We start from the raw sequence: 57,671 nt of genomic DNA, 5'->3' as shown, positions 1-57,671 counted from the left end.
GCGCCGCTGCTCGACCACCTCGTCGAATTGCGCACGCGCCTGATGCGCAGCATCCTGGCGCTCCTGATCGGGTTCGGGATCTGCCTCTACTACGCCGACCCGATCCTCGGCTTCCTCATCCAGCCGCTGAAGGCTGCCTTCCCTGCGGGGGAAGGGCAACTGATCTTCACCAAGCTGTACGAGGTCTTCTTCGTCGAGCTGAAGGTGGCGCTGTTCGCGGGTTTCTTCGTGAGTTTCCCGATCATCGCCAACCAGTTGTGGGCCTTCGTTGCGCCCGGCCTCTACGCGCGCGAAAAGAAGGCTTTCCTGCCGTTCCTGATCGCAACGCCGGTGCTCTTCACCGCAGGAGCGGCGCTGGCCTATTTTGTCGTGATGCCGACGGCTTTTCGCTGGTTCCTGGGTTTCCAGGGCGAGGCCGGCGGGCTGGCGATCGAGGCCCTGCCATCTGCCGGGGATTACCTCGGGCTGGTGATGCAGTTTATCCTAGCTTTCGGGATCAGTTTCCTGCTGCCGGTCTTGCTGCTCCTGCTCAACCGGGCGGGGATCGTCACGCGGGCGCAGCTTTCCGCGGCGCGCCGCTATGTGGTGGTCGGCGTGGTCGCGCTCGCGGCGGTGGTAACGCCTCCCGACCCCGGGTCGCAGGTCATTCTGGCGATCCCGCTGCTGCTGCTGTTCGAGGGCTCGCTGCTGTTGATGCGGTTCCAGGAACGCAAATCCGCGACGGCCAAGCAGGAGGAAGCTGCGGAACCGATGGAAGCCGAGGCGGCCAGCCAGGACCAGCCCGGCTAATCAGGGTCTCTTGAGGCGGACGAACTCGTCGCTCGCGCAGCACCCGAAGCCCAAATAAAAAACGGGGCCCCGAACGGGGCCCCGTAATCTTATTCGATGAAGCTATCGATTAGGCGCTGACGGGATCGTCATCGTCGCCATCGGCAGCGATGATGATGCCAGCGATGATGGCAGCAGCAGCAACGATCGCAATGATCGTGCCCGAGCCGCCGGCACCGAGCTCGCTCTCACCTTCGACCGGAGCAGCAGCCCGATCGAACGCAGCTTCTGCGATAGCCGGCGTTGCAGCAAGCGAAAGAGCCGCGGTAGCGGCAAGCATGGTACGGAACTTCATCGATTCGTCTCCTAATTGAGCTCTTTAGTTCAAATTCGTGTCTTCACTAAGCGAGGCTGCCAAGCGTGACAAGCCCCATTCTCTTGGTCGGAACGTGAAAACCCTCTCGAAAACCGACCAAATTGAATACTTTATACAATTGTGTGGCATTATTGCCGCGACAATTGTTTGCGACCTCAGAATTAATCCCCGATCCTTCTTCCCCGCCGAGTAGCGCGAACCGCCGTAGAACTGGCTCGCGGCAACGCCGGGATTGGGACCGTAACGACCTTCTTTGTAGTGGCTATACCACTGGTTCTGCGGCGAAATCGCAGAATATTCCTAATCTGCGGTTAATTGCACTGCAATCGAGCCAAAGCGTTTATTCCCCAGGTCCTATCGGGCCTGGTAGACTCTCTCCCCTCCGATCCACGTTTCGAACACGCGGGTTTGGCGCAGTTCTGCCGGGGTCGCGAGCAGCGGGTCGGTATCGACCAGGATGAAGTCGGCCCGCTCGCCCGCAACCAGGCGGCCAAACCTGCCCTCGGCAAAGCCTGCGTAGGCGCCGCCATAGGTGAAGGCGGCGAGCGCCGCTTCGCGCGACACCGCTTCCTGTGGGAGCCAGCCGCCGAAGGGTTCGCCGGCCGCGTCAGTCCGACTGATGGCTGCGGCATAGCCCGCGAAGACATCGGTCAGCTCGACCGGGGCATCCGAGCCGAAAGCCAGGGGCGAGCCGACCGCTGCAATGGAACGCCACGCATAGGCGCCACCGAGCCGGTCAGGTCCCAGCCTCGCTTCAGCCATGACCCGATCCGAGGTCTGATGGACCGGCTGCATTGAGGCGATAATGCCATGCCGGCCGAAACGCGCGATGTCCTGTGGATCGACAATCTGGGCATGCTCGATGCGCCAGCGACGATCGCCGGCATAGGCTTCCGACAGTTCCTCGATCGCGGCGAGAACCTGTGCATTGGCCTCATCGCCGATCGCGTGGATCGCGGCCTGGAAGCCATCGCTGGCGGCGCGGCTCATCAGGTTGCGCAGTTGGGCAGGGCTGACGAGCGGCAAACCCTTGTGCGTACCTTCGTCGTGATAGGGCTGTTTGAGAAGGGCCCCGCGAGATCCGAGCGCCCCATCCATGTAGAGCTTGATGCCGTTGAGTCGCAGGCGGTCCTGATAAAGCCACGGAGTTGGTTCCGGCCCCGCGATCAATTCCATCGATCCCACCGAATCGGCATAGGCCATGATCCGCAGTTTGAGCGCACCGACGTCTCCAGCGCGGCGAAAGGTCTGCCAGTCCTGGATCGTCGTTCCCATGTCGGCTGCGGCAGTCACGCCATCGGCAAAGAGGATTTCTTGCGCCTTGCGCAAGGCGACGTCGAGGTCTTCCGGGCGCGGCGCGGGGACGACCTTGCTGACCAGTTGTTCCGCCGCATCGACGAAGACACCCTCGGGCTCGCGCGAGCCGGGTTTGCGGATGATGCGACCGCCTGCGGGACTCTCGCTCGCGGCAGTGACGCCCGCTCGCTTCATCGCTTCGCTATTGGCCCAGGCGGCGTGCCCGTCGATCCGGCCGAGCCAGACGGGTCGATCCGGGACGACTGCATCGATCTCCGCCGCGGTAGGAAAGCGTCCGAGCCCCCACTTCTCCTGGTTCCAACCGCGCCCAAGAATCCACGGTCTGCCCGGGTTGGCATCGGCGAACGCCTTGATCGCCGCGAGCGCTTCAGCGAGCGAATTGGTTTCCGCAAGGTCGAGCGTCATCGCCGCGATCCCGATGCTCATGACATGCGCGTGAGCATCGACGAAGCCGGGCAACATGACGCGGCCCTGGCCATCGACGCGGTAGTCGATGTCCTTGGGCTTGTCGCTCTTGCGCGACAGCACCTCTCGGACACGGCCGTCTTCGGCGATGACGATCGCGTTGAACCGCTCGACATTGCCGTCCTCGTTCACGGTGATCCCGTCGACATTGTCGATCAGGGTATCGGCCAGGGCGGGGGTCGCGCCCAATGCACAGACCGTGCCTGCGAACGCGGCGAAAAGGTACTTCATCAATTTCCTCCCTTGGGCAGTCGGCTGATCAGCGCACTGGTATCGTGCCTGCCGCCGCCTGCCGCCTGAATCTCTGCATAGAACTGATCGACCAGTGCCGAAACCGGCGCCGAGAGCCTGAGGCGCCTGGCTTCGTCCAGCGCATAGCCGAGATCCTTGCGCATCCAGTCGATCGCGAAACCGAAATCGAATTCGTCCGCGACCATGGTCTGCCACCGGTTTTCCATCTGCCAGCTCTGCGCCGCTCCGCCCGAGATAGCCTCGAGCGTCTTGTCCATGTCGAGGCCGGCAGCCTGCGCCAGCCGGATGGCTTCGGAAAGCCCGCCCAATACGCCGGCGATGCAAAACTGGTTGGCCATCTTTGCGGTCTGGCCGGCACCGGCGCCGCCAACATGGACTATGCGGGTGCCATAGCATTCCATGATGGGCCTCGCCCGGGAGACCGCTGATGCAGTCCCGCCGCACATGATGGCGAGCCTGCCATTCTCGGCTCCGGCCTGACCTCCGGATACCGGCGCGTCGACGACCTCGACCCCGCGCTCGCTCCCAGCTGCGGCGAGTTCGCGCGCCATATTGGCGGACACCGTGGTGTGATCCACCAGCAAGGCCTCGGCCGCAATCTCAGCCATGACCCCGTCCTCGCCAAGCGTAACCGCCCGCAGGTCTTCGTCATTGCCCACGCAGGTGAACACGATCTCGGCGTCCTTCGCCGCTGCGGCAGGCGTCACGGCGAACGAGACGTCCAATCCTTCATCCTGCCACTTCTCGCGCCACCTGGCGACGCGGTCGGCGCTGCGATTGTAAGCGGTGACCCGATGGCCGGCCCGCGCGAGATGGCCGGTCATCGGCCCGCCCATTACCCCCAGCCCGATGAAAGCGACGTTCTTCGTGGTGCTCATGGGGCGCGGGGTTAAAGACAAATTGTCGCGCTGCAAACATATTCACGGGATTAAGCGCGTTGCCCTGTGCCGACCGAGCGCTTACGCCGGGGGCATGACAGCCAAGCCAGCCTTTGCCAGCAGTGCCGCAGCGCGCGAAGCGCTGACCATCGACGATATCCGCGCGGCAGCCGAGCGGATCGAAGGTGCGGTGGTGCGTACGCCGATGATGCAGTCGAAGACCTTATCGGAGATTGCCGGCTGCGAGATTTGGCTCAAGTTCGAAAACCAGCAGTTCACCGCTGCCTACAAGGAGCGCGGTGCGCTCAACGCGCTGCTCCACCTGACCGAGGAGCAGAGGCAGCGCGGCGTGATCGCGGCATCGGCCGGCAACCACAGCCAGGGCCTGTCCTATCACGGCAAGCGCCTGGGCGTGCCGGTGACGATCGTGATGCCGCGCACCACGCCGACCGTGAAGATCATGCAAACGCAAAGCGTCGGCGGCAATGTCGTTCTCGAGGGCGAGACTTATGACGATGCCTATGCGCACGCGCGCAAGCTGGAGCAGGAACTGGGGTTGACCTTCGTCCACCCGTTCGACGACCCGCTGGTCGCGGCGGGTCAGGGCACGGTCGGGCTCGAGATGCTGGAGGACAAGCCCGACCTCGATTGCCTGGTGGTCCCGATCGGCGGCGGCGGGCTGATCTCGGGCATCGCGACGGCGGCGCATGCGCATCCGGGCCATGTCGACGTGATCGGTGTCCAGGCCGAGTTGTTCCCCTCGATGTATGCCCACATGAAGGGCGAGGAGCGCGATTGCGGCGGCGACACGCTGGCCGAAGGCATCGCGGTCAAGGCGCCCGGCCAGTTCACCAGCAAGATCATCGGCGAAATCGTCGACGATATCGTGCTGGTCGACGAAGAGGCCCTCGAGAGCGCCGTTTCGCTCTTGCTGCAGATCGAGAAAACAGTGGTCGAAGGTGCGGGCGCCGCGGGGCTCGCGGCCGTGCTCGCCAATCCGGATCGCTTTGCCGGCAAGAAGGTCGGCCTGGTCCTGTGCGGCGGAAATATCGACACCCGCTTGCTGGCCAATGTGCTGCTGCGTGACCTGGCGCGGCAAGGGCGCCTCGCGCGCCTCCGGATCACGTTACAGGACCGTCCCGGATCGCTGTTCAAGGTTATGGAAATCTTCGACCAGCATCACGTCAACATTATCGAAATCTATCACCAACGCATCTTCACTTCGCTGCCGGCGAAGGGGCTGATTACCGATATCGAGTGCGAGGCGCGCGACCGAGAACAGCTCGACGCCTTGGTTAAAGCGCTCAAGGCCAGGGGTTATTCCGTAAGCCCGGTCGAGCTCAACTGACCGCTGATCCGCGCTTTCCCGCCGAGGAAATGTGCAAAGTAATCCGATATTTACCATGTTTCATGGTTAAGGGACTTTTACCGGCGCTCGGGAAAAGGCATAACATCGTCTTAACGCGCAAAGCCCTGATTCCCGCTGACGAAGGACCCGGTTCCCAACGTGACTGCTCCGATCCGCTTTCCCCGTTTCTTCGTGACGAGCCCTGCGCCCTGTCCGTACCTGCCGGGGCGCAGTGAACGGAAGGTGTTCACGGAGCTCAAGGGAACCCATTCGGACCAGCTCAACGAGGCGCTCGGCCGGATCGGATTCCGTCGCAGCCAGACGGTCGCCTATCGCCCCAGTTGTATCGATTGCCAGGCTTGCATTTCGGTCCGCGTCGTGGCCGAGGAGTTCGAACCCTCCACCACCCAGCGCCGCATCCTCAAGCGCAACGAGGACGTGATCGTCACCGAGTGCCGCCCATGGGCGACCGAGGAACAATTCGCCTTACTTTTGAAGTATCTCGGCGTTCGTCACCCCGATGGGGGGATGGCAGCGATGGACGAGATGGACTATGCCGACATGGTGGAACACACCCCGGTAACGACCAGCCTCGTCGAATATCGGGAGCCAACGGCCAGTGGGGAACCGGGTCGCCTGATCGGCGCCTGCCTTACCGACCGCCAGGGCGACGGGTTGTCGATGATCTACAGCTTCTACGACCCGCAACACGAGGCTAGGTCCGGGCTCGGGAATTTCATCATTCTCGATCACATCCGCCGGGCCGCCGAAGAAGGGTTGCCTTATGTCTATCTCGGCTATTGGGTCGAGGGGTCGCAGCGCATGCAGTACAAGGTCCGCTTCCGCCCGCTGGAGCGGCTCACGCGCGAAGGCTGGGTCCGGATGTCGCGCACAGAGCAGGATCGACTCATCGCCGACGCCACCAAGCGACGCAACCCGGTTCCAAGCGCAATGGGCAAGGACGGCAAGCCTGCCCGCCTTCCGACCGAATAAGCTCACAAGACATCTGACCTCCAGCCTGCTGGCGTTGCTCGCCTGCGGCCCGCCGATCATCGCGTCCGCGCAGGACCGTAGTGCTCCTGCCCGCCTTGAGGACCTGATCCCCGACAGTGCGGTTGACGATCCCGAGAACTGGGCGATCGAAAATGGCGACGCCTCGGCGCCCGAGGCCGAGCCGGTACTGGAGCCCGATTCGCCGATGGCCGAAATGCCGGGACTGACCGTCGAATGGCCCGAAGACCTCGACCTTCCCGAGCCCGAGCCGATCGCCGACGCGGAAAGCGAATCGCAGGACCAGGCTTTCGCCGAGCTCGAGGAAATCGGTGAGGAAGGCCGCGCCGATCGCGAGGCGCGCACCAACCAGGACATCGTGCGGATCGATGATCGCCTGATCATCGGCTTTCCCGACGATGCTGACGGCTTTCCCGAACGGACCGACTTCATTGCCCGCTTCAAGGCGCTTTCGACCATCGAGGAACTCGACGGCGATGAAGCCAGCGTCGCGCAGATCGCTCGCCGCGCGGAGGCGGATGAAGAACTGCTCGAGCGCCTGATGCGGATCTACGGCTATTACAACGCGCAGGTGCTCCGCACCATCGGCGCGCGGGAGCCGGGCGCGACCGATGTGGAGACCGAACCGCGGGTGCGCTTCGATATCCTCCCCGGCAAGCGGTACGTATTCGGCGCGATCGATCTGGGTTCGCTCGATGCCGCGCCCGACTATGAAGATTTGCGCGCGGCTTTCGACATCGTCAGCAGCCAGCCGCTCAACAGCGATCGGATCGTCAACGAACGGCGCGATCTCGATGTTGCGCTCGGCGAGACCGGCTATCCCTTCGCCGCGATCGAGGATCCGATCCTACTGGTCGATCATGACCGCGAAGAGGGCGATCTCACCATGCTGGTCGAACCCGGCGGCAAGTATGACTTCGGCGAGGTGACGAGCAGCCTGCCCAAGTTCCTGCCGGGCAAGCATCTCGAAACGATCGCCCGGTTCGAGCGCGGCGAAGTGTACCAGCGCAGCCTCGAGATGGATCTGCGGCGGGCCATCCTCGCCACCGGACTGGTATCCTCGGTCGCGATCACCCAGCGTCCAGTTACGGAACCCGAGGGCGATGAGCCGGGCGAGCTTGCGCTCGATGTCGAATTGCAGAAGGCCAAGCTGCGCACCATTGCCGGGGCGATTGGCTATGGCACCGAGGATGGCTTCAAGGTCGAGGCCAGTTGGGAGCATCGCAATTTCTTCCCGCCCGAGGGAGCGCTCAAGTTCCGCGCGATTGCGGGCACGAGGGAACAACTCGCCAGCGTCGGCTTCAAGCGCAATAATTTCCGCCGCCGGGACCAGGTTCTCACGGTCGACGCCTATGCCAGCAATATCGAGACCGACGCGGTCGAAGCGCGGTCGGTAGCCCTGCGGACGGGGTTCGAACGCCTGTCGAACCTGCTGTTCCAGAAGCCGTTCAGTTGGGCGGTTGGCGCCGAAGTGCTGTGGACCGACGAACGCAATCGCGTGGTCGGCGGCGTACCGCGGCCCCGCCGAGAGTACTTGATCGGCGGAGTGTTCGGCCGTGCCACGATCGACACCAGCGATTCGCTGCTCGATCCGAGCGAGGGTTACCGCCTAACCGCCTTCGTCGCGCCCGAAGTGTCGCAGGCGTTCGGTACCCAGACTTTCTACCTGCGCAACCAGCTCGACGCGACCTACTACCAGCCTGTCGGCGAGGGGATCGTGGTGGCGGGCCGGGGACGTTATGCCAGCGTGCTGGGCGCAGAGACTTTCGAGATCGCTCCATCCCGTCGGCTCTATTCGGGTGGCGGGGGATCGGTGCGCGGGTACGGCTATCAGGCGGTTGGCCCCCGCAATGATTTCGGCGAGCCGACCGGCGGACGCTCGCTCGTCGAGGCTTCCCTTGAAGCGCGGGTCGATACCGGGTTCTTCGACGGTGCGCTGCAGGTCGTGCCCTTCGTCGACATGGGTACGGTGGCGCTCGGCAGTACGCCCGACTTCCGCTTCATTAGCTGGGGCGTCGGCATGGGCGTACGCTACAAGACCGGCTTCGGTCCGATCCGGGTCGATGTCGGTGTGCCGCTCAACCGCAATCCCATGTTCGATAGCCCCGTGGCGGTCTACGTCAGCCTGGGTCAGGCCTTCTGATGGCCGAGGTCGAGATCATCGAGCCTCAAGAGGAAACGCCGCCGCGCAAGCGCAAGCGGCGCTGGGCCAAGCGGATCGGCTGGGCGCTCGCGATACTGCTGGCGCCCATGGTGTTGGCGTTGATCGCCATCAACTCGCCGTTCGGCAAACGGTTGATTGCCGACCAGATCGCGCAAGTCGCACCGGCGTCGGGTCTTCGCTTCACCGTCGGCCGGATCGACGGCGACCTCTATGGCGAGGCCGTGTTGCACGACGTGGTCGTTTACGATCCCAAGGGCGAGTTTCTCGTCATCCCGCGGGTCGAACTCGACTGGCGCCCGCTCGCCTGGCTCACCAGCGGACTCGACGTGCGCGAACTGTCGGCCAGGCGCGGAACGCTGAGCCGCTGGCCCGAGCTGCTGCCGGGCGATCCCGACGCCCCGATACTGCCCGATTTCGACATCCGCGTGGACAAGCTGGAGATCGACAATCTCACTATCGCGCCCGGCGTGGTGAATGATGAGGCGCAGCGTGTAGATATGACCGCCAAGGCCGATATCAGGGCGGGAAGGGTTTACCTCGATGCCGATGGCACGCTCGGGCGCGAAGACAAGCTCGCCCTGTTGCTTCATGCCGAGCCCGACGGCGATCGCTTCGACCTGGCGCTTGATTACCGTGCACCCAAGGGCGGCGTGATTGCCGGCATGATCGGCGCCGAAGAAGGGTATCGCGCACGCATCGAGGGCGATGGGACCTGGAGCAGGTGGCTGGGCCACGCGCTGGTCCAACGCCAGGACGAGCGCTTTGCCGCCTTCCGGATAACCAATCGCGCGGGCGAATACGGCATAGTCGGCCTGCTAGAACCCGAGGGCGTGTTCGAAGGGCTGCTGGGCCGTGCGTTGGGCAGCAAGGTCGCGCTGTCGGCGAAAGGGACTCTCGAGGATAGCGTTGTCGATGGGCGGTTCGAACTGGTCACTTCGGCGCTGGACGGCAATGGAGAAGGCGCTATCGACCTGGCCGACAATGCCTTTGACGGTCTGCGCGTCGAGGCAAGCCTGCTCGATCCGGAACTGTTCGGCGAAGGCCTCGCCCTCAGCGGTGCGCGCATCGACGCCACGCTCGACGGCGCTTTCCGCGACCTGTCGGCCGATCATCAACTGGCGGTGGGCGAACTGGTTTCCGGCGAAACGCAGTTGCTCGATCTCGCGCAGAGCGGAACTGCCCGATACGATGGCAGTCGCTGGACCGTACCGCTCGACGTCGATGTCGGCAGAGTAGTCAGCGGTAGCGACTGGATCGACCCGCGGCTGGTCGATGGCAGCCTTGAGGGGACGCTGCAATTGGTCGGCGATCGCCTCTTGGGCGACAATCTGCGGATTGCATTCCCCGGCTTGTCGGCGCGGCTGGCGCTGCGCGGCAATCTTGCGCAAGGCGCCTACGCACTCGCCGGACCGGTCGAAATGAGCGACCTCACGCTCGAAAATATCGGCGTGGCCGATGCCAATGCCAAGATCGTTTTCAAGACTGCGGGCGGTGCTTCGTGGAACCTGCGCGCCAACTTCGCCGGGCAGGTGACCGAGGTCAGTAACGCGACCATCGCCAACCTCGCCGGCCCGCGCATCCGCCTCAAGGGAGGAATCGGGATTGGCGGGAATGATCCGCTGACTTTCCGCGACGTTGATCTCGAGGCCGAGAAGCTCACCTTGCGCCTCGACGGGAGCGTGGCGGAGGGCCGCACCACGCTGGCTGGAAGTGGTCGCCACACGCAATACGGCCCCTTCACCATCGAGGCGGCGCTGGCTGCGGACGGTCCGCAGGCGGTGCTGGTGTTTTCCGATCCGCTACCTTCGGCCGGGCTGAAGGACGTGCGCGTGGCTCTTGCTCCCAGCGGTGACGGCTTTGCAATCGAGACCGCAGGGCAATCGATGCTGGGCGATTTCGCCGGCAACCTTGCGCTTGTCGCGCCCGCCGACGGACCGACGGTCATCGATATCTCCAGCTTGCGGGTTTGGAAGACCGACGTTTCGGGCCAACTCACGCTTGCCGAGGGCGGGGCAAGAGGCACTCTCGCGCTGGCGGGGGGAGGCCTCAATGGCAATATCGCGCTAGCGCCGAGGGGCGGAGGGCAGGGTTTCATCGTCGACCTCACGGCGCGCAATGCGAGGTTCGGGGGCGAAACAGCGATAGCCTTGGGTGAGGCAGATATAGACGCCGATATCCTTCTGGTAGACGGAAATAACCGGATCCAGGCGCAAATGACCGGGCGCGGTATCAGCTATGGCAATCTGTTCGTCGGCAGGCTCGAGGCCAGGGCCAATGTCACCAATGGCAAGGGCGATGTGGTGGCCTCGCTTTCCGGGCGCCGCGGCAGCCGCTTCAACATGTTGGTCGATGCCGACGTTACGCCGGATCAGGTTGCGGTGCTGATGCGCGGTCGCTTCTCGGGCGAGCGGATCACCATGCCGCGGCGCGCGGTCCTGACCAGGATGGATGGTGGCGGGTGGCGTCTTGCCCCTGCCCAGATCGGTTACGGCAGAGGGCGGGTGATTGCGGCAGGCGCTTTCGGCGGCGGCGAGACGGCGCTTGATCTCAAGCTGGCCAACATGCCGCTGTCGCTCGCCGACGTGCCGGTGCCCGACCTGGGGCTGGGCGGTACGATCAGCGGAGTGGTCGAGTTCCGCTCGACCGGGGGTGTCCCGCCCACCGGCTCGGCGCGGGTCAAGATCGACGATCTCACCCGTTCGGGCCTGGTGCTTTCCTCGCGCCCGGTCGACCTTGCGCTGGTCGCGAACCTCACCGCCAGCCGCCTCGAGGCGCGCGCCGCGATCGAGGACGAGGGCCGCCGCATCGGCAGGCTCCAGGCACGGATAACCGACCTGCCATCTGGCGGGCCGCTGTTCGACCGGCTGCAGGCGGGCAATCTCTTCGGGCAGCTCCGCTACCAGGGCGCAGCCGATGCGCTGTGGCGCCTTGCAGCGGTCGACGGTTTCGACCTGACCGGGCCGGTGGCCATCGCGGCGGACGTTACGGGATCGCTGGCGCAGCCGCGCGTGCGCGGTTCGCTCTCGAGCGACGACCTGCGGGTCCAGAGCTCGCTTTCGGGCACCGACATTCGCGAGGTGAAGGCGAAGGGCACTTTCATCGGCTCCCGCCTGCGGATCACCAGCTTCCGCGGCAAGGCGCCCAATGGCGGCACCATCACGGGCGGCGGGATCGTCGACCTGGCCGACCTCTCGCCGGGTCGCGGACCGGTGCTCGATCTCAAGGCCGCAGCCAAGAACGCACGCCTGCTCAATGCCAACGGGCTGTCCGCGACGGTGACCGGCCCGCTGCGGATCGTGTCCGACGGGGACGGCGGCACCATCGCCGGGCGCCTGCGGGTCGACCGCGCGAGCTGGTCGCTCGGCACTGCGGCCGAAGACGCGCGCCTGCCCAATGTCACTGTGCGCGAGATCAACATGCCGCCCGATATCGCCCCGCTGCGCGCACCGGGAGCACCATGGCGCTATCTTATCGACGCCACCGCGCGCAGCCGCATCGAAGTCGACGGCATGGGCCTCGACAGCGAATGGGGTGCCGACGTGCTCATTCGCGGCACGACCGAGGATCCGCGTATCGGCGGAAACGCGCGCGTGGTCCGCGGCGCCTACAGCTTTGCCGGCACTCGGTTCGAACTGACGCGCGGCAGGATCGAGTTCGACGAGAACGTGCCGATCGATCCGCGCCTCGATATCGAGGCCGAGACCGAGAAGGACGGGCTCAGCGTTACCGTCAACGTCACCGGCAATGCCCAGCAGCCCGAGATCACCTTTGCCTCGAACCCGGCCCTGCCCGAAGAGGAAATCCTCTCGCGGCTGCTGTTCGGCTCCTCGATCACCAACCTTTCGGCGACCGACGCGCTCCAGCTCGGCAGCGCTCTGGCCAGCCTGCGCGGCGGCGGAGGCATGGATCCGATCAACCAGCTGCGCAGCTCGATCGGGCTAGATCGGCTGCGCATCGTCGGGGCAGACCCGGCGCTCGACCGCGGGACGGGCGTCGCGCTTGGCAAGAACCTCGGCCGGCGGTTCTATGTCGAGATCATCACCGATGGCCGTGGATACAGTGCGACCGAGGTCGAATTCCGCATCACCAGCTGGCTTGCGCTGCTGGGAAGCGTTTCGACCATCGGCCGCAACAATGTCCTTGCCGAGGTCAGCAAGGACTATTGATCCGCGTGATTACCGTGCCGAGGGCGGGGCGCTAACCAGCCCGTCGAGCGGGATGACCACGCCGTTGCTGCCGATCAGCGCGCCGCCCGACATATGGGCCTGCGTGCCATTCGGACCCGATACGAGGATGGTATCGCCATCGAGCGTGAATTTGAGGTCGTCTTCACCGAAGCTGCGCACCGTTACCGGCCCGCCGTTGTCGGCAATGGCCTGCCTGATCGCCTCGGGCGTCAGCGCGCCGGGGATCATGTGCTCGCGCAACAGCGCTGCCACCACGGCGCCCTGGGCGTCATCGGAAAGCAACGCCTCGCCGCCTTCGAGACCCTCGAAAACCTCGTTGGTGGGTGCGAGCACGGTGTAGCTCGCCTGGCTGTCGAGGACGGTCGAAAGGCTGCTGTCCTTGAGTTCGCGCGCCAGGGTCGAGAACTTGCCGTCCTCGCCGATCAGCGCGGCAACGGTCTGCGACACCTTCTCCTGGGTCTCCATGTTCGCCTTGTCCGATGAAACATCGGTGCAGGCGGACAGGGCCATGAGGGACAAGGCGCCTATTGCGGCGAAGGCCGCTCGGGGGGTGTTGTAGGTCATGTCGGTCCTCGTCAGATGAGCATATCGATCGCCGCGGTGATCAGCGCGGTTTCCGGATCGATGCGGTAGATGTAACCATCCGAATAGCGATAATGCGCTTCGGGGCTGTCGTAGTACCGGTCGCGATAGGCGTAGGGTACGTTGTAAACGTCATACCCGCGCGGCATCGGCTGGCCGATCGTGAAATCGTCTCCCGTCAGCAGGGCGGCGACCGACATGATCGCGGCGCTTTCCGGGTCGACGCGATAGATCACGTTATCGGCATAGCGATAGCTGCCCGGCCCACCGAGGCTGTAGAAGTCGGTGTAGTAGCGCGGCAGTTCATAGGGCTGGTAGTAGTTCGGCCAGCTATTGCCGATCGACAGCGCGCCGCCGAGCAGCGGGATGTAGCCGGACAGGCCGCCTGCGCCGTAGCGCAGCAGATAGCCGTCATTGTAGAAGAACCTACCGTCGCGCAGGCCGCGCAGGCCGAAGAAATCGGGGCGGTAGTCCGAGTACATCTTCTTCGCCTGTCCAGGCGGAAGGCATCCGTTGCGCTTCTTCGCCAGGCCCGGCGGGCACCCGTCGATCACGCCGCGATTGACCCCCAGCGCTTCGCGCAGGAAGCCGCCGGCATAGTCGCCATCGCGCCACTCGCGGCCATCGTTCCAGTCTGGGCCGCGATCCTTGCCCCGATCCTTGCCGTTTCCGACGAAGACCGGCTTGTCGCTGCGGTCGTGCTGCGGCTTGAAATTGGGTCCACGGTCCTTGCCGCGATCGCCGCGATCGAGATTGGCGCGTTGCTTGTTGCCGCGCTCAGCCTGGTCGGATGGGCCGCGATCCTGCTTGCCGCGAGCCTTGTCGGGGCCGCCGCGATCGGCTTTGCCGCCGCCTTGCGACTGTGCGGCCGCAGCCGGTTTTCCTTTGCCGTTACCCTTGCCATTGCCCGGGTCGGCGTGGACGGGCATCGCGATCAATGCGAGCGCGGCCGTCCCTGCGAGCAATCTTAACATTTGAAATCTCCTTTGGCTGTGCAACGGGAAGGGGCCTTGTCTGGTTCCGGTTGCGCGCCATTCAGCCTTGTAAATAAAGGATCGCTTCCTCGCGCCGCCGCCTGACGAGCCCTTTGAGGACGCGGCCACCCGCCTTGTTCCAGCGGTGAAATTCTTCCGCCGCGCCGGCGTGATCGCCCGCGATATGCTTGCGCGTCAGCGTCGCGCGAAAGATCGCGCCGGTGTTGTAGTGAAAGCTGGTGAGGGCATCGAATTGCGACTGGCTGGTCGGTGCCTCGCCTACCGCCTGGGCGACTTCTGCAGCATAGCGCGCGAGGTCGCGCTCGAACCGGGCATCGCATTGCTCTTGCGTCCACACGGTGCCGGGGCCGATCCGGCCGCCGTGGAAATGGTCGGGGCCGGTCGCGCCCCAGCCGATGGTCCATGGCTCGCCGCCGGTCCCGGGATCGGGGTAGGCTTCGACCAGCCCGTCGCGGCGCAGGCGGGCGCAGCCTTCGAACCGCTTGATCAGCGCTATTCCGGCTGGCCCGATGGATCCAGGTTTCGCGCGAGGATCCTGAACCGATGGAACACTTGGAACACGGTCCTGGGTGCAATTCTCGAGCTCATCGATGACCCGGTCGAGCGCTTCGACCTCGGACTGGCGGAAGCCGCGCCGTAGCATGGTGCGGACGGTATCGAAGATGGACTTGCGGACGTCTTGTGCGGTCATGGGGTGGCCTCGGTTGGTGATGACGGAAGGCCAGTGGATTAGGCAGAATTGGTGCGAGTAGGAAAATGTCTGGAGGTAGGTGGAAAGCGGACGTCTATCGAGTTTCCGCTCTTCGTCATTCCCGCGAACGCGGGAATCCACTATCAAGCCTTTGATGTATAGTGATTTCCAGCCAACCGTCTATCTGCTCGCTTCAGCCTTCAATGGCACGCTCTACCTGGGTGTCACCTCGCAATTACTTCAACGTATCGCTCAGCATCGCAACGGCGAGACCGAGTGATTGCCCAGTAGATATGGCGTGCGCAGGCTCGTTTGGTTCGAGCAGCATTCAACCATGGAGCATGCGATCCGGCGCGAGAAACAGCTCAAGAAATGGCGTCGCGCGTGGAAAATCCAATTGATCGAGGAAGGGAACCCGAGATGGCGCGACCTTGCGGAAGATCTTGGGTTCGAGGCCATGCCCTCGGATGGATTCCCGCTTTCGCGGGAATGACGATATTGAGATGGTGCAGGAACGTCCGCAATCGGGTCGATCGTGGCCTCTCTATCGGGCGGCCCTACCTCAGCGGAATCTCTCTCGCGTCACCATCGCCGCCAGCCGCTTGTCGGGCCGGATCGGCTTATCGCAGCAGCAGGAAACCGGTGTAGCCTGCGAAGACAGCCAGCAGCAGCGCACCTTCCCAGCGGGTGATCTTCCAGCCGCTGCGGAGCTGCACCAGCAGCAGCGCGGTGACCCCGGCCAGCACCCAGATGTCGAAGTGGACGATTTCGGCCGGCACCTCGAGCGGATGGATGATCGCGGTGATGCCGAGGATACCGAGCACGTTGTAGATGTTCGAGCCGACGACATTGCCGAGCGCCACCTCCGGATGCTTGCGCCACACCGCGATGACGCAGGCGATCAACTCGGGCAGCGAAGTCCCGATCGCCACGATCGTCAGCCCGATCACCGCTTCCGACAGGCCTGCCGCGCTCGCCAGTTCAACCGCCCCTGCGACCAGCAGGCGCGCGCCGACGATCGCCGCGACGAGGCCCGCCGCGATCATCGCTGCGAGGATCCAGCCGTTGTGGCTGCGCGGCATGGTGTCGGCGAGTTCGGCGACGTGCCGTTCGCCTTCCGGATCGCCCGCTTCGCGCTCCGACAGATAGGCCCACACGACATAGCCAACCATCGCGGCGAGCAGGACGAGCCCCGCCACCGCGCCGATCGTCCCGAGCATGACGGCGATAATGCAGAGCACGGTCGAGACGACCAGCGCCAGCGCGTCGCGCGCAAAGGCTTCGCGCCGGATCGCCAGCGGCAGGATCACGGCCGAGACGCCGAGGATCAGCAGGATGTTGGCGATGTTCGATCCGATGACATTGCCGAGTGCCAGGCCGGGCGCGCCGGCGAAGGCGGCCTGGATGCTGGTCGCCAGCTCGGGCGTCGAAGTGCCGAAGCCGACGATGGTCAAGCCGGCCAGCAGCGGCGAGATCCGCAGCACCTGCGACATGCCGACGGCGCCGCGCACCAGCAGTTCGCCGCCAATGGCAAGCAGGGCGAGGCCGCCGAGAACGAGAATGAGGGTCACGAAGAATCCTGCCGGGCGAATTGCAAGCAATCCCGCCGACATCACGAATGCGCCGGAAGCATTCGCCAGAGGGGCCCGGTGGTGGTGGTCAAATAGATGTTCTTGCGAAAAGTTCCAGCGTGATCAGCAGCCAACACGGAAAAGGGGCCCAGCCTTGCGACCGAGCCCCCGTATCGGCGCCTACGCAGCGCGCCGACATGTGCAAGGATTACGCGCTGTAATACATGTCGAATTCGACCGGGCAGGGGGTCGTTTCCATGCGGACGACTTCTTCCCACTTGAGCTCGATATAGGCGTCGATCTGGTCCTTGGTGAAGACATCGCCCTTCAGCAGGAACTCGTGGTCGGCCTCGAGGCTTTCGAGCGCTTCGCGCAGTGACCCGCAGACGGTCGGAACCTCGGCCAGCTCTGCCGGGGGCAGGTCGTAGAGGTTCTTGTCCATCGCTTCGCCCGGGTGGATCTTGTTCTGGATCCCGTCGAGCCCGGCCATCAGTAGCGCGGCATAGGCGAGGTAAGGGTTCGCCATCGCGTCCGGGAAGCGGAATTCCACGCGCTTGGCCTTGTCGCCCGCGCCATAGGGGATGCGGCACGAGGCCGAGCGGTTGCGCGCCGAATAGGCGAGCAGCACCGGAGCCTCGAAGCCCGGCACCAGCCGCTTGTAGCTGTTGGTGGTCGGGTTGGTGAAGGCGTTCAATGCCTTGGCATGCTTGATGACGCCGCCGATGTAATAGAGGCAGTTTTCCGACAGGCCGGCATATTCGTTGCCGGCGAAGGTCGGCTTGCCGCCATCCCAGATCGACATGTGGGTGTGCATGCCGGAGCCGTTATCTTCCTTGATCGGCTTGGGCATGAAGGTCGCGGTCTTGCCATAGGCATGGGCGACCTGGTGCACGACATACTTGTAGATCTGCATCTCGTCGGCGGTCTTGACCAGGGTCGAGAAGGTCAGGCCGAGCTCGTGCTGGGCCGCGGCAACTTCGTGGTGGTGCTTGTCGCAGTTGAGGCCCATCTCGATCATGGTGGCGACCATCTCGCCGCGGATGTCGACCGCGCTGTCGACCGGAGCGACGGGGAAATAGCCACCCTTGGCGCGCGGGCGATGGCCCATGTTGCCGGCTTCATATTCCTTGCCGCTGTTGGTCGGCAGTTCGATGTCGTCGATGGCAAAGCCCGAACCGGCATAGCCGTCTTCGAAGCGGACATCGTCGAACATGAAGAACTCGGCTTCGGGGCCGACATAGATAGTGTCGCCGATGCCGGTCGTCTTGAGATAGTTCTCGGCCCGCTTGGCAGTGGTGCGCGGGTCGCGGCCGTACCAGTCGCCGGTCGAAGGCTCGACGATGTCGCAGAACAGGATCATCATCGGGGTCGCGCTGAACGGATCGATATAGGCGCGTTCGAGATCGGGCTTGAGGATCATGTCCGACTCGTTGATCACCTTCCATCCGGCAATCGACGAACCGTCGAACATCAGGCCGTCTTCCAGCTCATCCTCGCCCATCACGCCGGCCACCATCGTCAGATGCTGCCACTTGCCCTTGGGGTCGGTGAAGCGGAGGTCCACCCACTCGATCTCGTTCTCCTTGATCTGCTTGAGAACGTCTTTGGCCTTGCTCATTGGTAGTTAGCCTCCAGCTAGTCTTGCTTTTCGATGCCCGGGGTTGCGGGCGGGTTCGGAGAAATTGCGGCGATCGGATCGCCCATGATCAGATTGCGTCGTCGTCCTTCTCGCCGGTGCGGATGCGCAGCGCGCTTTCGATCGCGGTGACGAAGATCTTGCCGTCGCCGATCCGGCCGGTTTGCGCGGCAGCGGCGATGGCCTCGACCACGCGTTCGGCGATCGCGTCGGTCACGACGACTTCGAGCTTCACCTTGGGCAGGAAGTCGACGACATATTCGGCGCCGCGATACAGCTCGGTGTGGCCCTTCTGGCGACCGAACCCCTTGGCCTCGGTCACGGTGATGCCGGATACGCCGATCTCGTGCAGCGCCTCCTTCACCTCGTCGAGCTTGAAGGGTTTGATGATCGCTTCGATTTTCTTCATGTGGCTCTCGATCCCTGCACAACTTGCCGACACGGAGGAGGGCTATGTCCCCACCCGGCCGGCGCACTGTTTATGCAATGGATGAGATCAAGAATTGTGCCAAATCAAAAGGCACGGATTTCTGCGGGTTTCGTGGCGGCGTGCCGCGAGCCCGTGCCTAATTGGAATCCAGCGCGTGCCCAATATTTAGGCAGTGAGGTTAAGCCCCGCGGTTTCGGGCAGTCCGCACATCAGGTTGAGGCTCTGAACCGCCGCGCCGCTGGCACCCTTGCCGAGGTTGTCGAGCCGCGCGATGAGCCGCGCCTGAGCTCCGTCCGCTGCTCCGAACACGAACAGTTCCAATCCGTCCCAGGCTGCGGCGTCGGTCGACAGCAGGAGCTCGCCCGGCTGGTCGGCGAGCGAGTGGACCGAAACGATCTCGGACCCGGAGTAGAAGGCGCTCAGCGCAGCGTGCAATTCGCCTCCGGTCGCGCTGACCTTCATGGCGGCGAGCGGCAGCGGGACGTCCACCACCATCCCGCGCATTGCCGGGATCACGCTGGGCGAGAAAACCGGCTCATGCGTGAGGCCGGCGTACTTGCGCATCTCGGGCAGGTGCTTGTGCCCGAGGCCAAGGCCATAGGCGCGAAAGCCGATGCTGGGGTCGCCCTCGAACCGCTCGATCAGCGCTTTGCCGCCGCCCGAAAAGCCGCTCACCGCATTGACGGTGTAGGGCCAATCGGCGGGCAGCAGGCCCGCGCGCACCAGCGGCGCGACGAGCGCGAGGAAGCCGGTCGGATAGCACCCCGGATTCGAAACGCGGTGGGCACTCGCCACGGCATCGCGCCCGACCAGCTCGGGAAAGCCATAGGTCCACCCTTCGGCCACGCGGTGCGCCGTCGAGGCGTCGATAAAGCGCGTGTCGGAACCCTCGGCCAGCGCCACAGCCTCGCGCGCGGCATCGTCGGGCAGGCACAGGATCGCGACATCCGCAGCGTGGAGCGCGTCGCGGCGCGCGGCCTCGCTCTTGCGCTCGTCATCGCCCAGCACGATCAGTTCGAACTCGCTGCGTCCCGCGAGCCGATCGTGGATCTCGATGCCGGTGGTCCCGGCAGCGCCGTCGATGAAAACCCTGTGAGCCATGGGCCGCGCCTATCAGGCAGAAGCGGGCGCGAGGCAATCACCTTTTAGATATCCCGAGGGGCCCTCCGGCCCGACGCAGCCCCATACCCAGTCGCCCGCGACGTCGAGCAGTTCGAAGCGCGAACCTGGCTCAAGCGTGGTGAAAACCTCGCTGTCGTCGCGCGGCTGGAGGTGCAGCCCACCGCCCTGGCCACCGATCTCGCGGATATGCGGCACCACGTAATGCGCGGCGAGATATGTGCCCGCGAGCGCGATATGCGCGAGGTCGCCCCGCAGCGGCAGCGTGCCGGGTTTCGGGCGCGACCGAGGCCCCGCCAGGCACAGCGGGCCATCGGGAACCTGATATTCTGCGCTGCCGTTCACTTCGGCATTTTCCCCTGTCATATGCGACCCGAGATTCTCGGACTGCGGCGCCGCTTATACGTGCAATTGCTTTCCGGCAAGTTAGCCCGGCGCGCCTTATTCGCCAGCGTATCGTGCACGCAACATGTGGAAAGCTGCGCGCACGCCATAGGCCGCACCGCACTTGGGCCGACCGGGCTTGGGCGCAGGACGCCAGGCGAAGGTATCGAAATGCGCCCAGTCGATGCCGTCGCCGACGAACTTGTCGAGGAACAGGCCGGCGACGCTCGCCCCGGCAAAGCCATTGCTTTGCGCGTTGTTGGTGTCGGCGATGTCGGAGGCGAGGTATTCGCCATAGGCCTCGTAGAGCGGCAGGCGCCATGTCTCGTCGTCATGCGCCTTGCCGGCGTTGACCAACGCTTCGGCAGTCTCGTCCCTGCGCGTCATCAGGGCGGGCAGGTCGGGACCGAGCGCCACGCGCGCAGCGCCTGTCAGCGTGGCGAAATCGATCACGAAATCGGGCTCCTGCTCGCTGGCAAGGGTCAGTGCGTCGCCGAGGATAAGGCGCCCTTCGGCATCGGTGTTGCCGATTTCGACCGTCAGCCCCTGGCGGCTCTTGAGGACATCGCCGGGACGGAAGGCGTTGCCCGCGATGGCATTCTCGACCGCCGGCACGATCAGGTGCAGCCGCACGGGCAGCCGTGCCTCCATCACCAGTCCGGCGAGCGCGATTGCATGCGCGGCGCCGCCCATGTCCTTCTTCATCAGCTTCATGCCCGCTGCCGATTTGACGTCGAGACCGCCCGAATCGAAGGTGACCCCCTTGCCGACGATGGCGAGCACCGGGTCCTTGTCCTTGCCTCCCGAACGTGCCCAAGTGAGGTGCATCAGCCGCGGGGCATGCTGGCGCGCGGCGGCGCGACCCACGGCATGGACCATCGGGAAATCGGTTTCGAGGCTGTCGCCCTTGATCGTCTTGAGCTTGCCGCCATGCGCCTTGGCGAGCTTCTCGCATTCGGCCTCGAGGTCGGCCGGGCCCATGTCTTCGGCCGGGGTGTTGACCAGATCGCACACCAGCTTGACCGCCCGCGCCTCGGCGATGGCCGGGTCGATCTTCTTTACTTCCTTGGTCAGCAGCACGCGGGGGCCGGTCGCCTTGTCGTCGTCCATATAGCGGGCAAAGCGATACTGGCCGGTCTGCCAGCCATGCAGCGCGGGGCCGGGTTCGCCCTCGGCCCGGCGATAGCTGCCTTCGGGCAGCGTCTCGGCCAGCTTGGCCATGCACCAGCTCGACAGCTCGTCAGGGTTCGCGACCCCGCCGACCGCGAACCAGCCATCGCCGTCGGGAACGATCGCGACCTGGTATCCGCTGCCATCAAACTTCTGCGCGGCGAGCGCGGCGCGCTGTCCGGCGCTGAGCTTCTTCGCCCAGCCTTCGAAATTGTCCTTGTTGACGAGATGGATGGCAATTGCATCCTGCCCGCGATCCGGCTGGATTAGGTCGGTCTTGTCGGTCATATATGTCCCATAGAGGCGATCGATCGCCAGTCACATGGAGATTACGGACGGTGCGCGCAATGTTTCCGATAATCGCAGTCGCTTGCCTCGCCGCTTGTTCGGCCGTGGAGGAGGACGAGGCTCTGCCCGCCGCGGCGGCCAAGACAGCCACGGCACAGGCAACCGCCAGCGCGGCATCGCCCGCAGAGGGCGTGAGTTTTTCCCGCTCGCAGGAGGATGGCGGCGCCAGCTGGGAGTTCAAGTACAGCTGGCCGGCGGAAGTCGCCGCGCGTCCTGAACTCGCCAGGAAGCTTGAGGCCGAACGGACCAAGCTGCTGGCGGAAGAACAGGCAGGATGGCTCGAAACGAAGGAGTATTGCCCGGAAGATTCGGTCTCGTGCCGCAGCCGCAGCCTGCAGAAGGACTGGAAGAAGGTTGCAGAGATCCCGGGCTGGCTCAGCCTCTCCGCCGATATCTATGCCTATACCGGCGGCGCGCACGGCAATTCGGGCTTCGCTGCAATGGTGTGGGACGACCGGAACGCGCAGGGAATGGAGCCGGTGGCGATGTTCAAGACGCCCTCCGCGCTCGAGCAGGCGTTTGGCGGCAAGCATTGCGCCGCGCTCAACAAGGAGCGCGAGAAGCGACGCGGCATGCCGGTCATCCCTGTCGATGATGGTGGCTTCGATTCCTGCCCCAAGATCGACGAATTCGTGGTGATTGTCGGTTCGTCCGATGGCGAGAAATTCGACCGGATCGGCTTGCTCGCCGCTCCCTATGTCGCGGGTCCCTATGCGGAAGGTAGCTACGAGGTGACCTTGCCTGTCGATGCCGCGATCATCGCCGCAGTCAAACCTGAATATTCGGGGCTTTTCGGGGCCGGGCGCTGATCCGCTCGCATTTCGCGGCAATCGGCATTAAATAGGCCCCATGCATCAGTACCAGACCATCGAAGGCAACCAGACCGTCTATCGCGACGGCACAATCAAGCTGCACGGGCCCGACGGGTTCGACGGCATGCGCAAGGCCGGGCGCCTCGCTGCCGAAATCCTCGACGAGCTGACCACATTCGTCCAGCCCGGGGTCACTACCGGCGAGATCGACGACAAGGTGCGCGGCATGATGCTCGATGCCGGGGCGGTTCCGGCGACGCTCGGCTATCGCGGCTATACGCATAGCTGCTGCACCTCGATCAACCACGTCATCTGCCACGGAATCCCCGGCGACAAGGCGCTGAAGGATGGCGACATCGTCAATATCGACGTCACCCCGCTGCTCGACGGCTGGCATGGCGATACCAGCCGCATGTATTACGCGGGCGAGCCGCCGCTCAAGGCGACTCGGCTGGTCGACGTCACCTATGAATGCCTGATGCTGGGGATCGAGGCGGCGTCGAAACCCGGCGCGCGGCTCGGCGATATCGGCGCGGCGATCGAGGCGCATGCGCGCCAGTTCCGCTATGGCGTCGTCCGCGAGTTCTGCGGCCACGGTCTCGGCCGCCTGTTCCACGACGCGCCCGAAGTGGTGCATGCCGCCAAGGCCGGGACCGGTCCCGAACTCAAGCCCGGCATGTTCTTCACCATCGAGCCGATGATCAATCTCGGCAAGCCCTGGGCAAAGATCCTCGGCGACGGCTGGACCGCGGTGACCCGCGACAAGTCGCTATCGGCGCAATTCGAGCATTCGATCGGCATCACCGAGAACGGCGTCGAGATTTTTACCGAAAGCCCCAAGGGCCTGCACCAGCCGCCTTACGGCTAACCCTCCCGCGCGGCCCTGATCGCAGCGCCAGCCGCAAAGGGCGCAATCGCCACTAGCACCAAGCTGATCGCTCCGGCGAAGCCAATGCTGGCGACGTCGCCGCGGGCGAGGGCTCCTGCGCCGAAGATCAGGATCGGCAGGGCGAGCGGGATCAACAGCAGGCCAGACAGCGCTGCGCCGGCTCTCAGCGATGCGGTGAGCGCAGCGATGATCAGCCCGATTGCGGCGAGGCCCGGCGTACCCGCCAGCAGGCCGAGCAGCAGCAGGCGCAATGTCTCGCCCTGAAGGTTGAGCAGGGCAGCCGCAGGAAAGGTCGCCAGGATCAGCAGCGGCCCGAAGCTGAGCCAATGCGCCAGCAGCCGTGCGGCCATCGCCAGTTCCTCGGCCACCCCGCGGAGCTTGAGCTGGTCGAACATGCCGAGGTTGATGTCCTCCTGGACCAGCCGATCGAGCGGGAGGATGGCGGCAAGCAGCGCGGCGATCCACACCACCCCGCCGCCGGTGCGCGCCAGCAGGTTTGCGTCCGGCCCGACCGCGAAGGGATAGAGCATCGCCACAGCGAGGAAGAACAGCAGGGGCAGGCTCGCCGCACCGCTCCCGGCAAAGGGGAACAGACGCCCGAGGTCGCGGCGGAGGAGGGCGCCGATCATGCGGCAAACTCCTCGAGCGCGAGCGTTTGCAATCCTGCCAGGGCAACCGGCTGGTGCGAGGCGATCACCGTGACGCCGCCATTCGCGGCATGCGCCCCGACCAGTTCCAACACCTTCGCCTGCGCGGCGGTGTCGAGCCCGTTCAATGGCTCGTCGAGCAGCCAGATCGGCACCTGCTGCGCCAGCAGGCGCGCGAGCGCCGCACGCTTGCGCTGCCCGGTCGAAAGATAGCGCACCGGGATATCGAGCAATTCGCTGAGGCCCATCGCCGCGAGGTTGGCCGACTGGTCATGCGCCCCGTCGATCCGCTGCCAGAAACCAAGCGCCTTGCCGAGCGGCAGCTCGGGATCGAGCGCCGGTCGTTCATCGACCAGCCCGATTGCGCCATCGCTCTCGACATTTCCGCCATAGGGACTGAGCAGCCCCGCCATGATCCGCAGCAGGCTCGACTTGCCGATCCCGTTCGCGCCGGTGACATGGAGCAGGCCGCCCGGCCCCAGCGCCAGCGACAATCCGCGAAACAGCACGCGGTCGCCCCTGCGGCAGGCGAGATCGGTCGCGGAGAGACGGGCTGGCATCGCGCGCAGCGATAGAGCCTCGCATCGGCCGCGCCAAGTGCAGGATTCCGCTTGTCATGTGGCCCGCGGCCACGCATTTCGGGCGGCGTGCTATCCGAGGGGAGGGGATGCAGCAGAAAAACCAGCTCTTGCGCGTGCTCGGCGTGGTGTTCGGACTTGCAGCCGTGGTCGGCAGCATGATCGGCCAGGGCATCCTGCGCTCGCCGGGCGTGGTGGCGGAGGCGACCAGCTCTCCCGCGGTGATTATCGCGCTGTGGTTGCTGGCCGCGGGCATCGCCTGCCTCAACGCGCTGGTCTTCGCCGAACTGGGCGCGGCGATCCCGCGCGCGGGCGGCCACTACGCTTTCATCCATCGCGCATTTGGCGGGAAGGTCAGCCTGCTCGCCGCCTTCGCGGTGCTGATCGGGCTGTTCTCGGCGATGGCCTACCTCTCCTTCGTGGTGGGCGAATTCCTCGTCCGGCTGGGCGTGGGCGGGGGAGAGCTGTCACCGGCGGTCCTCGCGCTCGGCGCGCTGGCGCTGTTCGCGGCCATCAATGCGACCGGGACGGTGATCAGCGGTTTCAGCCAGATCGTCCTGTCGATGGTGAAGGGGGCGGTGCTGGTCGGGCTGGTGGTCGTGCTGTTCGCCGCGCCCGCAGCCGCGCCGCCGCCTGACAATACGCTCGATGGCGGGCTGCTGCGCAATGGCTGGCTGCCGCTCGGCACCGCGCTGGTGGTGGTGCTGTCGACCTATGGCGGCTGGTGGAACGTCGTCTTCTACGGCGAGGAGATCAAGGATCCGGGCCGCGCCGTGCCGCGGGCCCTGTTCGGCGGGATCCTGTCGGTGGCGGCGCTCTACATCGTCATCAACCTTGCCTTCCTCCATGTCCTCACGCCCGACAAGATGGCCGGATCGAACCTCGTCGCGGCCGACGCCGCGGGGGTGGTGTTCGGCCCTCGGGGCGATTTCCTGCTGACCTGCTTCGGCGTGCTTTCGGTCGGGGCAGTGGCGAACCTCAATCTGATGTCGACCACCCGGCTGACCTTTGCCGTCGCGCGCGCCGGGATACTGCCCAGAAGTTTCAGCGTCGTCGGCCGGCGCGGCACTCCGCTGCGCGCGATGATGCTGGTGGTGGTGGCGGCAGCGCTGATGATCGTCTCGGGCAGCTACCTGACGCTGATCTCGCTCAGCGAGTCGGTGTTCCTGCCGGTGATGCTGGGGATTGCCTTTGCGGTGCTGGCGCTGCGCCGGAAAGAGCCCCATTTGCCGCGCCCGTTCAAGGTGCCGTGGTATCCGTGGCCGGTCTATGCCTCGATCGTGGTCCAACTGGCGCTCCTGGTGGTGTATATCGCGCAGAATCCGTTTTACGCGCTCTCCGGCTTCGTGCTTGTGGGCGCCATGTGGGCGGTGTTCCAGCTGGTCGCGCGGATGCGCGGCGGCACGGGCATCGCCGGAGCCGAAGTAGAGGATCTGGAATGAGCATTGCCGAACTGACCGACGCCGAACGCGAAGCGCTGCTGGCGGCCAACCCGGACTGGACCTTGTCGCGCGACGGCAAGGCGATCGAGCGCACCTTCAAGTTCGGCGATTTCAACGAGGCCTGGGGCTTCATGAACCGGGTTGCGCTGATCGCCGAGAAACACGACCACCATCCCGAATGGTTCAATGTCTACAACCGCGTCGAGATCACGCTCACTACGCATGACGCCGACGGATTGTCGCAGCGCGACGTCGACATGGTCGCCGCGATCGCGGCGCTGCTCTAGCGTTCGCTATTTGCCGAGCGTGCCTTCGCGCGGGGTTGGGCCTAGCTCGAGCACCAGGCATTCGTAATAGAGCCGATCGCGCCCCTTGGCGACCGCACCGGGGGTCGTCGCCCGGCTGTTCTCGAGCGTGCATTCCTGCTCCAGCCGAGCCTCTTCTTCAGCCGTACGTTTGCCGTTCTTGATGTCGCTCAGGCGACCGAAGCCTTTGTATTCGCGGGTCGGGGTCGGGTAGAGCATACGGAACGCGTCGAGCGCCATCGGGTGGTAGACCGTGCCGTGGGTTTCCTGTTCGTCGGCGGGCACGAAGGTCCACTTGAGGTCGGCCGGTGCACGGTCGCGCAGCGCGTCGACCAGGCGCTCGAGCCCTTCGCGATGCCATTCACCCTCGTTGGCGACGGTCAGGTAGAGCCTGCGCTCGCCAGCGGGCAGCTTCGCGAGATAGTCGCGCGCCTCGATCCCGTATTTCATGTTCTCGAACCACATCGACGGTGAGATCGCGATGTAGTCGTCGAACAGCGTCGGTTCTTCGAGCAGGGTTTCCACCACGAACAGTGCGGCAAGCGATTCCCCGATCACCGCGTCATGGCCATTGGTTCGGAAAGTGGCCTCGACCAGCGGCTTGATCTCGCTGCGCAGGAAATCCCGATACCGGAAGGTGCCGCCCGGCTCGGCGCCCATCAGTTCGGCGTAAAGCTCGGGTTCGCTCGACAGCGGCGCAAACCAGTGGCGACGGTTGACGCTCTCGATCCCGACCAGGATGAATGGCTCGAAGCTGAAGTTCATTTCGCGGCTGTGCGCGATCCCCGCGATATGGATGAAGTCCTGCTCCGGCCCACCGTCGAGCAGATAGACCACCGGGAAACGGCGCTCCGGCTCGGCCTGATATTCGGTGGGCAGGCGAACCGTCAGCTTGCGCTCGCCGCCGAGGATGTCGGACTTGACCGTGTAGCTGGTGGCGATGGCGAGCGGTTCGCCGTCGGTCAGCTGGGCGGAAACGGGTGCGCCAAGCATCAGCGCTGCGGCGAGCGCGAAGGTCGTGATGGATTTCATGAAGATCCTCGAGAATGAACTGGGCGCGTTAGATCTCTGCGCCGATGCCCTGCTTGCGCATTTCCTTGCGCACGCGGCCCGGCAAGAAGCGCTGGAGGTAGCGCAATCGGCTCGCAGTCTTGCCGACGGTATACTCCAGCTTGTCGCCATGCACCGCGTTCCAAACCACCGTGGGAACGGCGCTGACTGGGGAGACTTCGACGCCTGCATCGATCAGGCTGTCCTTGACCGTCTGGTTGGAATCCGGCCGGGTCTGTTCGATGATCGGCGTATCGATGAAGCCCGGACAAAGGGCGGCGACCTTGATCCCGTCCTTCGCCCATTCGGCATCGAGGCTTTGGGTCAGGCCGCGGACTGCCCATTTGGTGGCGCAATAGACCGATAGATTGGGTGCGCCGACGATGCCGGCGAGGCTTGCGGTATTGATCAGCACCGAGCCCGGGGCGCTCTTCTTGAGATGCGGATAGGATGCCTGCGCGCCGTAGATCACGCCCTTGAGGTTGATATCGAGGACGTCGACGATTTCCTTGTCCGGCTGTTCGGCCAATGGGCCGCCATGACCGATCCCGGCGTTGTTGAAGACGACGTCGATCCGCCCGCCCGCGGCGACCGAGAACGCGTCGAGCGCGACATCCCAGGCCGCACGATCGCGCACGTCGAGCTTGTGCGAGTACTTGAATCCCCCGGGGATCAGACCGAGCGTGTCCTGCATTCCCTGTTCGTCGATGTCGGCAATGCCGACGAACCAGCCTCGCTCACCGAAATAGAGCGCCACCTCGCGGCCGATGCCCGATCCGCCGCCGGTGATGAAAATCGATCTGCGTTCGGCCATAACCTCTTCCCGCTGCTATAAGTTGCATTGCAAGACCTAGCCTTGCTTGGCCTGCTTGTCAGCTACTTACATCAATGTCAGTCAGCCAGCGCCGCCTCGAGGCTTTTCACATGCTCCTGCCCTTCGACGATTTCGGCGGTCGATGGCTCGAGATCGTCGCCGATCGGCTCGGCGCGTCCCCCGATGCAGCTGGCGAGGAAGTTCTCGGTGATCGCGGTGAAGGCGATGTTATTGGCCGGCTTGGCAAAGCCGTGGCCCTCGTCCGGGTAGAGGACATAGGTGACGGGAATACCGGCAGCCTTCATCGCCCCCACGATCTGGTCGCTCTCGGATTGCTTGACGCGCGGATCGTTCGCGCCCTGCGCAATCAGCAGCGGCTTCACGATCCGCTCCGCCTTGTAGAGCGGGCTCGCCGCCTTGAGCAGCGCGAGGCCTTCCTCGGTGTTCGGGTTGCCCATCCGCTCGTGGAAGATCTTCACCATCGGCGCCCAATAGGGCGGAATGGTTTCGAGCAGCGTCTCGAGGTTCGACGGGCCGACGATATCGACCCCGCAGGCGAATTTCTCGGGCGTGAAGGCAAGGCCTGCCAGCGTCGCATAGCCGCCATAGGAACCGCCCATGATCGCGATCCGGTCGGCCTGTCCGATGCCACGTTCGATCGCCCAGTCGGTGGCGTCGATCAAATCGTCATGCATAGCGAGGCCCCACTGGAGGTTGCTCGCATTGATGAAGTCCTTGCCGAAGCCGGTCGAGCCGCGGAAGTTGACCGAGAGCACCGCGTAGCCACGATTGGCGAGCCATTGGTGGTGGCTGTTGTAGCCGTATCCGTCGCGCGCCCACGGGCCGCCATGGACGAACAGGATCATCGGTAGGGGCTGGTCGGGAATTCCGTCGCCGTCCGCGTCGCTTCCCGGCGGCAGGGTGAGATAGGACGGCAGGATAAGCCCGTCGCGCGCCTTGATCTCGAGCATGTGCATCGGTTGGAGCGGCGCGCCCTCGAGTTCTGGCCGGGTGGTGTAGAACGGGGTCAAAGTCTGCGCCGTGCGATCGAAGATGTAGGTGGCAGAGGGTGAGGTTACCGGGTCGTTCCAGACGATCCATGTACTGTCGTCCTCGGTCCGTGACTGTACGCCATATTCACCCTCGAGTTGTTCGCCCAGCCAGTCGAGCGACGCACCGGTCTCGGCATCGATCGCGGTCCACTCGGTCTTGAGATATTCTACCGAATAGGCTTCGACCTCGCCGGTCTTGGGGTCGCGGAGCGTACCGCTGATATCGGCCTGGTCGTTCTCGGCGATGACGCTGGTTGAGCCGCTGGCGACGTCCTGCGCGATCAGCGCGGCGGTGTTCCGCCCCCGGCTGTCGAGCCAGTACAATGTCTTGCCGTCATTGGTGTAGCCTGCCGGGCCAGTCGTCAGCGAGTCCTCCATCGCGGTGCTGACGAAGGGCGCTTCTTCGACCGTGCCATCGACGACGTGGAAATAGTCGGTCCCGCCCGCCTCGTTCTGGCGGATCGCCATGCGGACCTCGAGATTGTCGTCGGACATGAAGCCGGCGAAGCTCTCGTTGCGTAGGACCTCGGTCAGTTCGCCGGAGTTGAGGTTGAGCAGGTGGACGTCGTGGAATTGCGGATCGCGGTTGTTGAGCCCGATCAGGATCTTGTCGCGAATGCGCTCCGACCCGCCGATCAGATCTACGCGCGTTTTCTCGAACGGCGTCAGGGTCGTTTCTTTCCCCGTGCCGACGTCGATGCCATAAAGCAGGAAGTTCTCATCGCCGCCCTTGTCCTGGATGTAGAGCAGGCTTTGCGAATCCGGCGCCCAGAAATACTGGCGGATCGGGCGGTCGGTCGAGCTCGTCATGGCCTTGCCCGCATCGGGCTCACCGACAGGTGCCATCCAGACGTTGAGCACGCCATCCAGCGGCGCAAGCCAACTGAGCCATTTGCCATCGGGACTGATCTGGCCGGAGGTACGGGTCGGATTACCGAACAAATGGTCGCGCGGAATGAGGGGGTAGGATGACAACTCGCTCATGGGGGATGGAGCTTCCTGTTTTAGTGTATTGTTGGAATAACACAGGCGATATTGCAGGCTTTGTCGTTGCGAGCAAGTCCGCTTCTACAGCGCCGGATTTGAGTAAAAGTGCCAGGTGAAGATGGCCATCGCGCCGCGATGCGGACTCCATCCCTCGGCCAGTTCGCGGGTCGGCTTTTCGGTCGGACGTTCGGGCAGGGCCAGCAGGCGCTTGACCCCCTCCTGCACGGCGAGGTCGCCGGCCGGCCAGATGTCGGGGCGCCCCTCCGCGAACAACAGGTAGATCTCGGCCGACCAGCGCCCGATCCCCTTGATCAGGGTGAGTTCGGCGATCGCCTCCTCATCGTCCTGCGGCAGGTTATCGAAATCGATCTGGCCATTGGACACCAGCTCGCACAGGCTGCGGGCGTAACCCTGCTTCTGGCGCGACAGCCCGCAGGCGCGTAGCGTGTCGAAATCGCGTTCGAGCAGGCAGTTGGCGGTGAATTCCGGGCCGAGCTCGGCCTCGAGCTTGTTCCACATGGACGTGGCTGCGGCGACCGAGACCTGCTGGCCGACAATGGTGCGCAGCAGGGTCTTGTATCCGGTCGGGCGAATGCGCGTTTCGGGATAGCCGACCAGCGCCAACGCCTCGCCGATGCGCGGTTCGCGATCCGCCAGTGTATCCAGCCCGTCGCGGATTGCAGCAGCGCTAAGCCCCAAGTTATCTTCCCTTTGCTTGCAAAATGGCGCGCCAAACCCTAGCAGCGCCCGTCATGAGCGGATAGGGGTTGCAGGTTGCAACCTGTCACAAGGGAACCAGATAGACATGCCCAAGCTGATCGTCACCACCCGTGAAGGCGAAACCTCCGAGATCGACGTGGCCGATGGCCTTACCGTGATGGAAGCCATTCGCGACAACGGTTTCGACGAATTGCTGGCGCTGTGCGGCGGGTGCTGTTCCTGCGCGACCTGCCATGTCCATGTCGACCCTTCGTTCAAGGACAAGCTGCCGACGATGAGCGAGGACGAGGACGATCTGCTCGAAAGCTCGGACCATCGCGACGAGAACTCGCGCCTGTCGTGCCAGATTCCCTTCACGGGCGATCTCGACGGCCTCAAAGTTACTATCGCGGCTGAAGATTGATCTTCGTTGCGCGCCTCGCATGGCGCGCCTAATTCACGCAGCATGAATATTACCAAGCCGTTCGGCTCGACGCTCGAACTCATTGGCAACACCCCGCTCGTCCTGCTCAAGGGGGCGAGCGAAGCGGCCGGTTGCGAAATTTACGGCAAATGCGAATTCGCCAATCCCGGTTCTTCGGTGAAGGACCGGGCTGCGCTCTATATCATCCGTGACGCGGAAGAACGCGGCGAACTCAAGCCCGGTGGCACGGTGGTCGAAGGCACGGCCGGGAACACCGGAATCGGGATTGCTTTGGTGGCCAATGCGCTCGGCTACAAGACCGTGATTGTCATGCCCGACAACCAGTCGAAGGAGAAGATGGAGACGCTGCGCGCGCTCGGCGCCGAGCTGGTCCTCGTCCCGCCGACCAAATATGCCGACTGCAACCACTTCGTACACACCTCGCGGCGGCTCGCCGAAGAGACCGAGGGCGCGGTCTGGGCAGGGCAGTTCGACAACACCGCCAACCGCAAGGCGCATCTCGAAGGGACCGCAGCGGAGCTGTGGGAACAGCTCGAGGGCCGCATCGACGGCTTCACCTGCGCCGCCGGATCGGGTGGCACCATCGCCGGCGTCGGGATGGGCCTGAAGGAGCGCGACGAGAATATCCGCATCGCGCTGACCGACCCGCACGGTGCCGCGCTCTTCAGCTATTACGCCCATGGCGAACTCAAGGCCGAGGGATCCTCGGTCGCCGAGGGGATCGGGCAGGGCCGGATCACCGCCAATCTGGAAGGTGCGCCGATCGACACCCAGTTCCGCATCTCCGACGAGGAAGGGCTGAAATGGGTCGAGCAATTGCTGCGCGGCGAGGGGATGTGCCTCGGCCTGTCGTCGGGCATCAATGTCGCGGGCGCGGTCGAGCTGGGCAAGCAACTCGTGGCCGATGGCCGCAAGGATGCCCGCGTGGTGACGATGCTGTGCGACACCGGTTTCCGCTATCTCTCGACGCTCTACAATGCCGACTGGCTGCGCTCGAAGAATCTGCCAGTATTCGACTGGCTCGAAGCGGCGTGATAGTCTGATCGGCGATGGCTGACAGAAAGCTCTTTGGATTGGGTCAAGACGAGCCGGGCACGGTGGCAACCGCACCGCTTGGCGGCACGAGGGCGCAGGCCATGCAGCGCCTGCAGGTAGGGCTGTCGGGCCTCGGCGCGATGATCCTGCTCGTCGGCCTCGCCAACATCATCCAGGACCGCGCGCGAGTGGCCGATTCACTCTCCGTGCCAGAGGCGGCCCCGACCACGGAACCCAGCCCGGCGCCGCCGCTCAGCGATCCGCTCGCCGATGCAGGCGTCGTGCCCGACCTTCCGGCCGATCCGGAACCGGCCAATACCCAGCAGGCCGCCGCCGTTCCCGAAGGAGCGAACCCGCAGCAGGGCAATGGCGACGACACGCCGTAAATACGCCTGGCTTGCCGCGCTGCTGGCCCTTGCTGTCGGGCTTTACGCGGCGTGGACGATTGCCGCTCGCTCTGCCGATCGTCAGCCGCTGGCGCTGATGACCAGCCTCCCGATCTACTGGGGCGAGGGCAGCGACATGGGCGAATTGATCGCGGGCAGGGTCGATACCCCCTTCGTCCGCCAGGTGCTCGAACGCCAGTACGAACTCGAAATGCTCGACACCCTCGCCGCGCAGCCGGGCGTCGGCGACGAGGCAGCGACGATCGATCCGCTGGCTGGGGTGACGCGACTGTTCATCGTGCAGCCGCGAGGGCTCGGCCCGGAAGACAATGTCGCGCTCGACAAATGGGTTCGCGCCGGGGGCAAGCTGCTGTTGGCGCTCGATCCGCAACTCACCAATACCTATGCCGTGACGATCAGCGATCCGCGCCATCCGACGTCGGCGGCGCTGATCCCCCCTGTCATGCAGCGCTGGGGCCTCGCCATGCGCTATGACGAGGAACAGACGTTCGGCCAACGAACGGTCACCGTTGACGGCATGGATTGGCCGGTCGTCCTGGCGGGCGAGTTGTTCGCGGTCGGGGCGGAAGGTGATGAAGGGCGCGGCAAGTGTTCGATCGAAGCCGATGGCGTGATCGCGCGCTGCTCGGTCGGAGCGGGGCAGGTGACGGTGCTCGCCGATGCCGCCATGTTCGAGCAGGTCGGAGCCGAAGGAATGGGCGAAGACGAAATGCTCACCCTGCTCCGGACGGCCTTCGATTGATCGCAAGCACCTCACATTCGGGGAAATTGCGGGAAAACGACTCGATTCTGCGGAGTCGCGCGGGTTTTCGGCACGTTTTCAGCCGATTGAGGGGCTCTTCTGAGGCTGGAGAGGTTCACTTCGTCGCAAAACGGTAACTCAAAACATAAGGTAAATCAGATATTTACCACCTTATCCCGTGAAATCCCGCAAAAATCCCTTTCATCCCCGTCCTGCCCGCGATATGACGATATTCCATCGGACATGACGTTTCGCGTGGTGCTCACTCGGCAGGTGGGCGCGCCGCCCGCCCTTGCGCGCTGGCGGAAGCGGGGAGGTCGTGTCTGCGAACAGGGGATCGGCCGCTTTTCAGGCAGGCCATTGGGGTGGAGACCGACAGGTGTCTTTCGGAGGCTACAGTGGACAGGCATTTTCGCCCGCGGGCGATAAGAGCCGCTTCGTCCTGCCTCCGCTATTCCGCAAGGCCGTGAAGGAAAGCTCCGGCGGCCGGATTCTCTGCCTCGCCAAGCATGACCGCTGGAATTGTCTCGTCGGCTTCGGCCTGTCGCGCAAGGAAGAGCTCGACGCCCAGCTCGACCGCGAAGAAGAGCGCGCGATCCGCATGCAAATGGATTTCGACCGCGACCTCAGGGCCATGCAATTGTTCGGTTTCGTCGAGCTCCCCTTCGACGACAGCGGGCGCTTCGTCATGCCCGAACACTTGCGGACCCTGGGCCAGGTCGAGGATGGCCTCTATTTCCAGGGTGCGGGCCGGTTCTTCACCATCTGGAATCCCGATGTGCTGGCCGGCATGGGCAGCGATTGGGAGAGCGCGCAGGCCGCCTGCGCCAACCTCGTTGCCGAAGCCAAGGGGAAGAAGAAATGACTTCTTCCGCCGCCCCGCACATCCCAGTCCTTCTTGAAGAAGTCATCGCTGCGCTTTGTCCCAAGCCAGGCGATGTAATCGTCGACGCCACTTTCGGCGCTGGCGGTTATACCCGGGCGCTGCTCGATAGCGGCGCGACTGTCCATGCATTCGATCGCGATCCGGGCGCGATTGCCGAAGGCCGCGGATGGGCCGAAGCGCGGGCCACCCCTCCGCGCCTTGTGCTCCATCCGCGGCGTTTTTCGGAAATGGTCGACGCGCTCGCCGAAGCCGGCGTGGCGCAGGTCGACGGCGTGGCAATGGATATCGGCGTCTCCTCGATGCAGCTCGACCAGGCCGAGCGCGGCTTTGCCTTCAGCGCCGACGGCCCCCTCGACATGCGCATGAGCCGCGAAGGGATGAGCGCGGCCGATTTCGTCAACACGGCGGAGGCCGACGAGATCGCCAACGTGCTTTATGACTTTGGCGAAGAACGCCAGTCGCGCCGCGTGGCGCGGGCGATCGTCGCTGCCCGCCCGCTCGAGACCACCGGCGACCTCGCCCGCGTGGTGCGCAAGGCGCTGGGCCACAAGCCGACCGACAAGAAGGATCCGGCGACCCGCAGTTTCCAGGCGATCCGGATCCATGTGAATGACGAGCTGGGCGAACTGCGCACCGGCCTCGGCGCAGCAGAACAATTGTTGCGCGCCGGAGGACGCCTTGCCGTGGTCAGCTTCCACAGCCTGGAAGATCGCATCGTCAAACGTTTCCTCCGCGACGCTTCGCAGCGTGGCGGCGGTTCGCGCCACCTGCCCGAAATCGAGCAGGCGGCTCCCGTGTTCGAGCACGTCTCAAAGGCCATCCGCCCTTCGCAGGCAGAGATCGACCGTAACCCCCGTGCCCGTTCCTCAACCCTTCGGTTCGCAACCCGTACTCAAGCACCGGCCAGAAAGGAGGCGGCATGAATATCTCCGGAAGTCGTCTACGCCAGATCGGTTGGGCAGCCGCGCTGCTCGCTTGCTTCGGACTGTTCCTGGGGCTGAGTTTCCGGGTGCATGCCGTGAAGAGCGAAGTGCTGCTGGCCGAACGCGAGATCATCGAACTGAAACGCGAGACAGTGGAGCTCGAAACCGAGTTCCAGGCGCGCGCCAGCCAGCGGCAACTGGCCGACTGGAACGCGGTCGAATTCGGTTACGAGGCACCGCGCGCCGACCAGTATCTTGAGAGCGAACGCCAGCTGGCGAGCCTCGGTTCGCCGCGTGGCCCCGGCGCGCCGTCGCCGATCCGTGTCGCACGGGCCGACTTCAACCCGGACGCCGGGGAACGGCCGCAGATGGTCTCGCCGGTCACCGGCAAGCCGGTCGAGCTGGCCATGGTGCAACAGGCAAGCGTCGGCAGCGACTTCGCCGGCGCCTTTGCCGATATCCTGTCCGAGGCGGCGCCGGTAGGCACCGCCCAGGCCCGCACGCTGCTGTCGGCCGAGGCGCGCGAATGAATGCGTTGACGGCCAGCGCGGCCGTCCAGGCAGGCAGGGTGCAACTGGTGACGTTCCGTCGCCAATCGTTGACCATGGCGCGCTGGCGCGTGTTGTGGGTCGCCGGTGTGTTCGCGCTGGTCGCTCTCGCGGCAGTCCTGCGCATCGTCTATTTCGGTTTCGCCGATCGCGCCCTGTCGCGCACCTCGCTCGAGGAAGCGCTGCTGCCGCCGCGCGGCGAGATCACCGACCGTAACGGCCAACCGCTCGCGCGCGCCTTCCCTGCCTACGCGCTGTGGTACAACCCGAAGGCGCTGGGTGAAGGTTCGCCGCTGGTGAAATCGCCCGAAGAGGTCGCTGCCGAACTCGTTGCCATCTTCCCGACCATGGATCAGGCCGAACTGACCGACCGGCTCGCTTCGGGTCGCACCGGCTACATCCGCCGCCGGGTGCTCCCCGAAGAAGCCAACCGGGTCCAGAATATCGGCGAACTCGCGCTCGAAATGCCGCGCGAGACGGATCGCCACTATCCGCAAGGTTCGATGGGCGCGCATGTGCTTGGCTATGTCGCCGCCGATGGCCACGGCCGGGTCGGAATGGAACAGGTCCTCGACGAACATCTCACCGATCCCGCACTACGCGGGACCCCCGTCCCCCTGTCGATCGATCTGAGGGTGCAGGGTGCGCTCGAGGACGAGCTGCGGCGCGGCATGCTGTCGGTGAACGCGATGGGTGCTGCCGGACTGGTGCTCGACGTCGATACCGGCGAAGTGCTGGCGCTTGCCTCGCTGCCCGAATTCGATCCCAACCGGATCGACGAGCAGGGCGAGAAGTACATGTTCAACCGCGTCACCAACCAGGTGTACGAACTCGGTTCGACTTTCAAGCCGCTCGCCATGGCAGCCGCGATCGATGCGGGCGTGGTACGCGACCTCGGACGCCGGTGGAACGCCGAGCCGGTCAAGGTCGGTCGGTTCACGATCAAGGACAGCCACCCGCTGGGCGCCTCGCTCAACGTGCCCGAGGCGCTGATCCATTCCTCGAATACAGTGACGGCACGAGTTGCCGACGAGCTGGGGCCGGAGCGCCTGCGCCAGACCATGATCGACCTGGGCATGAGCGAGCGTCCCTATATCGAGCTGCCTGCGCGCGGCCATCCGATCTGGCCGGGCAAGGACTGGCCGCGCCTGCGCAACATGACCGTGAGCTACGGCCACGGCATCGCGGTGACCCCGCTCCATCTCGCCAGCGCCTATGCGGCGATGGTCAATGGCGGCATCTGGCGCCCTGCCACGCTGCGCAAGCTCGAGCCGGGCACCGCGCCGCGCGGCCGCCGGGTGTTCAAGGCCTCGACCTCCTCCCGCATGCGCCAACTGCTGCGGGCGATCTCCAAATACGGCACCGGGCGCAATGCCAATGCGCCGGGCTACCGCGTCGGCGGCAAGACCGGATCGGCGGAAAAGCCGGGTGCGGGCGGCTACAAGCGCTCGTCGCTCGTTTCGACCTTTGCTGCAGCCTTTCCGATGGACCGCCCGCGCTATGTCGTCATTGCCATGCTCGACGAGCCGCGTGGAACCGTCGCCAGCTCGTTCCAGCGTACCGCGGCGTGGAATGCCGCACCGATCGTCGGCAAGCTCGTGCCGCGGATCGGGCCGATCCTTGGGGTGCGTCCCGACAATACCCGTGACGTCGACATTTCGGATATCGCGCCGCTGATCCCGGAGGCGCAGGAGTGAAGCTGGGTCGGCTGGCAAGTGCGGCGGGGATTGCGCTTCCAAACGGGGGCGAGGGCGAGGTGACCGGTTTTGCCATCGATCATCGCAAGGTTGCGCCCGGTACCGTGTTCGGTGCCTTTCGCGGGGCGAGTTTCAATGCCGAAGAGGTCATTCCAGACGCCATCGCAGCGGGCGCCATCGCTGTCGTGACGAGGCCCGGGGTCGCAGTCGAAGGCGCGGCACACATAGCGGACCAAGAGCCGCGCCGCGCCTTCGCACACCTCGCGGCGCAGTTCTTCACCCCGGTCCCGGAAACGATCGTCGCGGTCACCGGCACCAACGGCAAGACCTCGACCGTCGAGATGACGCGGCAGATCTGGCGCATGTGCGGCGAGCGCGCGGCATCGATCGGCACGCTTGGTGTCACCACGCCGGACGAGAGCGTCTCGACCGGCCTGACGACGCCCGACATCGTGACCTTCCTGTCCAACATGAGCGGGCTTGCACGCGAAGGCGTGACCCATGTCGCCTACGAAGCCTCGAGCCACGGGCTCTCGCAATATCGCAACGAGGGCGTGCCGGTTTCGGCCTGCGCTTTCACCAATTTCAGCCGCGACCACCTCGATTATCACAAGGACATGGAGGATTATTTCGCGGCCAAGATGCGGCTGTTCGACGAGGTCGTCGACGAAGGTGCCGCGGCAATCATCTGGCACGGCGCGGACGATAGCGAGTGGTCCCGCCGTGCCATCGAGCACGCGCAAAAGCGGTCGCTGCGCGTGCTCACGGTGGGCGAGCGGGGCGAATTCCTTCGTCTCGCCGCCCGTACCCCGACGCAACTGGGCCAGGACCTCGAGATCGAATTCGCCGGTGAAACGCGCAAGATCCGGCTGCCACTGATCGGCGCCTACCAGGTCGCCAACGCGCTGGTCGCAGCGGCGCTGGCGATGGCCACCGGGACCGATGCCGCGCGAGTGTTCGACGCCATCGGGCGGCTGCAGCCGGTCCGCGGTCGGCTCGAACGCGCGGTCATCTCCGCCAGTGGTGCACCGGTCTATGTCGATTACGCGCATACGCCCGACGCGCTGGAAGCGGCGATCGCTGCGCTGCGTCCGCATGTCGAGGCCGCCAAGGGCGGGCGGTTGATCACGGTCTTCGGCGCAGGCGGCGACCGCGACCAGGGCAAGCGCGAGCCGATGGGCCGCGCAGCCTCGGAACATTCGGATGTCGTCATTGTCACCGACGACAACCCGCGCGGCGAGGAGCCTGCCGCGATCCGCGCACAGGTCCTCGCAGGAGCGGGTGAAAACGCCCGCGACATCGGTGACAGGCGCGCCGCAATCGCGGCAGCGATTCAGGAGGCCGGGCAGCACGACATCGTGCTCGTCGCAGGCAAGGGACACGAACAAGGTCAAATAATCGGGTCGGGAGAAAATATGAGGGTTTTGCCGTTCGACGATGTGGACGTTGCACGCCAGTGCGCGGCCGAAGGAGCGCGCCAGTGATGGCGAGCGCTGCGCTGCGGGCGTGGCCGGTCGATGCGCGCGATTCCTTGCCGCTTGCGCTGTGGAGCGCGCGCGACATCGCCAGCGCCACCGGCGGGACAGCCAGCCATGATTTCCAGGTTTCGGGCGTGGAAATGGACTCGCGCGACGTGCGTCCAGGCGACCTATTCGTGGCTCTGATCGGCGAAGCGATGGACGGTCACAAGTTCATCGCCAAGGCGTTCGAGAAGGGCGCGGTCGCAGCGCTGGTCGACCGCCCGGTCGACTTTCCCCATGTGCTGGTTGAGGACACGACGAAGGCGCTCCATGCGCTCGCCCATGCGGCGCGTGATCGCGCCGACGCCAGGCGTATCGGCGTGACCGGATCGGTCGGCAAGACCGGGGTCAAGGAAGCGATCTTCGCCGCGCTCGACCGTTCGAGCCGCGGTGCCGCGCACCGCTCGGTGCGGAGCTACAACAACCATGTCGGCGTGCCGCTCAGCCTCGCCCGCATGCCCGCCCGCAGCCGCTTCGGCGTGTTCGAGATGGGCATGAACCATGCCGGCGAGATCGACGTCTTGACCCGGCACGTCTTGCCCCATGTCGCGGTCATCACGACCATTGCGCCGGCGCATATCGAGAACCTTGGGAGCATGGAGGCGATCGCCGATGCCAAGGCGGAGATTTTCGGCGGGCTCGAACCGGGCGGCGCAGCCATCATCCCGGCCGACAGCCCGCATTTCGAACAGTTGAAGGAAGCTGCGGAGCGGCTCCAGGCGCAGGTCGTATCGTTCGGACGCGCCACGCACGCCGACGTCCGCCTGCTCGACGCTATTCCCAGTGCCAACGGCGGCTCGTTGGTGACTGCCGACCTCGGCGATGTGCGCCTGTGCTATTCGGTCGCCGAACCGGGCGAGCACTGGATTTCGAACTCGCTCGCGGTCATGGCCGCGGTGCGCGCCGTCGGCGGCGATCTCGGCTCGGCCGGACTCGCGCTGGCCGAAATGGGTGGGCTCAAGGGCCGCGGTGCGCGCCATTCGATCGAGGCGCCCGGCGGCAAGGCGCTGTTGATCGACGAAAGCTACAACGCCAACCCTGCCAGCATGCGCGCCACCCTGCGCCAACTGGGGCATACACCGGCCACGCGCCGCGTCGCGGTGCTCGGCAGCATGAAGGAGTTGGGGGACTTTTCCGCCGGTTTCCACATGCAGCTGGCCGAACCACTATGCGAAGCCAAAGTCGACCATGCGATCCTGGTCGGCGAAGAAATGCGCAACCTCGCCCGTGAACTGGGGAAACAGGGGGGCATTTTGCTTGGCAATCCCGGGAGCTTCGCGCATTGCGATACTCCTGTGGAGGCGATCGAGGCGCTGGAGGAATTCGGTATCGCTGCCGGCGATGCCATTCTCGTCAAGGGGTCAAACTCGGTCGGCCTAGGCAGGCTGGTGGCACATTTCTCAGGTCGCGACGGATAACGGCCAGGACAACCGAATGCTTTATCTGATTGCCGAGTGGCTGGGTTTCGAGGGCGTATTCAACCTCATACGCTATCAAACCTTTCGCGCCGGCGCGACGCTGATGACGGCGCTGGTTTTCGGGCTGATTATCGGGCCGCGCTTCATTAACCTGTTGCGTGTGCGCCAGGGCAAGGGCCAGCCGATCCGCGAGGATGGACCGCAGTCGCATCTCGCCAAGCGCGGTACGCCGACGATGGGCGGGTTGATGATCCTCATCTCGCTGGTGTTTTCGCTGCTGCTGTGGATGGACCTGCGCAATCCCTTCGTCTGGGCCTGTCTTGCGGTCACCGTCGGCTTCGGGATCATCGGCTTCCTCGACGATTACGACAAGGTCAGCAAGGCGAGTCACAAGGGCGTGTCGGGCAAGGTCCGGCTATTGCTGGAATTCGTGGTCGCCGGGATCGCGGCGTGGATCATCGTCGGCCAGATCAACACCTATCTCTACGTGCCCTTCGTGTCCGACCGGGCCATCCCGCTGGGGCCGTTCTACTACCTCTTCGCGGCGACGCTGATCGTCGGTTTCGGAAATGCCGTGAACCTGACCGACGGGCTCGACGGTCTAGCGATCATGCCGGTGATCATCGCCGCAGGCACCTTCGCGCTGATCGCCTATCTCGCCGGGCGCGCCGACTTTTCCGCGTACCTCGGCATTCCACATGTTCCGGGCGCGGGCGAACTCGCAATCTTCTGCGCAGCGATCATGGGCGGCGGCCTCGCCTTCCTGTGGTTCAACGCTCCGCCTGCTGCGGTCTTCATGGGTGACACGGGCAGCCTCGCGCTCGGTGGGGCGTTGGGAGCAGTGGCGGTCGCGAGCCATCACGAGATCGTGCTGCTGATCGTCGGCGGCCTGTTCGTGGCCGAGACCGCCAGCGTCATCATCCAGGTCTTCTGGTTCAAACGGACCGGCAGGCGGATCTTCCGCATGGCCCCAATCCACCACCATTTCGAACAGCTTGGCTGGAGCGAGAGCAAGGTCGTGATCCGGTTCTGGATCATCTCGATCGTGCTGGCGCTGATGGGCCTCGCCACATTGAAGTTGAGGTGAGGGCAAGGTGATCACCTCGGCCGCCTTCGCTGGAAAGAAATACGCGGTCCTCGGACTCGCGCGATCCGGTGCGGCCACTGTCGAAGCCCTCCTTGCCAGCGGGGCCGAAGTCCTGGCGTGGGATCGGCAGGACCATACCCGTGGCCCGTTCGAAGGACGAGCGACACTGGCGGACCCGCTCGAAACCGACCTGACGGGGTTCGACGGCGTGGTCGTATCGCCGGGGGTACCGCTCAACACCCATCCGATCGCCGGACATGCGGCGCAATACGGGGTCCCCGTGATCGGCGATATCGAGCTGTTCGCGCAGGCGCGCGCCGACCTGCCGCCGCACCAGGTGGTCGGCATCACCGGCACCAACGGCAAGAGCACGACCACCGCGCTGGTTCATCATATCCTGCGCCATGCCGGCGTTGCCGCAACGCTGGGCGGCAACATCGGCCTTCCGATCCTCGGGCAGGAGCCGCTCCCCAGTGGCGGAGTGTATGTCCTCGAACTGTCGAGCTACCAGATTGATCTGACCCGCTCGCTCGCCTGCGAGGCGGCGACGCTCCTCAACATCACGCCCGATCATCTCGACCGCTACGACGGGTTCGAGGCCTATGCCTTTTCCAAAGGTCGGCTCTTTACCATGCAGAGCGCGGCGCAATTCGCGGTGTTCGGCAGCACCGACGCCACGACGCGCGCAATCTACGAAGCGGAGAAGGCGCGGCGCCCCGATGGCCGCGTCGCGCTGATCGACCTCGAAGCCTACGCCGATCTCCAGCCGCAATGGCCCAGCCTGCAGGGCCCCCACAATCTCGAGAATGCCGCCGCCGCGATCGCGCTGGTCGAGGAACTCGGCCTTACCCGCGCCCAGTGGGAAGCGGCGATGCCGAGCTTCAATGGCCTGCCGCACCGGATGGAGCGGGTGGCCGAGCACAAGGGCGTGCTTTACGTCAACGACAGCAAGGCGACCAACCAGGCTTCGGCCGCGCCCGCGCTGGCGGCCTATGCGCCCGACCCGGCGATCAACGACGGCGCGCCGCGTATTCACTGGATCCTCGGCGGACTGGCGAAGGAAGACGGGCTGGGCGAATGCGGCGACTACATCGGCCACATAGCTGCCGCCTACACCATCGGCGAGGCCGGTCCGCGCTTTGCCCAACTGCTCGAAGGGCAGGTCCCCGTCACCCGCGCCGAATTGCTGAGCGAAGCGGTGAAGCGGGCGATGGAGCATGCCCGCCCAGGCGATGTCGTCCTGCTTTCGCCGGCCTGCGCCAGCTTCGACCAGTTTCGCGATTACGAGAAGCGCGGCGAGCTCTTCCGGCAGGTGGTGGCCGCTCTCACCGGCGCTTCAGCCGAGATACAAGACGCGTTGGCCAGAGGGGATGCGGTATGAACAACCCGCGTCCCTATATCCCGCACCGCAAAGGCTTGCGGTTCAGCGAAGACCGCATCCGCGGCCCGTGGCGGGACGAGCTCAAGATCTGGTGGCGCGAGATCGACAAGGTGTTGTTGCTGCTGATCGGCTTGCTGATGGCGATCGGCACCGCCGCGGTCGCCGCGGCATCGCCGGCCAGCGCCGAGCGGCTATCGACCGCGCAGGTCCGGCTCGACGAGTTCATGTTCCTCAAGCAGCATCTCGTCTGGCAGGCGCTTGGCATCATGGTGATGGTGGGTGCCTCTCGACTTTCGAAGGAGAATGCGCGGCGCCTGGGCATCGTGCTGGCGGCGAGCATGCTGGCGCTGCTGTTCCTGGTTCCGATGATTGGGGCCGAGGTGAACGGGTCGCGCCGCTGGATCAACCTTGGCATGCGGTTCCAGCCGAGCGAGTTCCTCAAGCCCGGGTTCGCGATCCTGCTGGCGTGGATCCTGTCGTGGCGGCTGCGTGACCAGAACCTGCCGGTGCTCGCCTTCGCTTCGGGGATCATGGCGTTGGTTGCAGGCCTGCTGATGCTCCAGCCCAATCTCGGCGACACGTTGCTGTTCGGCGGGGTGTGGTTCGTGCTGATCCTGCTGTCGGGCGTCTCGGTCCAGCGTATCAGTGCGCTGGTCGGCGTTGGCGTTGTCGGCCTCACCGCCGCCTATTTCCTCTATGACAATGCGCGCCACCGCATCGACGATTTCCTCGGCGGCGGCACCGCCTTCGACCAGGTCGACCTGGCCGAGCGGACCCTGCTCGCGGGCGGGTGGACCGGCAGCGGATTGTGGCTCGGCATCCGCAAGATGAACCTGCCCGAAGCGCACACCGACTACATCTTCTCGGTGATCGGGGAGGAGTTCGGCCTGCTGGTGTGCGGCATCATCGTCATCCTCAACCTCGCGATCCTGCTGCGCGTGCTGCTGCGGCTGGTGGACGAGGACAATTTGTTCGTGCTGCTGGCCGGTGCCGGCCTCGTCACTCAGATCGGGGGGCAGGCCTTCATCAACATCCTGGTCAACCTGCAGCTGTTCCCGTCGAAGGGGATGACCCTGCCGCTCGTCAGCTATGGCGGATCGTCCACCATCGCGGTGTGCCTGACCGTCGGATTGCTGCTGGCGATTACGCGGCGCAACCCCTACCTCCAGCGCGAAACGCCGGGCCTGTTCGACATGCTGGGCCAGAAGGAGGAAACCGCATGAGCGGCGATGTACCAACCGGGGCGAGCCGGCACTATGTACTGGCCGCGGGCGGCACGGGGGGGCACCTGATCCCGGCATTCGCGCTGGCGACCGAGCTTGAGCGGCGCGGCCATCATGTCGCGCTGGTGACCGACGAGCGCGGGGCGAACATTCCGGGCAAGCCCGACTTCATGCCTGCCCATGTCCTGCCCGCGGGTCGCTTCGGCAAGAACCCGCTGCGCTGGTTCGGCGGGATCAGGGCGGTGCTCGAGGGGCGCAAGATGGCGCTGCGCCTGTTCGAAAGTTTCCAGCCCTCGGCAGTCGTTGGCTTCGGCGGTTATCCTGCATTGCCGGCGATGCTGGCCTCGACCTCGGCCGAGATTCCGACGGTGGTGCATGAACAGAATGCGGTGCTGGGTCGCGTCAATCGGCTGATGGCGGGGCGGGTACAGGCGATCGCGACCGCCTACCCCGATGTCGAGCAAATGGCCGAGAAGCATCTCGCCAAGATCGAACTGGTCGGCAATCCGGTGCGTCCAGAAGTGCTCGCGCTGCGCGACGAGGATTTCCCGCCCTTTACCGAGGATGGCATCCTGCGCGTGCTGGTGACCGGCGGCAGCCAGGGCGCAAGCGTGCTGTCCGACGTGGTGCCCGATGGCCTGGCCATGCTCCAGCCGGCGCTGCGCCAGCGATTGCAGGTGACCCAGCAGTGCCGGCCCGAGGATCTCGACCGGGTCCGCGAACGCTATCGCAATCACGACATTCCCGCCGAGCTCGGCACCTATTTCGAAGACATGGAAGCGCGGCTCGCCGATGCACACTTGTTCATCGGGCGCGCGGGCGCCTCGACGATTGCCGAACTGACCGCGGTGGGTCGTCCGGCGATCCTCGTCCCGCTGCCGATCGCGACCGACGACCACCAGGCCTCGAACACGCGCGAGATCACCAAGGCCGGCGGCGCGCGGATGATCCGGCAGGAACGCTTCACCCCCAAGGAGCTGGCCAAGCAGATCCAGGCCCTGGCGCAGAACCCGGGCAGCCTCGCCAATGCAGCGCACGCGGCATGGAATTGCGGGCGTCCCGACGCGGCGAAGAAGCTGGCCGACCTGGTCGAGAGCTTCGGCGGGGCCGAGATGATGGACGTGATCCGGGTCGGCGCGAATAATGCGCGCGGTGCGAGCCAAGGCGTTCCCGCCGGGCAAGGCGCGGCGTTTGACGCAGCCGGGGAGGCGCACAAGTGAGGGGCGTCCCCACCGATATCGGCGTAGTCCATTTCGTCGGCATCGGCGGCATCGGCATGTCGGGCATCGCCGAGGTGATGAACAACCTCGGCTACACCGTGCAGGGCAGCGACATGAACGAAAGCCCGACGGTCGAGCGACTGCGCAAGCAGGGCATTTCGGTCCATATCGGGCACGAGAAGGAAAACGTCGAAGGCGCTGCGGTGGTGGTAACCTCGACCGCGGTGAAGCGCAGCAATCCCGAAGTGGCGCATGCGCTCGAGAACCGCATCCCGGTCGTGCGGCGCGCAGAAATGCTCGCCGAACTGATGCGCCTGAAGTCGACCATCGCCATCGCGGGGACGCACGGCAAGACGACCACGACCAGCATGATCGCCGCACTGCTCGACGCCGGACATGTCGATCCGACCGTGATCAATGGCGGAATCATCGAACAATATGGCTCGAACGCCCGGCTTGGTGACAGCGACTGGATGGTGGTCGAGGCCGACGAAAGCGACGGCAGCTTCCTGCGGCTCGACGGCACCATTGCGGTTGTCACCAATATCGACCCGGAGCACCTCGACCATTACGGCGATTTCGACGGTGTGAAGCGCGCCTTCGTCGAGTTCATCCACAATGTGCCGTTCTACGGCGCGGCGGTGCTGTGCATCGACCATCCCGAGGTGCAGGCGGTGGTCGGACAGGTGCGCGACCGGCGCGTGATTACCTATGGCTTCTCGCTCCAGGCCGATATTTGCGGCGTGAACGTGCGCCCCGATGCAGGCGGCAATCTCTTCGACGTGATTGTGCGCCAACGCGGCGAGGAGGACCGCCGGATCGAGGGCGTCAAGCTCCCGATGCCGGGCCGCCACAATGTCCAGAACGCGCTCGCTGCGATTGCCGTGGCGATCGAGATGGGCTGCAGCGACGATGTCATCCGTGAGGGTTTCGGTCAGTTCGGGGGCGTGAGGCGCCGCTTCACCCGCGTCGGCGAGGTTGCTGGCGCAACGGTGATCGACGATTACGCCCACCACCCGGTCGAGATAAAGGCGGTGCTCGGTGCAGCACGCGAATCCGCCACGGCCAGCGGCGAGGGCAGGGTGATCGCGGTCGCGCAGCCGCACCGCTACACCCGCCTGCGCGACCTGATGGAAGAATTCCAGTCCTGCTTCAACGACGCCGACCAAGTCTATGTCACGCCGGTCTACACGGCGGGCGAGGAACCAATCGAAGGCGTGGATGCCGAAGCGCTGGTCGCCGGGCTCAAGTCGCGCGGGCACCGCTCGGCCGCGACGATTGCCGACAAGGATGCACTGGCCAAACAACTCGCAGGCGAGATTGGAGAAGGTGACATCGTCGTCTGCCTCGGCGCGGGGGATATCACCAAGTGGGCGGCTGGTCTGGCCGATGCCATTGCGAAAGAACGCGCGGCATGAGCGACGAACAGCCCGACAACCTGTGGTTCACCGACAGCGGCGAAGCGCCGACCTGCGCGGTCGATGGGGTCGCGGAATCGATCGTTTCGATGGACGGTATTCGCGGCAAGCTGACCCGCGATGCACCGCTCGCCAAGCTGGTTTGGTTCAAGAGCGGCGGCAATGCCGACTGGTTGTTCGAACCCGCCGATCTCGACGACCTCCAGGCGTTCATCGATCGGCTCGACGAGGGCACGCCGATCATGGCGCTGGGCCTCGGCTCGAACATGATCGTGCGCGACGGCGGGGTGCCCGGCGTCGTCATCAGGCTGGGCAAGGCGTTCTCCGGCGTCCGCGATCTGGGCGACAATGTTCTCGAATGCGGCGGCGGGGCGAGTGGTATCCTGGTCTCCTCGACCGCGCGCGATGCTGGCGTGGCGGGGCTCGAATTCCTGCGCGGCATTCCCGGCACGGTCGGCGGCTTCGTCCGCATGAACGGCGGGGCCTATGGACGCGAGGTCAGCGACATCCTCATCGATTGCGACGTGATGATGCCGAATGGTGAATTCATCACGCTGCCCGCATCCGACCTGCAATATTCCTATCGCCATTCGGCCTTGCCCGAAGGCGCGGTCGTGGTTTCGGCAAGGTTCAAGGGCCAGCCGGGCGATCCGGAGGAGATCGGCGCGGAGATGGACCGTATCGCGCAGGCGCGCGAAGACTCGCAGCCGCTGAGGACCAAGACTGGCGGATCGACCTTCAAGAATCCCGAGGGGCAAAAGGCCTGGCAGCTGGTCGATGCCGCGGGCTGCCGCGGCCTCAAGCTGGGCGGCGCGCAGGTGTCCGAGAAGCACACCAATTTCCTGATCAACACAGGCGATGCCACCAGCGCCGATATCGAGGGGTTGGGCGAGGAGGTGCGCCGCCGTGTCTACGAACATTCGGGTGTCGAACTCGAATGGGAAATCCAGCGAGTGGGGCGGCCTTGAGGACCAAAGGATGACAAGCCTTCCCAAACTCCATGTCGCCGTGCTGATGGGCGGTTGGGCCAATGAGCGCGAAGTCTCGTTGATGAGCGGCAACGGCGTGGCCGACGCGCTCGAAAGCCGCGGGCACCGCGTGACGCGCATCGACATGGACCGCAATGTCGCGGCCCGCATCGCCGAGGTCGCGCCCGATGTCGTGTTCAATGCGCTGCACGGCGTCCCGGGCGAGGATGGCACGGTCCAGGGCATGCTCGACCTGATGGGCGTGCCCTACACCCATTCGGGCCTCGCCACTTCGGTCATCGCGATCGACAAGGAGCTGACCAAGCAGCAACTCGTCCCCGCGGGCATTCCCATGCCGGGCGGACGCATCGTCAAGAGCGCCGACCTCCACGAGCGCGACCCGCTGGCGCGACCTTACGTGCTCAAGCCCGTCAACGAAGGCTCCTCGGTCGGGGTCGCGATCGTCACAGAGGATTGCAACTACGGCAATCCGATCGGGCGCGATGTCACGGGGCCATGGCAGGAATTCGCGCAGCTGCTGGCCGAACCCTTCATCAAGGGCCGCGAGCTGACCTCGGCAGTGATCGATGGACCGGATGGCCCGCGCGCGCTGGGCGTCACCGAACTGATTATCGACGCGGGTTTCTACGACTACGAACACAAATACACCGACGGGAAGACCACGCATGTCTGCCCGGCGCAGATCCCGGACGAGATCACCGCGCTGTGCTGCGAATATGCGGTGCGCGCGCACAAGGTGCTGGGTTGCAAGGGCACCAGCCGGACCGATTTCCGCTGGGACGACGAGCAGGGCGAAGACGGCCTGTTCGTGCTTGAAACCAATACCCAGCCGGGCATGACCCCGCTCAGCCTCGTGCCCGAACAGGCACGCTACGCAGGCATGGACTATGCCGATCTGGTCGAGGCCATCGTCGCCGAGGCGCTACGCGTCCATGGGCGCAAGACCAGCGAGACGGGAGGCACCGATGGCGACGCTTAAGCGCGGAGGGAAGGGTGTCCGGCGCGTCGCCAAGGCCAACAGCCGCGCCTCGACCGCGCGCAAGGCCAAGGCACGGACCAGCGGTTTCGTCGATGGGGCAATGGCGCTCCTGCCCTTTACCGAAGAGCAATTGCATCGGATCTTCCTCGCCGTGATCCTCGGCGGGGGTGTGGCGCTCGCGTGGTTCGTCGCCAGCATCGCCGGTGTCCCGGCCATGGCGCAGGCGCAGGTTTCCAGCCTCGCTTCCGATGCCGGGTTCGAGGTGCGTCACCTACGCGTCAGCGGCAACCAGCGCATGGGCGAGCAGATCATCTTCGATCGCGTCTTCTCGCGCTATCGCGACACCCCGATGCCGCAGGTCGATCTGGCCGGATTGCGCGAAGAGCTGCTCGAATTGCCATGGGTCGAGGATGCGCGAGTCTCGCGCCAGCTGCCGCAGACGCTGGCGGTCGATATCGTCGAGCGCAAGCCGCATGCCGTGCTCGAAAAGCCCGACCGGCTGATGCTGATCGATGTCAATGGGGTCGAGCTCGAACCGGTGTCGAAGGATGCCGCAAAGAAAATGCTGGTGATTTCCGGCCCCGGCGCGAGCCGCCAGGTACCCGCGCTCGAACGGCTGCTCGAAGCGGCGCCGGCGCTCCGCCCGCAGGTAATAGAGGCCGAATGGGTCGGCAACCGGCGCTGGAACCTGACCTTCAAGACCAGGCAGATCCTCGCGTTGCCGCAGGGCGATGACGAGGCCGCTGCCGCACTGATCAACTTCGCCCGGCTCGACGGGCAGAACCGCCTGCTGGGCGGCAAGGTTTCGACTTTCGACATGCGCGCGCCGCCGCGCATCTACATGCGTATCCCGGGCCGGGCGGACCAGGTCCTGGACGGAGGCAAATCGGACTGATGGCACCGCCCAAATCCAACGCGCGCATCAGCAAGATCGTGGGCGCAGTCAATATCGGCTCGTTCCGAATCTCGGCCATGATCATGGGGCTGGGGGAAGATGGCGAGTTGCAGGTGCTCGGCAGCGGGCACCGGGCCAGCCAGGGGATCAAGCGCGGCTACATCACCGACATGGCGGCGGCCACCTACGCGATCCGCGATGCGGTCGAGCGTGCGGAAAAGAACGCGGCAACCTCGATCCAGAGCGTCTGGCTCGGTTGTGCGGGGGCAGGCCTGTCGAGCCACGTCTCCAAGGTCGAGATCGAGATCGGCGGTCGCCGGATCGAGGAAGAAGATATCGAGCAGTTGCTGGTCGCGGCGCGCGATACAATCCGGCCCGATGGCCGCATGGTGCTCCATGCGCAGCCAGCGCATTACACGCTCGACGGGGCGCATGGCGTCGCCAATCCCAAGGGGCTGCATGCCGAGCGGCTCGGGGTCGATGTCCATGTGATGCTGGCCGATGGCGCGCCGGTGCGAAATCTGACCGAGGCGGTCCAGAATGCCCATCTCGAGGTCGAGGCGGTGGTCGCCTCGCCGCTCGCCGCAGGATATGCCTGCCTTACCGCCGAAGAGCGCGAACTGGGCGTTGCGCTGGTCGAGCTGGGCGGCGAAGTCACCAATGTTTCGGTTTACGCCGGCGGCATGCTGCTGGGGCTGAAGGCCATACCCGTCGGTTCGACCGATATCACCGACGCGATCGCATCGGCGTTCGGGATCAGACGGTTCCAGGCCGAGCGGCTCAAATGCGTTTCGGGCTCGGCTATCGCCAGCCCGACCGATCACCGCGAGATGATCCCGGTCAACGGGCCGGGCGACGACCAGACGGGGCCGGTCGCGCGCGGAGCCGACGACAAGAACCGCATTCCACGGGCCGAGCTGGTCTCGATCGTGACGCAGAACCTCAGCCACGTGACGACCGAAGTCGGGCGCGCGCTCAAGGCGATGGGCTTTTCCGGTGCACGCGGCGGCCAGGTGGTGTTCACCGGCGGCGGGGCCGAACTGGCCGGACTGGCCGAATTTGCGCAGGGCGCGCTGGGCATGCCGGTCCGCGTGGGTCGCCCTCCGGCGCTCAAGGGCCTCCCCGAAGCGCATGCGACACCGGGATTTTCGACGCTGGCGGGGCTATGCCTCTACGCGGTCGACGATCCGATCGACATTCGCGCCATCGGGCCGCGGCACACATCGACCACGCGCTATGGCGGCACGGAAACCGTGACCAGGCTGTTCAGGGCCTTGCGCGAGTATTTTTGAGATAAAGAGGCGGAACCGGGATCGCCCGCATAAATGTTTACAGACGACGTTCTTAACCACTGTGGATAAGGGTTTTCGCGCTATAACCGGCGCATTCTATCTGTGCCACAGTGCCACAAATTAGGTGGGGTGTATTGCACCCGGAGGATTGATTGATGAGCATCAATATCGGACCCGCAACTGACGACGACCTGAGGCCGCGGATCACCGTGGTCGGGATCGGTGGCGCGGGTGGCAATGCGATCGCGAACATGATCGAGGCCGAGATCGAGGGGGTCGATTTCATCGTCGCCAATACCGACGCGCAGGCGCTCAATACCTCGGCGGCGGAAAAGCGGATCCAGCTCGGTCCGGACATCACCGGCGGCCTGGGCGCAGGCGCGCGACCCGAAGTGGGCAAGGCTGCGGCGGAAGAGACTGTCGCCGAAATCGAAGACGCGCTCGAAGGCGTCAACATGGTCTTCATCGCTGCCGGTATGGGCGGGGGCACCGGCACCGGTGCAGCGCCGGTCATCGCCGAAGCCGCACGCCGCAAGGGTGTGCTGACCGTCGGCGTCGTGACCAAGCCGTTCCTGTTCGAGGGGACGCGTCGCATGCGTGCGGCCGAGTCCGGGATCGAGGAGCTGCAGAAGCACGTCGACACGCTGATCGTCATTCCCAATCAGAACCTGTTCCTCGTGGCCAAGGCGGAAACCACCTTCAAGGAAGCCTTCATGCTCGCCGACGAGGTGCTGCAGCAGGGCGTCCGCTCGATCACCGACCTGATGGTGATGCCGGGCCTGATCAACCTCGACTTTGCCGACGTCCGCTCGGTGATGAGCGAGATGGGCAAGGCGATGATGGGTACGGGCGAGGGCGAGGGCGAGAACCGCGCGCTCGAAGCCGCCGAACGCGCGATTGCCAACCCGCTGCTCGACGGGGTCAGCATGGCCGGGGCCAAGGGTGTCATCATCTCGATCATCGGCGGCGAGGACATGCGCCTGCTCGAAGTTGACGAGGCGGCGAACCACATTCGCGAGTTGGTCGACGAAGACGCCAACATCATCTGGGGTTCGGCCTTCAATCCCGACCTCGAAGGCAAGATCCGCGTCTCGGTCGTCGCGACCGGCATCGATGCCAGCGTAAGCGGCGCCTTGCCGAGCAGCGCGCCGGTGTCGCTGGCAGCTTCGCGCCCGCCCAAGCGCCCGATCATTTCCTATGCGCAGGAAGAGGAGAGCGCCGCTCCCGAACCGGCGGTCGAGGACGAACCGTTCGAGCTGGGCGCCGACATGGAGCCCGAAGCCGAGCCAGAGCCAGAGCCAGAGCCCGAACCCGCGTTGGAGCCGGAATTCGATGAGGGCGAAGTCGAACCCTTCGACCTTACCGGAATGCAGGCCGGTGACGAGATGGGCGAGAGCGACGAGGAAGACGACGACGTCGATGGCATTGTCGATCCGCTTGCCGGGCTGCGCAATGCGCAGAACGATCCCTACGCCGACCCCGCTGTCGGCCTGCCCGAACCCGCCGATGACGCGGGCTTCGGCACGCCCGGCGAAGGAGGCTATGGCGACGCCGCCGAAGAGGAGCAACCGCTCGACCTGACTGCCGACATGGGCACCGCCGACACCGGCGACCTGCTTGGCGGCACAACGCCCGAGGAAGAGGAAGAACCGATCCAGCCGCAGCTCGGCGGCAGCCGCAGGCGGAGCCTGCTCGGCGGCGGCGGTGGTGGTGGCGAGGCCGATGGGGCCGGCGGCGCTGCTGGCGGTGCTGGCGGCGGCGGCGCGGCGGCGGGGGGTAGCACCCTGTTCGAACGCATGGCCAATCTCTCGCGCGGGACGAGCGCAACGGAATCGGATGATGACGAGGATGAGGATGACGATGACGGCGGCTCGCTGTCGATCCCCCGCTTCCTCGGACGCCAGAACAACCAGTAATCGCTGAACTGGACGGGGCGGCCGGACTGGTTGCCCCTTCCGATTCACTTCGCGCTCGCCGGTTCACTGCGATCTGCCCGTTCGACACCCGTTCAGCAGCCTATTGCTAGCCTGATGCCTCGATTCCGATTATTGCAGCGCTTAGGATGGTCGACACCGCGATAATGCCGAAAACCGGCTTCCAGAACGCTTTCATTGCACTGGCCTTGCTACTGGCAGGCACGACGCTGCCCGTTCAGGCGCAGCAGTCGACAAGCTCGCGTGAGGTCGTTCAGGCCCTGCCGTCGCCCGATGTCGCACGGCTCAATGGCGCGCTCCGGCGGCTTGCAAGCAATTCGCGCGATCTCGGGGCGCTGATCGATGCGGGCAATGCGGCACTGGCGTTGGGCGATCTCGACGCGGCGATGGGTTTTTTCGGACGCGCGCAGGAGCTTTCGCCGACCAGCGGATCGGTCAAGATGGGCATGGCGGCGGTCCTGCTCCGCTCTGACCGGCCGGTCGATGCCTTGCGGTTGTTCGCCGAGGCCGAGCAGGCGGGGGCCTCGGTCGACGCCGTGCTGCCCGAACGCGGGCTGGCCTACGATCTCGTGGGGAACAACCAGGAAGCGCAGGTGAGCTATCGCGCGGCATTGGCCAGGGGCGGCAATCCCGAGGTCAGCCGTCGTCTCGCGCTGAGCCAGGCGATTGCGGGCGATCGCGAAGGGTTTGAATCGAGCCTGCGCCCGCTGCTGCTGCAGCGCGACTACGCCGCCTACCGCACGCGTGCCTTCGGCCTCGCGATCCTCGGCGACGCGAAGGAGGCGCGCGACATCGCCGATGCCGTGATGCCGCGCGATCTCTCGAGCCGTATTGCCCCCTATCTCGACTACATGCCGCGCCTGACCAAGGCGCAGCAGGCCGCCGCGGCAAACCTCGGCATCTTTCCGAATGCGGCGCAGATCGGGCGCGACGACCCGCGCATCGCCCAATATGCCAACTCGGCAAGCAGTGCCGCGCGCAATGCCGGGGCCAAGCTTGCACCTGCGGGCGCACCGCTGGGCTCCGAAGCGGCAAGGCCCGATGCCGATTCTTCCAAGCGCCGGAAGATCCCCGGCGCTGCCGAACGATCGGGCAGTCGGCTTGCCTCGGTCGCGCGCGACCAGACCACCACTCCGCCTGTTGCCGCACCCCCTGTTTCCACGCCTCCCGCAGCAGCGCCGCGTGCCGCACCGCCGCCTCCCGTGGCCGATCCCATCGTTGCGAGCCCAGTCGTGGAAGAGCCTGTCGTGAAGGAAGCTGCCGCAAAGGAAGTTGTCGCCACGCCCTCTATTTCGACCTTCGACCTGGCAGCGACGGCGCAGGCGCAATCTCCACCTCGGCCGCAAGCCCTGCCTCCGGCGGCCGAACCAGCGCCGAGCGTGGCCGATGCCTTTGGCGATCTTGCCGCGAGCAACGTAACGCCGCCCGGCGGCGCCACCGGCGCGGTCGACATCACCGCGATCGACGTGAAGCGCGAGAAGCCACCCGAACCGCCCAAGCCCAAGGCACCGGTTCATCCCAGCCGCGCATGGGTGCAGGTGGCAACCGGCAAGGATCTCGGCGCGCTGAAGTTCGACTGGCGGCGGATTTCGCGCAAGGCGCCCGACCTTCTCGGCAGCTTCAAGCCTTATGTAACCCCGTGGGGTCAGGCGAACCGATTACTTGCCGGACCGGTCGCATCGCCAGAGAAGGCCCGCGAAATGGTAAAGGCGCTGAAGGAGCAGGGGCTCGACAGTTTCACCTATACCAGCCCAGAGGGTGAAGAAATTACCCTATTACAATAGGTTAAGATTTCTACACCGATAATTTTACACAAGCTTTGAACAAGCGAAATCGGTTCTCCCCAGCCGCTCGCGCTGCCGCCATTGCCTTACCCCCATGCCGCATTGCATCCAGCCTGCAATGATAAAGGGCGACCCGAACCGATGAGACCGCGCGAACAGGAACTGGCCTCCGACGATGATGCCGCTCCGGTCGATATGCTCGCAGCGCTGTTCGAAGCGCGCGGATGGCCGTGCGAGATCGTTTCCGACGATGAAGTGAGCGGCGAAGTGCAGGGCAGCTGGGCCAAGTACCAGTTGCGCGGCATCTGGCGCAGCGAGGACAATGTCCTGCAGTTGCTGTGCCTTCCTGACATTCGCGTCGCCAGCAACAAGCGCACCGACGCCTATGAACTGCTCTCGCTGGTCAACGAGCAGATGTGGCTCGGCCATTTCGACATCTGGTCGAACGGCGACGTCCTGCTCTACCGTCACGGCGCCCTGCTCGGCGATGATGGTCTGCTGTCGATCATGCAGGCGCAGGCGCTGGTCGAGACCGCGATCGACGAATGCGACCGCTTCTATCCGGCCTTCCAGTTCGTGCTGTGGGGCGACAAGAGCCCCCGCGCCGCGCTCGACAGCGCGCTTGTGGATGCCGCCGGGGAAGCCTAGTCCTCAGGCCCGGTAGGCGGGAAAGGACCTCATGGCGCATTTCGAAAAACTGCTTCTCATCGGCTGCGGCAACATGGGCGGGGCGATGCTCGCCGGTTGGCTTGCGGCAGGAGAGGATCCGGCGCGTTTCGAAGTGCTCGACCCGGCCCTCGGTGCTGCGCCTGAGGGGGTGAAGTTGCACCGCGAGCCGCCGGCGGACAGCGACCACGATTGCGTCCTGCTCGGGTTCAAGCCACAACAGCTGGGCGAGCTTGGCCCGCGTTTCCAGGACCTGACGGGCCCGGGGGTGACGGTTTTCTCGCTGCTCGCCGGGATCGATCTGGCGATGTTGCGCGCGGCATTCCCGGGGGCGGACGCCCATGTGCGGGTGATGCCCAACCTCGCCGCGCGGATCGGCAAGTCGCCGATCATCATGGCGCAAAGCGGGCTGGAGCCAGCGGCGAGCGATGCGGCGTTGGCGCTGTACGACAAGCTCGGCACGGCGCTGTGGCTCGACGACGAAAGCAAGTTCAACCTCGCGACCGCGCTCGCCGGTTCGGGACCGGGGTTCGTCTATCGCTTCATCGATGCGCTCGCCGCAGCCGGCCACCAATTGGGGCTCGATCAGGGCCTGGCCGACGATCTCGCGATGGCAATGGTCGAAGGGGCGTCGGCGCTGGCCGCCGCAGCCGACATATCCCCCGGCGAGTTGGCCGATCGGGTTGCCAGTCCAGGGGGAATGACGCGCGAAGGGCTTAACGTTCTCGACGCTGATAACGCCCTGATAAACCTGTTGAACGAGACTTTGCAGGCGACTGCTGCCAAGGGTGACGAATTGGCCGCTAACGCCACGGCATCGCGTTAACCTGTTGCGCGCTTTGCAACCCGGTTTCGCTTGAAAATCGTGCAATTCACCCCGATATTGGCGGCAATGGGCGCGCGAATTGCGCCCGCATTTTGGAGATATGATCTCGATGGCTGATTGGAACGAACAGCAGCGCACGCAGCAGGGTTTCGGGTCGGTGCCACGCACCGGCGGCGAGCTCGCCTCTGGCGTGACCTTCGACGAGGGCCTGCGCAAGCACATGCTCTCGATCTACAACTACATGACCTCGGGCATCCTGCTGACTGGCGTTGTCGCGCTGCTCACGGCACGCTCGGGTCTCGCATTGACCTTCGCATCCGGGCCGCTGATGTGGCTGGTGGCGCTTTCGCCGCTCGCCATCGTCTTCGCGATGAGCTTTGGCCGCAACAAATTCAGCAAGGCGACGCTGCAGGCGATGTTCTGGGGCTTTGCCGTCCTGATGGGCCTGTCGCTGTCGACGATCTTCCTCGTCTACACGGGTGAAAGCATCGCTGCGACCTTCTTCGCGACGGCGGGTGCCTTCGCGGGCCTCAGCCTGTTCGGCTATACCACGAAGAAGGATCTGTCCGGCTGGGGCAGCTTCCTGATCATGGGCGTGATCGGCCTGATTATCGCCAGCGTGATCAACATCTTCCTTGGCTCGAGCACGATGTCGCTGGTCATCAGCTTCCTCGGCGTGCTGATCTTCGCTGGCCTCACCGCCTATGATACGCAGCGGCTGAAGGCGGAATACACCTACTACCGCGGGACGGAGTTCGCAGGGAAGGCGATCGTGCTTGGCGCGCTGAGCCTCTACCTCGACTTCATCAACATGTTCCTGTTCCTGCTGCGGTTCATGGGTTCGCGCGAGTGATCCCACGCGGATAATCGCAAGTACGAGTCATCTCGTCGATGCCCGGGCTGCTGTTGCAGTCCGGGCATTTTCTTTGTCGATAATGGCCGTTAGGCAGATTGCTTCAGCCTAGGGCAAGGCTGATGAGCGCATTTTACAAGCAATGCCAAAAAGGGAAGGGTTGTGTCGATGGGAGTGGCTAACAAGGCCGGATTGAAAATTGTGACTGTGGCGCTGGGGATCGCGGCGCTTGCTGGTTGCGCGACACCGCCACCTCCACCACCTCCGCCGCCACCACCGCCGCCTCCGCCCGTGGTGATCCCGGCCAAGCCGCGCCCGCCATTGGGGGCGGTCGAATTCATGACCATTCCGCAGATGGGGACCGACGGAGTGCGCCAGACGGTCAATGCCAACCTCAGCGAGTCGCAGCGCCTCTGGAACCTGCGCAGCGGCCTCAACGTTGCGGCGCTGAACTGCCTGCGGATCGAGCACGCGATGCTGGTCGAGAACTACAAGACCTTGCTCAAGGCGCATTCGCGCGAGCTGTCCTCGACCAA

At 65.1% G+C, this 57,671-nt stretch carries 52 protein-coding genes and 1 pseudogene (2 of these 53 running past the window's edge); 35 read left to right on the top strand and 18 right to left on the bottom strand.

Annotation, left to right across the window (positions count from 1 at the left end; genetic code table 11):
• On the top strand, positions 1–789 hold the 3' portion of the coding sequence (gene tatC, locus P7228_RS02885; protein WP_278016721.1) for a twin-arginine translocase subunit TatC. The gene continues 36 nt to the left of window position 1, outside the view; only the last 789 of its 825 coding nucleotides appear in the window; the start codon falls outside the window, past its left edge; the stop codon is at positions 787–789.
• Positions 790–898: 109 nt separating this feature from the next.
• Here the strand turns inward: tatC and P7228_RS02880 are convergent, their stop codons facing one another.
• From P7228_RS02880 to P7228_RS02870, 3 genes are all read right to left on the bottom strand, one after another.
• The gene (locus P7228_RS02880; protein ID WP_278016720.1) at positions 899–1,123 is read right to left on the bottom strand and encodes a hypothetical protein; all 225 of its coding nucleotides are present in this window, start codon (positions 1,121–1,123) and stop codon (positions 899–901) included.
• Between the two features lie 375 nt (positions 1,124–1,498).
• Positions 1,499–3,157 (bottom strand): amidohydrolase, encoded by a 1,659-nt coding sequence (locus P7228_RS02875; RefSeq protein WP_278016719.1) that lies wholly within the window; start codon positions 3,155–3,157, stop codon positions 1,499–1,501.
• Positions 3,157–4,056 (bottom strand): NAD(P)-dependent oxidoreductase, encoded by a 900-nt coding sequence (locus P7228_RS02870; protein WP_278016718.1) that lies wholly within the window; start codon positions 4,054–4,056, stop codon positions 3,157–3,159. Before P7228_RS02870 ends, P7228_RS02875 begins: the two co-directional genes overlap by 1 nt.
• 94 nt (positions 4,057–4,150) lie before the next feature.
• Here P7228_RS02870 and P7228_RS02865 point away from each other — a divergent pair, with 94 nt between their 5' ends.
• From P7228_RS02865 to P7228_RS02850, 4 genes are all read left to right on the top strand, one after another.
• On the top strand, positions 4,151–5,404 hold the full coding sequence (locus P7228_RS02865) for a threonine ammonia-lyase (protein WP_278016717.1): 1,254 nt from the start codon (positions 4,151–4,153) through the stop codon (positions 5,402–5,404).
• A gap of 159 nt (positions 5,405–5,563) precedes the next feature.
• Positions 5,564–6,397, top strand: a complete 834-nt coding sequence (locus tag P7228_RS02860) for an arginyltransferase (RefSeq protein ID WP_278016716.1) — start codon at positions 5,564–5,566, stop codon at positions 6,395–6,397.
• 34 nt (positions 6,398–6,431) lie between these two features.
• Positions 6,432–8,558, top strand: coding sequence for an autotransporter assembly complex protein TamA (locus P7228_RS02855; RefSeq protein WP_278016715.1), 2,127 nt, complete (start codon positions 6,432–6,434; stop codon positions 8,556–8,558).
• Positions 8,558–12,745, top strand: a complete 4,188-nt coding sequence (locus P7228_RS02850; protein WP_278016714.1) for a translocation/assembly module TamB domain-containing protein — start codon at positions 8,558–8,560, stop codon at positions 12,743–12,745. The genes P7228_RS02855 and P7228_RS02850 overlap by 1 nt, the downstream gene beginning before the upstream one ends.
• Before the next feature lie 9 nt (positions 12,746–12,754).
• Here P7228_RS02850 and P7228_RS02845 read toward each other — a convergent pair whose 3' ends face one another.
• The 3 genes from P7228_RS02845 to P7228_RS02835 all read right to left on the bottom strand — a co-directional run bounded on the left by P7228_RS02845 (position 12,755) and on the right by P7228_RS02835 (position 15,034).
• Complete coding sequence (locus P7228_RS02845) at positions 12,755–13,330, bottom strand: fasciclin domain-containing protein (protein ID WP_278016713.1); 576 nt, start codon at positions 13,328–13,330, stop codon at positions 12,755–12,757.
• Between the two features lie 11 nt (positions 13,331–13,341).
• Positions 13,342–14,322: a hypothetical protein gene (locus tag P7228_RS02840; protein ID WP_278016712.1), complete on the bottom strand. Its 981-nt coding sequence runs from the start codon at positions 14,320–14,322 to the stop codon at positions 13,342–13,344.
• A gap of 61 nt (positions 14,323–14,383) precedes the next feature.
• Complete coding sequence (locus P7228_RS02835; protein WP_278016711.1) at positions 14,384–15,034, bottom strand: lysozyme; 651 nt, start codon at positions 15,032–15,034, stop codon at positions 14,384–14,386.
• Between the two features lie 154 nt (positions 15,035–15,188).
• On the opposite strand from P7228_RS02835, the pseudogene P7228_RS02830 reads away from it, so the two are divergent.
• Positions 15,189–15,527, top strand: a pseudogene (locus P7228_RS02830) (GIY-YIG nuclease family protein).
• A 127-nt stretch (positions 15,528–15,654) separates the two neighbouring features.
• Here P7228_RS02830 and P7228_RS02825 read toward each other — a convergent pair.
• From P7228_RS02825 to P7228_RS02800, 6 genes are all read right to left on the bottom strand, one after another.
• Positions 15,655–16,605 (bottom strand): calcium/sodium antiporter, encoded by a 951-nt coding sequence (locus P7228_RS02825; RefSeq protein ID WP_278016710.1) that lies wholly within the window; start codon positions 16,603–16,605, stop codon positions 15,655–15,657.
• A 208-nt stretch (positions 16,606–16,813) separates the two neighbouring features.
• Positions 16,814–18,223, bottom strand: coding sequence for a type I glutamate--ammonia ligase (glnA, locus tag P7228_RS02820; RefSeq protein ID WP_278016709.1), 1,410 nt, complete (start codon positions 18,221–18,223; stop codon positions 16,814–16,816).
• A gap of 88 nt (positions 18,224–18,311) precedes the next feature.
• Entirely contained in the window at positions 18,312–18,650 is a 339-nt protein-coding gene (locus P7228_RS02815; RefSeq protein ID WP_278016708.1) for a P-II family nitrogen regulator, read from the bottom strand.
• A 186-nt stretch (positions 18,651–18,836) separates the two neighbouring features.
• The gene (gene argC / locus P7228_RS02810; protein ID WP_278016707.1) at positions 18,837–19,772 is read right to left on the bottom strand and encodes an N-acetyl-gamma-glutamyl-phosphate reductase; all 936 of its coding nucleotides are present in this window, start codon (positions 19,770–19,772) and stop codon (positions 18,837–18,839) included.
• 12 nt (positions 19,773–19,784) lie between these two features.
• Positions 19,785–20,156, bottom strand: coding sequence for a hypothetical protein (locus tag P7228_RS02805; protein WP_278016706.1), 372 nt, complete (start codon positions 20,154–20,156; stop codon positions 19,785–19,787).
• A 75-nt stretch (positions 20,157–20,231) separates the two neighbouring features.
• Positions 20,232–21,632, bottom strand: coding sequence for a leucyl aminopeptidase family protein (locus tag P7228_RS02800; RefSeq protein ID WP_278016705.1), 1,401 nt, complete (start codon positions 21,630–21,632; stop codon positions 20,232–20,234).
• Between the two features lie 59 nt (positions 21,633–21,691).
• Here P7228_RS02800 and P7228_RS02795 point away from each other — a divergent pair, with 59 nt between their 5' ends.
• Positions 21,692–22,501 (top strand): DUF4163 domain-containing protein, encoded by an 810-nt coding sequence (locus P7228_RS02795; protein WP_278016704.1) that lies wholly within the window; start codon positions 21,692–21,694, stop codon positions 22,499–22,501.
• Positions 22,502–22,541: 40 nt separating this feature from the next.
• A complete protein-coding gene (map, locus tag P7228_RS02790) occupies positions 22,542–23,372 on the top strand; it encodes a type I methionyl aminopeptidase (RefSeq protein WP_278016703.1) in 831 nt (276 codons plus the stop codon).
• Here the strand turns inward: map and P7228_RS02785 are convergent.
• Positions 23,369–24,022: a heme exporter protein CcmB gene (locus P7228_RS02785; protein ID WP_278016702.1), complete on the bottom strand. Its 654-nt coding sequence runs from the start codon at positions 24,020–24,022 to the stop codon at positions 23,369–23,371. The genes map and P7228_RS02785 overlap by 4 nt on opposite strands.
• Positions 24,019–24,600, bottom strand: a complete 582-nt coding sequence (gene ccmA / locus P7228_RS02780) for a heme ABC exporter ATP-binding protein CcmA (protein ID WP_278016701.1) — start codon at positions 24,598–24,600, stop codon at positions 24,019–24,021. Before ccmA ends, P7228_RS02785 begins: the two co-directional genes overlap by 4 nt.
• Positions 24,601–24,707: 107 nt before the next feature.
• Between ccmA and P7228_RS02775 the strand changes: the two genes are divergently transcribed.
• Together P7228_RS02775 and P7228_RS02770 are read left to right on the top strand one after the other, a co-directional pair.
• The gene (locus P7228_RS02775; protein ID WP_278016700.1) at positions 24,708–26,060 is read left to right on the top strand and encodes an APC family permease; all 1,353 of its coding nucleotides are present in this window, start codon (positions 24,708–24,710) and stop codon (positions 26,058–26,060) included.
• Complete coding sequence (locus tag P7228_RS02770; protein WP_278016699.1) at positions 26,057–26,347, top strand: 4a-hydroxytetrahydrobiopterin dehydratase; 291 nt, start codon at positions 26,057–26,059, stop codon at positions 26,345–26,347. Before P7228_RS02775 ends, P7228_RS02770 begins: the two co-directional genes overlap by 4 nt.
• A 6-nt stretch (positions 26,348–26,353) precedes the next feature.
• On the opposite strand, the gene P7228_RS02765 is transcribed toward P7228_RS02770, so the two are convergent.
• The 4 genes from P7228_RS02765 to P7228_RS02750 all read right to left on the bottom strand — a co-directional run bounded on the left by P7228_RS02765 (position 26,354) and on the right by P7228_RS02750 (position 30,967).
• Positions 26,354–27,397, bottom strand: a complete 1,044-nt coding sequence (locus P7228_RS02765) for an alpha/beta hydrolase (RefSeq protein WP_278016698.1) — start codon at positions 27,395–27,397, stop codon at positions 26,354–26,356.
• 28 nt (positions 27,398–27,425) lie between these two features.
• Positions 27,426–28,229, bottom strand: coding sequence for an SDR family oxidoreductase (locus P7228_RS02760; RefSeq protein WP_278016697.1), 804 nt, complete (start codon positions 28,227–28,229; stop codon positions 27,426–27,428).
• A 77-nt stretch (positions 28,230–28,306) separates the two neighbouring features.
• On the bottom strand, positions 28,307–30,265 hold the full coding sequence (locus P7228_RS02755; protein ID WP_278016696.1) for a S9 family peptidase: 1,959 nt from the start codon (positions 30,263–30,265) through the stop codon (positions 28,307–28,309).
• 84 nt (positions 30,266–30,349) lie between these two features.
• Positions 30,350–30,967 (bottom strand): DNA-3-methyladenine glycosylase family protein, encoded by a 618-nt coding sequence (locus P7228_RS02750; RefSeq protein WP_278016695.1) that lies wholly within the window; start codon positions 30,965–30,967, stop codon positions 30,350–30,352.
• A gap of 106 nt (positions 30,968–31,073) precedes the next feature.
• Here P7228_RS02750 and P7228_RS02745 point away from each other — a divergent pair, with 106 nt between their 5' ends.
• From P7228_RS02745 to P7228_RS02625, 25 genes are all read left to right on the top strand, one after another.
• Complete coding sequence (locus P7228_RS02745; protein WP_278016694.1) at positions 31,074–31,391, top strand: 2Fe-2S iron-sulfur cluster-binding protein; 318 nt, start codon at positions 31,074–31,076, stop codon at positions 31,389–31,391.
• A gap of 42 nt (positions 31,392–31,433) precedes the next feature.
• Entirely contained in the window at positions 31,434–32,447 is a 1,014-nt protein-coding gene (locus tag P7228_RS02740) for a cysteine synthase A (RefSeq protein WP_278016693.1), read from the top strand.
• A gap of 14 nt (positions 32,448–32,461) precedes the next feature.
• On the top strand, positions 32,462–32,833 hold the full coding sequence (locus P7228_RS02735) for a hypothetical protein (protein WP_278016692.1): 372 nt from the start codon (positions 32,462–32,464) through the stop codon (positions 32,831–32,833).
• Positions 32,814–33,596: a hypothetical protein gene (locus tag P7228_RS02730; protein WP_278016691.1), complete on the top strand. Its 783-nt coding sequence runs from the start codon at positions 32,814–32,816 to the stop codon at positions 33,594–33,596. Before P7228_RS02735 ends, P7228_RS02730 begins: the two co-directional genes overlap by 20 nt.
• A gap of 379 nt (positions 33,597–33,975) precedes the next feature.
• Complete coding sequence (locus tag P7228_RS02725) at positions 33,976–34,461, top strand: division/cell wall cluster transcriptional repressor MraZ (protein ID WP_278016690.1); 486 nt, start codon at positions 33,976–33,978, stop codon at positions 34,459–34,461.
• On the top strand, positions 34,458–35,405 hold the full coding sequence (gene rsmH / locus P7228_RS02720) for a 16S rRNA (cytosine(1402)-N(4))-methyltransferase RsmH (protein ID WP_278016689.1): 948 nt from the start codon (positions 34,458–34,460) through the stop codon (positions 35,403–35,405). The genes P7228_RS02725 and rsmH overlap by 4 nt, the downstream gene beginning before the upstream one ends.
• On the top strand, positions 35,402–35,935 hold the full coding sequence (locus P7228_RS02715; RefSeq protein WP_278016688.1) for a hypothetical protein: 534 nt from the start codon (positions 35,402–35,404) through the stop codon (positions 35,933–35,935). The genes rsmH and P7228_RS02715 overlap by 4 nt, the downstream gene beginning before the upstream one ends.
• Positions 35,932–37,650 carry a peptidoglycan D,D-transpeptidase FtsI family protein gene (locus tag P7228_RS02710; RefSeq protein ID WP_278016687.1) on the top strand — a complete coding sequence of 573 codons (1,719 nt, stop codon included), beginning with the start codon at positions 35,932–35,934 and terminating at the stop codon, positions 37,648–37,650. The genes P7228_RS02715 and P7228_RS02710 overlap by 4 nt, the downstream gene beginning before the upstream one ends.
• Positions 37,647–39,134 carry a UDP-N-acetylmuramoyl-L-alanyl-D-glutamate--2,6-diaminopimelate ligase gene (locus tag P7228_RS02705; protein ID WP_278016686.1) on the top strand — a complete coding sequence of 496 codons (1,488 nt, stop codon included), beginning with the start codon at positions 37,647–37,649 and terminating at the stop codon, positions 39,132–39,134. The genes P7228_RS02710 and P7228_RS02705 overlap by 4 nt, the downstream gene beginning before the upstream one ends.
• Positions 39,134–40,588 carry a UDP-N-acetylmuramoyl-tripeptide--D-alanyl-D-alanine ligase gene (locus P7228_RS02700; protein WP_278016685.1) on the top strand — a complete coding sequence of 485 codons (1,455 nt, stop codon included), beginning with the start codon at positions 39,134–39,136 and terminating at the stop codon, positions 40,586–40,588. Before P7228_RS02705 ends, P7228_RS02700 begins: the two co-directional genes overlap by 1 nt.
• Positions 40,589–40,604: 16 nt before the next feature.
• Entirely contained in the window at positions 40,605–41,675 is a 1,071-nt protein-coding gene (gene mraY, locus P7228_RS02695) for a phospho-N-acetylmuramoyl-pentapeptide-transferase (protein ID WP_278016684.1), read from the top strand.
• A gap of 7 nt (positions 41,676–41,682) precedes the next feature.
• The gene (murD, locus tag P7228_RS02690; RefSeq protein ID WP_278016683.1) at positions 41,683–43,056 is read left to right on the top strand and encodes a UDP-N-acetylmuramoyl-L-alanine--D-glutamate ligase; all 1,374 of its coding nucleotides are present in this window, start codon (positions 41,683–41,685) and stop codon (positions 43,054–43,056) included.
• Entirely contained in the window at positions 43,053–44,279 is a 1,227-nt protein-coding gene (locus P7228_RS02685; protein ID WP_278016682.1) for an FtsW/RodA/SpoVE family cell cycle protein, read from the top strand. Before murD ends, P7228_RS02685 begins: the two co-directional genes overlap by 4 nt.
• Entirely contained in the window at positions 44,276–45,499 is a 1,224-nt protein-coding gene (gene murG, locus P7228_RS02680; protein ID WP_278016681.1) for an undecaprenyldiphospho-muramoylpentapeptide beta-N-acetylglucosaminyltransferase, read from the top strand. The genes P7228_RS02685 and murG overlap by 4 nt, the downstream gene beginning before the upstream one ends.
• Positions 45,496–46,917 (top strand): UDP-N-acetylmuramate--L-alanine ligase, encoded by a 1,422-nt coding sequence (gene murC / locus P7228_RS02675; RefSeq protein ID WP_278016680.1) that lies wholly within the window; start codon positions 45,496–45,498, stop codon positions 46,915–46,917. Before murG ends, murC begins: the two co-directional genes overlap by 4 nt.
• A gap of 89 nt (positions 46,918–47,006) precedes the next feature.
• Positions 47,007–47,885, top strand: a complete 879-nt coding sequence (gene murB, locus P7228_RS02670) for a UDP-N-acetylmuramate dehydrogenase (RefSeq protein WP_430732510.1) — start codon at positions 47,007–47,009, stop codon at positions 47,883–47,885.
• A 10-nt stretch (positions 47,886–47,895) separates the two neighbouring features.
• On the top strand, positions 47,896–48,885 hold the full coding sequence (locus P7228_RS02665) for a D-alanine--D-alanine ligase (protein ID WP_278016678.1): 990 nt from the start codon (positions 47,896–47,898) through the stop codon (positions 48,883–48,885).
• Positions 48,872–49,780, top strand: coding sequence for a cell division protein FtsQ/DivIB (locus P7228_RS02660; RefSeq protein WP_278016677.1), 909 nt, complete (start codon positions 48,872–48,874; stop codon positions 49,778–49,780). The genes P7228_RS02665 and P7228_RS02660 overlap by 14 nt, the downstream gene beginning before the upstream one ends.
• Positions 49,780–51,072 (top strand): cell division protein FtsA, encoded by a 1,293-nt coding sequence (gene ftsA / locus P7228_RS02655; RefSeq protein ID WP_278016676.1) that lies wholly within the window; start codon positions 49,780–49,782, stop codon positions 51,070–51,072. Before P7228_RS02660 ends, ftsA begins: the two co-directional genes overlap by 1 nt.
• A gap of 155 nt (positions 51,073–51,227) precedes the next feature.
• Positions 51,228–52,988 carry a cell division protein FtsZ gene (gene ftsZ / locus P7228_RS02650; protein ID WP_278016675.1) on the top strand — a complete coding sequence of 587 codons (1,761 nt, stop codon included), beginning with the start codon at positions 51,228–51,230 and terminating at the stop codon, positions 52,986–52,988.
• A 146-nt stretch (positions 52,989–53,134) separates the two neighbouring features.
• Positions 53,135–54,790, top strand: coding sequence for an SPOR domain-containing protein (locus tag P7228_RS02645; RefSeq protein ID WP_278016674.1), 1,656 nt, complete (start codon positions 53,135–53,137; stop codon positions 54,788–54,790).
• A 141-nt stretch (positions 54,791–54,931) separates the two neighbouring features.
• Positions 54,932–55,438: a type III secretion system chaperone family protein gene (locus tag P7228_RS02640; RefSeq protein ID WP_278016673.1), complete on the top strand. Its 507-nt coding sequence runs from the start codon at positions 54,932–54,934 to the stop codon at positions 55,436–55,438.
• Positions 55,439–55,469: 31 nt separating this feature from the next.
• On the top strand, positions 55,470–56,282 hold the full coding sequence (locus tag P7228_RS02635) for a pyrroline-5-carboxylate reductase family protein (RefSeq protein ID WP_278016672.1): 813 nt from the start codon (positions 55,470–55,472) through the stop codon (positions 56,280–56,282).
• A gap of 109 nt (positions 56,283–56,391) precedes the next feature.
• The gene (locus P7228_RS02630) at positions 56,392–57,135 is read left to right on the top strand and encodes a Bax inhibitor-1/YccA family protein (RefSeq protein ID WP_278016671.1); all 744 of its coding nucleotides are present in this window, start codon (positions 56,392–56,394) and stop codon (positions 57,133–57,135) included.
• 192 nt (positions 57,136–57,327) lie between these two features.
• On the top strand, positions 57,328–57,671 hold the beginning of the coding sequence (locus tag P7228_RS02625; RefSeq protein ID WP_278016670.1) for a hypothetical protein. 661 nt of this gene lie beyond the right edge of the window; 344 of the gene's 1,005 nt are visible here — the first part of the coding sequence; the start codon lies at positions 57,328–57,330; the stop codon falls past the right edge of the window.

This window comes from Altererythrobacter sp. CAU 1644 (assembly GCF_029623755.1).
Taxonomy (GTDB): Bacteria; Pseudomonadota; Alphaproteobacteria; order Sphingomonadales; family Sphingomonadaceae; genus Erythrobacter; species Erythrobacter arenosus.
This window is presented reverse-complemented; position numbering and strand designations above follow the sequence as displayed.

Coding starts and splice junctions, on each gene's coding strand:
- rsmH (WP_278016689.1), top strand. CDS start 34,458: ATGACTTCTTCCGCCGCCCCGCACATCCCAGTCCTTCTTGAAGAAGTC.
- P7228_RS02770 (WP_278016699.1), top strand. CDS start 26,057: ATGAGCATTGCCGAACTGACCGACGCCGAACGCGAAGCGCTGCTGGCG.
- P7228_RS02635 (WP_278016672.1), top strand. CDS start 55,470: ATGGCGCATTTCGAAAAACTGCTTCTCATCGGCTGCGGCAACATGGGC.
- P7228_RS02765 (WP_278016698.1), bottom strand. CDS start 27,397: ATGAAATCCATCACGACCTTCGCGCTCGCCGCAGCGCTGATGCTTGGC.
- murB (WP_430732510.1), top strand. CDS start 47,007: ATGGACGGTATTCGCGGCAAGCTGACCCGCGATGCACCGCTCGCCAAG.
- P7228_RS02640 (WP_278016673.1), top strand. CDS start 54,932: ATGAGACCGCGCGAACAGGAACTGGCCTCCGACGATGATGCCGCTCCG.
- ftsA (WP_278016676.1), top strand. CDS start 49,780: ATGGCACCGCCCAAATCCAACGCGCGCATCAGCAAGATCGTGGGCGCA.
- P7228_RS02665 (WP_278016678.1), top strand. CDS start 47,896: ATGACAAGCCTTCCCAAACTCCATGTCGCCGTGCTGATGGGCGGTTGG.
- P7228_RS02735 (WP_278016692.1), top strand. CDS start 32,462: ATGGCTGACAGAAAGCTCTTTGGATTGGGTCAAGACGAGCCGGGCACG.
- P7228_RS02745 (WP_278016694.1), top strand. CDS start 31,074: ATGCCCAAGCTGATCGTCACCACCCGTGAAGGCGAAACCTCCGAGATC.
- P7228_RS02840 (WP_278016712.1), bottom strand. CDS start 14,322: ATGTTAAGATTGCTCGCAGGGACGGCCGCGCTCGCATTGATCGCGATG.
- P7228_RS02685 (WP_278016682.1), top strand. CDS start 43,053: ATGAACAACCCGCGTCCCTATATCCCGCACCGCAAAGGCTTGCGGTTC.
- P7228_RS02785 (WP_278016702.1), bottom strand. CDS start 24,022: ATGATCGGCGCCCTCCTCCGCCGCGACCTCGGGCGTCTGTTCCCCTTT.
- P7228_RS02760 (WP_278016697.1), bottom strand. CDS start 28,229: ATGGCCGAACGCAGATCGATTTTCATCACCGGCGGCGGATCGGGCATC.
- P7228_RS02880 (WP_278016720.1), bottom strand. CDS start 1,123: ATGAAGTTCCGTACCATGCTTGCCGCTACCGCGGCTCTTTCGCTTGCT.
- P7228_RS02865 (WP_278016717.1), top strand. CDS start 4,151: ATGACAGCCAAGCCAGCCTTTGCCAGCAGTGCCGCAGCGCGCGAAGCG.
- P7228_RS02715 (WP_278016688.1), top strand. CDS start 35,402: ATGAATATCTCCGGAAGTCGTCTACGCCAGATCGGTTGGGCAGCCGCG.
- P7228_RS02710 (WP_278016687.1), top strand. CDS start 35,932: ATGAATGCGTTGACGGCCAGCGCGGCCGTCCAGGCAGGCAGGGTGCAA.
- P7228_RS02755 (WP_278016696.1), bottom strand. CDS start 30,265: ATGAGCGAGTTGTCATCCTACCCCCTCATTCCGCGCGACCATTTGTTC.
- glnA (WP_278016709.1), bottom strand. CDS start 18,223: ATGAGCAAGGCCAAAGACGTTCTCAAGCAGATCAAGGAGAACGAGATC.
- P7228_RS02740 (WP_278016693.1), top strand. CDS start 31,434: ATGAATATTACCAAGCCGTTCGGCTCGACGCTCGAACTCATTGGCAAC.
- P7228_RS02850 (WP_278016714.1), top strand. CDS start 8,558: ATGGCCGAGGTCGAGATCATCGAGCCTCAAGAGGAAACGCCGCCGCGC.
- murG (WP_278016681.1), top strand. CDS start 44,276: ATGAGCGGCGATGTACCAACCGGGGCGAGCCGGCACTATGTACTGGCC.
- P7228_RS02660 (WP_278016677.1), top strand. CDS start 48,872: ATGGCGACGCTTAAGCGCGGAGGGAAGGGTGTCCGGCGCGTCGCCAAG.
- P7228_RS02805 (WP_278016706.1), bottom strand. CDS start 20,156: ATGACAGGGGAAAATGCCGAAGTGAACGGCAGCGCAGAATATCAGGTT.
- ftsZ (WP_278016675.1), top strand. CDS start 51,228: ATGAGCATCAATATCGGACCCGCAACTGACGACGACCTGAGGCCGCGG.
- P7228_RS02815 (WP_278016708.1), bottom strand. CDS start 18,650: ATGAAGAAAATCGAAGCGATCATCAAACCCTTCAAGCTCGACGAGGTG.
- argC (WP_278016707.1), bottom strand. CDS start 19,772: ATGGCTCACAGGGTTTTCATCGACGGCGCTGCCGGGACCACCGGCATC.
- P7228_RS02870 (WP_278016718.1), bottom strand. CDS start 4,056: ATGAGCACCACGAAGAACGTCGCTTTCATCGGGCTGGGGGTAATGGGC.
- P7228_RS02775 (WP_278016700.1), top strand. CDS start 24,708: ATGCAGCAGAAAAACCAGCTCTTGCGCGTGCTCGGCGTGGTGTTCGGA.
- mraY (WP_278016684.1), top strand. CDS start 40,605: ATGCTTTATCTGATTGCCGAGTGGCTGGGTTTCGAGGGCGTATTCAAC.
- P7228_RS02645 (WP_278016674.1), top strand. CDS start 53,135: ATGGTCGACACCGCGATAATGCCGAAAACCGGCTTCCAGAACGCTTTC.
- P7228_RS02845 (WP_278016713.1), bottom strand. CDS start 13,330: ATGACCTACAACACCCCCCGAGCGGCCTTCGCCGCAATAGGCGCCTTG.
- P7228_RS02835 (WP_278016711.1), bottom strand. CDS start 15,034: ATGACCGCACAAGACGTCCGCAAGTCCATCTTCGATACCGTCCGCACC.
- map (WP_278016703.1), top strand. CDS start 22,542: ATGCATCAGTACCAGACCATCGAAGGCAACCAGACCGTCTATCGCGAC.
- P7228_RS02700 (WP_278016685.1), top strand. CDS start 39,134: ATGGCGAGCGCTGCGCTGCGGGCGTGGCCGGTCGATGCGCGCGATTCC.
- P7228_RS02630 (WP_278016671.1), top strand. CDS start 56,392: ATGGCTGATTGGAACGAACAGCAGCGCACGCAGCAGGGTTTCGGGTCG.
- P7228_RS02875 (WP_278016719.1), bottom strand. CDS start 3,157: ATGAAGTACCTTTTCGCCGCGTTCGCAGGCACGGTCTGTGCATTGGGC.
- ccmA (WP_278016701.1), bottom strand. CDS start 24,600: ATGCCAGCCCGTCTCTCCGCGACCGATCTCGCCTGCCGCAGGGGCGAC.
- P7228_RS02800 (WP_278016705.1), bottom strand. CDS start 21,632: ATGACCGACAAGACCGACCTAATCCAGCCGGATCGCGGGCAGGATGCA.
- P7228_RS02730 (WP_278016691.1), top strand. CDS start 32,814: ATGGCGACGACACGCCGTAAATACGCCTGGCTTGCCGCGCTGCTGGCC.
- P7228_RS02795 (WP_278016704.1), top strand. CDS start 21,692: ATGTTTCCGATAATCGCAGTCGCTTGCCTCGCCGCTTGTTCGGCCGTG.